The sequence below is a fragment of the Polyangium sp. y55x31 genome (assembly GCF_029946505.1).
Taxonomy (GTDB): domain Bacteria; phylum Myxococcota_A; class Polyangia; order Polyangiales; family Polyangiaceae; genus Polyangium.
The window spans coordinates 1-41317 of the sequence record NZ_JARZHG010000060.1 but is presented as its reverse complement, the minus strand read 5'-3'; the positions used below and the strand labels follow the sequence as shown (position 1 = coordinate 41317).

The following is a 41317-nucleotide window of genomic DNA, read 5'->3' as shown; positions in this document are numbered from 1 at the left end:
TGCCTGGTCCGGGGTGCAGGGGGCGGACAGCCCCCTGCTGGGGTGCGGGGCAACGCCCCGCTCCGCTCACCCTCTCAGGGGGCGAGCGTCGCGAAGAGGACGCGGCCGACGGTTGGCTCGCCTTGGATCCACACGACCACGGCGCGATCGCTGGGGCCGCCGATGGCGACGTGGGGTGAGAGTGCGTGGTCTCCTGCGGGTGAGAGGACCTCGAGGAGCCCGAAGCCTGCCGCGCTGCCGCGCCTTGCTGCCACGCGGAAATGGCTGCCCACCTCCTCGCTCCATGCCACGATCACCCCGCCGTCCCGGCCGGCGGCGAGCATTGGCGTGATCGCCTGGGTCGCGCCTTCGGTCGAGAGCACGAGGGGCGTGTGGCCTGGATGGATCCACGTCCCGTCGGGCGCGCGCTGCGCGAGGTGCACGACGGGTCCTGCGCCTGTGTCTTCGGACCAGGTGACGTACAGGTGGCCGAGCGAGTCGAATGCCGCGCGCGCGTCCCGACACTTGCCCTCGGGCCGCGAGAGCGTATCTGCGAGGTCTGCGGGCCGCGTCCATGTGCCGTTCGCGTCGCGCGACGCGAGGTAGACGGCGACGCCGCCTTGCCCTGTCTCCTGTGTCCACACCACGACGCCGCGGCCATCCTCGGCGAGGGCCGGCTTCGGGTTGCAAATGGGATCGTTGTCGATGGGCGCGCCTGGGGCTGACAGGAAATCATCCACGCTTGGCCGGGAAAACGTGCTGTCTGCGCCGATTCGCTCGCTCATGAACGCCATGAGCTGGGTGCCGGCGGACTGGTACCAGGACACGAGCGCGTCGCCGCGACCGTTCACCGTGACCTGCGGCGCGTTCGAGAAAAATGAGGACGGCGAGAGCACGTCGTTTTCGGCGGAAGGACCTTCCCAGGCCTCGCCTGGGCCCTTCCGGTGTGCGATCGCGACGCCGTAATGGGAACCGTCGTACCACTGGTTCCACACGTGCAGGATCTCGCCTGACGGCCCCGCTGCGAGCCGCGGCTCGTATGCTTTTTCCCCGGCGGACACGCGATCTGCGGCGGACATCGGATCGGTCCACGTCCCGTCTGGCGCGCGTTCGCTCCGGTAGATGTCGCCCTCGGCGCCCGTGAGCGACTGGCGCCACGACACCACCGCGTCGCCCGCCTCGCCGGCGATGATGACGCCCATGCCGGCGAACCCGGGGAGCATGACGCTTGGCTTGCGCAGGGACAAACCTGCGTCCGTCTCCTCGGCGACGACGAGCACGTCCGCGCCGGGCGTGGTCGCCTCGTCCCACACGAAAACTGCGCTGCCGCGACCGTCGATCGACGTGTACACGCGGCGCGCCCCGGGCCCGCCGATCACCTGCGACGCCGCGGGGTACGTCCACGCGCGGACCCGACAAACGCCCCCTTCGGCCACGCTCCACGCGGGGCAGCAGCCGCCCTCGGGCAAGGCGCGCGCGGGGCCGCAGGTGCACGTGGCGGGGTCGTCGCAGGCGACCTCGACCTCGCCGCATCCGAGCGTGCCGAGGCCGAGGAGGAGCAAGAAGGCGCTGAAACGTTTCATGGAACGGAGAGCCGGCGAGCCCGGGTGAGCGAGGTGAGGAAGACGCGGAGATCGGCGCGCTCGGACTCCGAGAGCGCGGCGAACGCGTCGCGCGCGGCCTGCGCCTCGCCGCCGTGGAGCAGGATCGCGTCCTCGAGGGTCGGCGCGCGGGCGTCGTGCAGGTACGGGCGGCTCCGCGCGATCCCCCAGAGCGGCCGCGTGAGGAACGTGCCCGGACGAACCCCCCGATCCGCCTGATTTTCCGCGAGGCCGGGGCCCATGTCGTGCCGCTTGAGATCGCTGTAGAGGTAGACGCGCAGCGTGCCCCCGTCGAACGGCTTCGTGATGCGCGGGGCGGCCGCGTCCTTTTCGAGATCCACCGAGACCGGCGCGCCGCCCTCGCGGCTCGGGAGCGAATACACGGCGCTGCCCAGCGTGAGCGAAGGGACGTGGCAGGTCGCGCAGCCGAGCGCCTGGAAACGCGCCTCGCCCGCGCCGAGGCGCACGATGTGATCCTGATCCTCCGGCGGATCCGCGATCGGCACCTCCTGCATGGCGAGGAAGAGCGCGAGCGCAGTCACCTGGCCCTCGCGGATCTCGTCCGTCACGCCGTCGCCGTCGGGGTCCGTCCCGCCAAACCCGCCGATGCGCGCGGGGTCCGCGTGCGCCACGAGCCACGTCGATTGCATCCCGTGGTGGGTGTTGAGCTCGTCCTCGACGACGTCCCGGAGCGAGGCGAAATGCCCCTTCCAGCCGAAGGGTTTGACCACGAGATCCGTGTCGACGCCGAGGACGCTCGTCCCATCGATGCCGCCGTCGGGCCGCGCTTCGAGCTCGCCGAACGCGACGCCCTTGGCCACGAGGGGCCCACGCGCGGGTTTGCCCTCGGCCTTCGCCTTCACGACGAGCGCCTCGCGCGCGAGAGCGAGCTCGGCGCTCATCTCGCGGGCGACGAGCTCGACCACGCCCGCGCCGACGAGCGAAGGCGGGTTGCGCGCGAGCGCGCTCGATTGTCGATCGCCGTCGCCGGCCAGGTACGTGTTGTCCGCGGCGTCGCCCGCGCCGCCGGGGCCGCCGCGCCAGTGGCACGAATCGCACCGCATGGCGTCGGGCCCGCCGCGGCGCCCCGCGTGAAAACGCGCGAGGTGCGGCCGATCCTTGCCGCCGTAGCCCATCGCGGGCGTGAACGTGGCGTGGAAGATCTGCGCGCCGAGCTGGAAGATTTCTTCGGGCGAATGGACGCCCGCTTCGAGATCGGATTGCTCGACGTGGATCGAGCGCGCGAGGTGGCCGGGATCCGCCGCGTCGAGGAACCGATGCTCGCGCCTGCGCGCGTCGCGCGCGAGGGCGTCGTACGCCTGGCGTTCGAGGTCCGGATCGAGGTCTGTCGTGTACACCCCGAGCGCGCGCGCCGAGCCTTTCTGGGCCGTCGGGATGGGCGTCGGATCGAGCGCGCAGGCCGCGAGCATGGTGGCCACGAGCGAGAGGACGAGCGCGCGTTTCATTGCAACACGTGGACCTTCGGCTCCCGCGTGAGCGAGAGCAAGAAGACGTGGAGATCCTTCTGGTCCTCGGGATCGAGCGCGCGGAAGGCGTCACGCGCGGCCGCGGCCTCGCCGCCGTGGGCGAGGATGGCCTCGGGGATCGTCGCGGCGCGGCCGTCGTGCAGGTACGGCGCGGTCTCGGCGAGGCCCCAGAGCGGGCGCGTGAGAAACACGCTGCGCGGAATGTCGCCTTCGCCGTCGTGCGGGTCGGCGAGCTCTTCGCCCATGTCGTGCCGCTTCAGATCGCTGTAGAGCTTCACCAGGCCCGAGCCGCGCGGCTGATCTCCGTCGCGCATGAGGTTCAGCTCGATCGGGGGACCGCCCGTCGTATCGGGCCACTCGTACCACCGTATGTCCACGAGCGGCAGCTCCGGGCGATGGCAGCTCGCGCAGCCTGCCTCTTCGAACACGGCCATGCCGTTCGACCAGCGCGTGCGCAGCGCAGGATCGTGCGGCGGCAGGATCACCGGCGTCTCGAGCATCGCCATGTACGCCGCGGTCGCCGTCAGGATCCCTTCCTCGATCTCGCGTTGCACGCCGTCGTTATCGGGATCCCACCAGTTCGGCCCCGGGCCGAGCTTCGGCACGTCCGGCTCGACCTGCCAGCCGAGCGCGAGCACGTGCGACTGGACGCCGAAATGAATCCGCGCGGCATCCTCGGTGAAGCGCCGCAGCCGCGCGATCTCGCCCTTCCAGCCGAAGGGTTTGACCACGAGATCACGGTCCACGCCGGCGACCGCCGACGTATCGAGCGAGCCGTCCGGGCGCGCCGTGAGGCTGCCGAACGACACGCCCTTCGATTCGAGCGGCACGGTCACGTCGGTCCCGGTCTCCGCGGCCTTGGCGAGCGCCGTGATCCGGGTTTGTCCGAGCTCGAAGGTCATCTCGGCGCCGAGCGCCTGGACGAACCCGAGGCCGAGCACGTGCGGCGCGTTTCGCTGGTTCGCCGAGGAAGCGCGGTCGCCGTCGCCGAGGAGGAATGCGTTTTGCGTCGGAGCGCCCGCGCCGTCGGGCCCGCCGACGGAGTGGCAACCCGCGCACGAATACGTGTCGAGCCCGCCGCGCACGCCCGAATGCACGCGGAAGAGCCCGGGCAAAGGTCGATCGCCGAAGCCATCCTCGCCGCGGAACTCGTGCGCGAAGAGCGCATCACCGAAGGCGAAGAGCCGCTCCAGATCGTAAGCGCCGAGATCGATGGTCGTCTGCAGCGCGAAGATGTGCTCGCGATCCTCGCCCTTCTCGGAGGCTTCGAGGAATTCTTCGAAGCGCTCGCGCGTGGCGAGCGAGAGGGCCGCGCCGACGCTCTCGTCGAGATCGACGGAGGAAGGGGGATCTCCGTGGGGCCATGGAATGGGCTCCTCGCCCCCGGCGGCGACCAGAAGGCCGGCCGCCAGGGGGAGGAGGAGCGCGAATCCGAAGCGGCGGAAGGCGCTCATGACCCCAAACCTCTCGTCAGAGAGGGTTCTGGCAGACGGGGAAGCAGCACGGGATGTAGCGCTGCACGCCGCCGCAATCGAGGGCGCCGCCCTGCGCGCAGCCGTCGGCCGTGTTGCCCGTGTAGCACGGGTTCGAATCGAGCGTGAACGCGCCCGAAACGGCGCCGGCCGTGTTCGTGATGGTCACGTACTCGCCGTCGTCGATGTGGTTCGTCATGTACGTCCAGTTGTTGCAGCGGCCGCCCGCGCCCACCGGATACGTCGTGCCGCCGATGGTCGTCATCGTGGTGCGGTTGACCCACGCCGTGATCGAGCTGCCGGCCGCGACCTTCGTGGCGATCTTGGCAACGTCGACCGGGTGCGCGGCCGGGTTGTTGAAGATCTCGGCGAGCTGCTCGTAGTCGCAGACGTCCGCCGCGCCGATCGCATTGCACATCTTCGTGCCGGCGGGGTAGCCGAGGCTGCCCATGCCGCTCCACTGAGAGGGCTGGGGAGCCGCGACGAAGTCGCTGAAGATGAGCTTGCCGGCGCAGGGATCCACCGGAGCGTCGGGGCCGCCGTCCGGGCTCTTGCAGTCGTCGGGACACATGTCGCCGACTTCGTTCTGGCCGTCGTCGCAGTCCTCGCCCGCCTGGACGATCTTGTCGCCGCAGTACGGCTTCTTGCACTTGTCCGAGCACTCGTCGTCGGCCACGCAGTTGCCGTCGTCGCACTCCTCGCCCGGATCGACCGTGCCATTGCCGCAAACGACCGCCGTGGAGCCGCCTTCCACGCACGTCACGGGGCCGCCGCCGCCGCTGCCGCCGCCGCCGCCGGGGCCGCTCGACTGGCCGCAATCGCAGGCCTCGTAGCCATTGCCGGCCGCGTTACAAACCTGCACGCCCTCGAGCCCGCCGCCGCAGATGCACGCCGCGGTCGATCCGGGGATACAGCCAGCGGGGCCGCTCGAGCCCGCGTTCGTGTTCTCTCCTCCGCTGCATGCCTGGACGAAAAACGCCGCCAAGCCGAGCGCAGTCAACGGAACGAGAATCGACTTGATAAAGCTATTACGCATGCTCCACTCCCGATGCTTCTCCCCACGACGCCGTCACGCGATGGACCAGCCGCTTATTTAAACAAGCGCGGTTCGGTGGGTCAACACATAAATTGCGCCGAAAACCCCGTTTCAGAAGCGCTCGCCGAAGGGGATTGCGTACATTCATTCGCAGTCAAACGATGTCCCGATCGCGCGGCACAAATATGGATGCACCGCAATGCGTCGTGAGGCAGCCGACGCGTGGGCGGGGACCGTGTTCGCGACGGTTGGTGCAATGGGGAGCAGCGCGTCAATCGCGGCTGCCCGGTCCCGGCTTCACTGGAGCTTGAACATCGCCATCGCGGTCTCGCCGCTCTTGATGGCCACGCTCCTCGATTTCGTAGCGCCGCTCGCAGGCTTGCAGCTCACCGAATAGGTGCCCGGCGAGAGCGAGAGCTTGAGCGTCGACGTGGTGCCCTTCGAGGCGCCGTTCACCGAAAACGCACACGTGCCGCCGACCGCGACCGCGACGAGCGTGCCGTTGCCGCCACCCGCAGGCGCAGCCGTCGGCGTCGCCGTGGCCGTCGCCGTGGGAGGCGCCTTCGCCGTGCTCGTGGCCGTCGCCGTGGACTTCGGGGTCGTGCCGCCGCTCGGCGCCGTGCCCGCAGGCGCAGTGCCGCCGCCTGCATTGCCGCCCGCAGCCGGCTTGCCGGCATTCGGATCGCCGGCCGGAGGCGTGTTCACCGCGACGGGCTCCTCCGTCGGCGGAGGCGTGGTCTCCGTCGTGGCCGGAGGCGGCGCCGTGGCCGCCTGCGCGGCCGTCGTCGTCTGCGGCGGCGCGACGGCCACCGGCCCGCCGCTGTCCGCCGTCGTCCCCTCGCCGCCCTTCTTGTCGCCCCCGACGAGCAGGAGCACGAGGATCACGGGCACGAGCACGGCCGCGGCCGCGAGGCCGCCGAAGAGGATGCGTCGATCTTTTTTGGGCGCAAACGGGTTTGGCTCGACGATCCCGCCCCCCGGGCCCGTGCCCGGCGGCGAGATCACGGCCCCAGGCGGCGTCGCGGGCTCGGCACGTCCCGCGGCCCACGCATTCTGCGGCGGGACCGGCCCCGCGCCGGGAGCGCCCGAAGGACCGAGGACCGAGGGCCCCGGCCCCATCCCGCTCGCCGCGCCCCCGAAAACAGGGCCTCCACCGGCGGAATTCGGGAACGGCACCGTGCCCGGCGAGCCCGCCTTCGTGTCCTTGGGCGGGCCAGGCGGCTGCGGGACGAAATCACCGGCGAGGAACATGGTCCGTTCCATCTCGCCGAGCGCCGCGGCCGAGCTCTGGATGCGCGTGACGGACTCCTCGTCCTCGATGTCGATCTCTTCGATCTGGCCACCCCCGGACCCGCGCGGAGGCGGCGCGGGCGTGGGCAAGGGCGGCGGCGGGACGGAGCCGGTCTTCTTGCGTTGCTTGGCCGCGTGGGTGATCGCGCCGATGCGATCGATGATCACCTGCCCCTCGGCCGTCACGTACGGCCGGAGCGCGTGCGCGAAGCCGTGCACGTTGGCGAAGCGGCCGTCGACGTCCTTGGCCATCGCCCAGCCGAGGATCTGATCGATCTCGGGCGGCAGATCACGGCGGAGCTGCGTCACGGGGCGCGGCTCCTCCTTCGTGATCTGAAGCATCAACATCGCCATCTCGCCCTCGAAGGGCGGGCGCGCCGTGAGCAGGAAGTAGAGGATCGCGCCGAGCGACCAGACGTCGGCCCGGACGTCGATGCTCTTCGCTTTGCGCACGATCTCCGGCGAGGAGTAGGGCGAGAGGCCGAGCATCGTCGTGGCCGTCATCTCGCCCGCCATCGGCGCGGCGACGTCGCGCATGAGCTTCGCGGTGCCGAAGTCGATGACCTTGAGGAAAGGCGTGCCGCCGACGCGCGTGGTCACGAAGAGGTGCTGCGGCTGCATCTCGCGGAAGATGATGCCGTGCCCGTGCGTCTCGGCGACGGTCTCCGCCGCCTGCAGGACGAGCAAGCAGGCCTCCTGCAAGGGCAAGGGGCCGCGGGTCTTGACGTGCGTGGCGAGGTCGGTGCCTTCGAGGAACTGCCGGACGAGGTAAAACGTGCCGTCCTGCTGGGTGCCGACGTCGATGATGCGCGCGACGTGCTCGGATTCGAGCTTGGCGAGCGTGCGGGCCTCGCGCCGGAAGCGCTCGAGCTCCTTGTCGTCGGTCTGGCCCGCGAGCAGGAGGCGGATCGCGACCCGCTGGTCGAACTCGGTGTTGAAGGCCTCGACGAGGACCCCGTGCCCCCGGCCGAGAATGGTCCGGATGCGGTACTTCCCGGCCACGAGGCCGCCCGGGCGAATTTCGTCAGGTCGCATGTTTCGGATCGTGGCGGCGTCGAGGAAAGCCGCGGGGCCATTCTGGCACGTCTCGGGCCTCGGGTGGTACTTCCCGCGATCGCTTCGCGGGCTCCCCTACTTGAGCGGCTCGATCGCCGCCGTGCAGGAGGCCGCCACGGTGGCGGCGTCCTTGAAGCCGAGCCAACCGAGGATGCAAAGATCCCCGGGATCCTGCTCGTTCACGATCTTGCCGCCCTTGTGCCGCTCGAGCCCCCGGGCCTTGTTGACGAGCAGGAGCTTGTCGGCCGTGGAGCCGAGATCGTCGACGACCTGCTGCATGGCCGCAGGATCGAGGTTGCACACGGACGCGTAGTTCGACTCGAGCTCGAGCTGCGTCGTCGCCACGCCGCCGGAGACGTTGTTCTCCACCGGGTGGCGCAGGCCGAGCTGGCCGTAGATGCGCATCGGGCGCGTCGGCTGGCCGTGGCAGTCGAGGGTGCCGCAGCGGCGCTCGAGGTACGGCGAGACGCTCGCCGTGAAGACGGCGGGGTTCGGACACGCGTACGCCTCGAGGCCCGCCTCGCCCACGCAGCTCGAAGCCCCGAAGCCGAGGCCGAAGAGCCCCGTCACGAGCACGCCGAGCGCCGCGAGGGAGCGCCGGCCGAAGGCCGCCCGGATCCGTTCACGCACGTTCCGCCTCACGGCGCACCTCCACCACAGATGGGATCCGTGTCTCCGTCATCGACGAGCACCACGCCGGCCGAATCGTGTCCGGCGCCGTTTCCGGGCCTGTCGTCCGAGGGCAGCTTGTGGCAGGCGCCGCACGAGCCCTCGCGGCCGATGATCGAGTTCATGCTGCGCTGGCCGGCCCTCACCTTGAGCGGGAAGGTGAGGTCGGACCATTTGTCCTTCTCGATGTAGAAGTTGCCGGCCGCGTTCGTGCACGCGAAGCGCGAGGGCCCCGCCGAGTCGAAGATCTCGACCTTCACGTTCGGCGCAGCCGCGAGGGCGCCCATCGCGGTCTCCTTGTACACGGTGCCGGCGATCGCGAACGCGGGCGCGGCCTCCCCGTACGTGGAGTGGCAGGACAAACACGGCTGACCGGGCCGGTGCAGCGCGCTCGGCGACCCGCTCTCCGCGGGCAAACCGTCGATAACCTCCTGCGGGATGGGATCGTTGCCGTTGCAACCAACGGCGCCCAGGGAGGAAAGGGCGACGGCGAACGAGAGCGCGGCGAAAAACCGCCCGCTCGATACGGGGACCATCAATCGACCTCCAGCTCCAGGGTCGCGGCGGTGAACAGGCCGAACCGGTTGAAGACGTAGATGTGGTCGAAGTACTGGTTGTAGAGGCCCTCGACCTGGAGCTGCGCCGAGAGCACCCGGGCGAGCGCGTACCTCACGTTGGCGCCGAGCGTGAAGCCCATGAGCGCGCCGAGCTCGCGATCACTCGTGCGGTACTCGGGGACGCTCCACCCGGTCGCGGTCTGCGTGGCGACGTAGGCGCGTTTCCAGAAGTCGACCGACGACTGGACGTTGAAGCGCAGGTGGCTGCCGAGGCGCAGGTCGTCGTTGACGTCGAAGAAGAAGCGCGCATCCGTGGTGCTCGCCATCTGCCCCCACGTGTCGACGTAGACCCGTTCGTCGCCGCGGATCGTGGCCTTCTCGAAGCGCTTCGCCGCGCGCCCGACGAGCGCGAAGCGGCTGCGCTCGGTGGGGAGCTGCTCGAGCGGCGCGAAGGGCAAACGGTTCTGGCTGACCACCTGGCGCGTCGCGCCGAGCGGGACGCGCGTCGCGACCGCCTGCGAGAACATCGGGATGTGGCGGTACGGCTTCGAGGTGTCGCCGAAGACGAGCTCCGCCGTGCCCCCGACGACGACAATCGTGCTCGGATCGATCACGAGCGAGACGCCCGCATCGATCGTGTGCCGCAGGATGTCCTCCTGGAACACCTCGAACGGCGTGCCCGCGCGGCTCAAGACGTCGAAGCCGACGTTGTAGGCGAGCGTCGGCGTGACCATCTTGCTCTTGAGATCCGTGCTCACCGCGACGCCGACGCCACGCGCGAGGTAGTCCGGCTCGACCGAGACCGCGCCGTTCAAGCCGATCTTCGCGGGGCCGACCTTGAAGTCACCCGAGAGCGAGCCCGCGTAACGGCGCTCGTTCCACCGCCGCGACGCCGTGGCCACGATGTCGGGCGACGCCGTGCTGACGACGTCGACGATGAAGCTGCCGCCGACAGCCCAGCCCGCGGTCGGGTTCTCGCCGGAGATGTACGCGGCGGGCGACACGACCATGGTGTTCAGCGTGTCGGTGTAGAACATCGTCTCGATGCCGGCCTTCAGCGTGAAGCCGCGGCCCTTGCCGCCGGTATCGATGCAGCGCTGCATGTCGGCCGGCGTGCGCGCGGCCTGCATGCACTGGAAGACGGCGCTGTTGTTGCCGCCCGCGTTGCCCTGATCGACGTTCACGGTGATCTGCTCGCCGCGATCGAAGGCCTCGGTCGACTTGTACTGCGCGGGGAATTTTCCGCGTTTGCCCTTGGCCTCGATCGTGGCCTTGCCCGGGTTGTGCGGGATCGGCTGCTTGACCTTGTCGGCCGGGACGACGACGCCGTCGATCTTGATCTCGACCTCGCTCCACGAGCTCGGGATCTGCAGCGTGATCGTGGGCGTATCGATCTGGAGTTTTTCGAGGAGCGCCTTCGCCTCTTCCCCGACCGCCGCGTTGTTCTCTTCCTCGGCGTACTTCGCCGCGATCTGCGCGTCCGCCGCGGCTTCGAGCAAGAGGCCGCCGGCGTCCTGGCACTTCGCGAGCATGAGTTTGCCCGCGGCGAACTCGCTCGACGTCGCCATCTCGGCGATGAGCGTCTGCATGCACCCGCTCCAGTCCTTCTGGGCGAGCGCCGCCTGCGCCGTGTTGACCGACGCCATCTGCTGCTTCGTGGGCGGCGGGCGCGCAGGACCGAGGACCTGCCGCGCTTCGGCGAAGGTCTTTTCGAGCTCCTTCGTGGCCCACTGCTTGTCGAGCTTGACGTTCGCGTCTTCCTTGAGCGCCGACTCGAACGCCTTCTTCGCCGCGTCGAGCTTCTTCTTGCCCGCGCCCTGGATGACGCCGATCGCCATCTGGATCTCGGCGCGCACGCTCGGCTCGCAGGCCTTGCCCTTGCACGCCTTGAGCGCCGCATCGAGCCGGCCGAGGGCCTTGTCGTACTTGCCCTCGACAAACTCGTTCATCGCCTCGGCGACCGCGACGAGGCCGTCAGCGTCCTTGTCCCCCGCGTACGAGGGCCCGGCGTCCGTGAGCCCGACGAGCGCGAAAACGGCCGCCGGCAGCAGGAACGCGCGGATCAGTTGTCGGGCGCGCCGCACTTGATCCACTCCTCGATGGTCGTGTACTCGGATTGGTTGAGCCGCGCGTCGTCGACCGTGTCGTCCGGATCGACCTTCGGCATGAGCCCGCCGCAGTTCGGCGGCTTCGTGACCCCCATCTCGACACGCATGTTGCAGAGCATCTTCGAGTTTTCCGGTGTGTCACACGCGATGTAGGGGCCGCCCGCCACGGTGAGATCGAGAAGCTCGCCGCGGAGCTTCTGCGCGTTGCCCGCGGTCAGCGTGATCGTGCCCGCGCCCATGCCGTGACACTGGGCGTCCGCGCACTTGCCCTTCGTTTCGAGGATCGGGACCACGTCGTTCGAGAAGCTCACGGTGCACATGGGATCCCCCGTGCACGTCGCGCCGCCCGAGGACGACGAAGCCCCCGCGCCTCCCACGACCTCCGCCGGATCGCCATAAGGCGGGATCTCCTCCGTGGCGCATCCGGCGACCGCCAAGGGGAGCGCCGCAAACGCGGCGAGAAGGAGGATGGATGAGCGATCGAGCATGTTACCGGGCAGGCTCGCCATCATACAGGGGCCCGCGAAACAGGGACAAGCTCTCCTGTCAGGGATCGCCCGCGGCTCTCCGGATCGCCGCGAGGACCTCGTCCACGGTGCACAGGCCCGAGAGGCGCGCGACCTCATGGCCCTCCGCGTCGAAGACGATCGTCGCCGGCAGGGTGCGCAGGCCGTAGCGCGCGAACCGGAGCTCGGTGTCCGGCGTATCTGCCGAGAGATCGAGGCGTAACGCCACGATCGGCGTGCGCTGGACGAGGACGCGCGGATCGGACCAGACCTCGCGCGTCATCGCGATCGAGGCCGCGGACCAGTCGGCCGAGAGGAAGACGAGCAGCGGTAAGCCCTCCCGCGCGGCGCGGGCGCGGGCCCGCGGTTCGTCCGTCTCCCACACGAGTGGCCTCGGTCTTGACGAGGACGTCGCTTCGCCCTGCGTCGCGTCGTTGACGGCGATCACGGCAGGCGTGTCGCCGGGGATCGCCACGACGGGCGCGGGCTCGGGCGCGGCCGCCGCGCACGCGGCGAGGCCTGCCCATACGATGAGGACAAACGCCCGTGGATCGAGCGAGGGTTTGGAAGGAAGAACGCGGGGAAATCGGGCGGGGCTCCGCGAGAACGAGCGTCGGGAGCCCCCTCCCGAAAGAGTCACTTGCCCTTGGCAGAGCAACGCATGGCGCACATGAGATCGCCAGGCGCGCAGCCGCAAGAGCTCGGCTTCGGCGAGGTCTTCGCCGTGGACGCGGGCGCCGTGCCGCCGCCGCCCGCGGGCGCCGTGCCGGCCTTCGTCGTCGCGCCGCCGCCCGCCTTCGTCGTCGCGCCGCCGCCCGCCTTCGTCGTGCCGGCCTTGTTGTTGGCCACTGCGGACGCGCTGGCCGCGGGCGCTTCGGTCTCGGCGACCGAAGGCGTCGGCACGGGCGGCGCGGTCTCGAGCGGAGGCGGCGTGTTCGCAGGCGCGGCCGACTGCGCCGTCGTCTGCTCCGCCGGCGGATCACCCTTCATGACCATGAACGCGCCGACGATCGCGCCGACCGCGACGAGCGCGCCGAGGCCGATGAAGAGCGGCGTGCGGTTCTTCTGCGGCTTGGTCTCTTCCGGGATCGGGATCGGAGCCGCCGCGGGCGCCGTGACGGGCGGGGCCGCGAGCTCGAACAGGCCGCCGGAGTCGCCGAGCAAGCTCGCCGCCGCGCTCGCAGCCGGAGGCGACGCCGCGCCTGCGGCGAGCGCCTTCAGATCGATGAGGCCGGAGTCGTCGGAGTTCGTCGACTTCGACGGCGTCGACGCGAGCGCGCCGAGGCTACTGATGCTGCTCGCCGCCGATGCCGACTGACCTGCGCGGTTCGTCAGCGCGCTGAGCGAGAAGAGCGCGGACTGCTCTTCCTTGCCGGCGCCGATGCGCACGGGCGCGTGCGCCGCGCGGGGCGAGGAGCCGCCGACGCCCGAGGCGCTCGTCGACACATCGGAGGCGCCGTCGGAGCCGAAGAGATCCCGCGCTCCGCCGCGCGCCCCGTCCTTCTTGACGGCCGCGCGCGCGGGCTCGGGCGCAGGCTGCGGCGCGCTCGCGCCTTGCGCGGCCGCGTTGAGCGCGTCCACGATCGCCTGCACCTGCCCGAGGGGCTGCCAGTCGCCCATGCCATCGGCCCAGACGTACGTGTCTGCGGTGATGACCGAGCTGTTGTAGGCCTGGACGATCTCTTGCAGCGACATCGTTCGCTGATCGCCCTCGGCCACGTTGATCTGGTACGACCCGGCATCCGTCGCCGCTTCTTCGGCGCCTGCGGCCGAGGCGGCGTCGGCGTTCGTCGTGGTCGCCCCGCTGCTGTTGACGAGGATCGTCGCGCCGCACTTACGGCACTTGATCTTGACGGTCTTGCCTTGGACCTTCTCGTCCGAAACCGTGTACTTCGACTGGCAAGATTGGCAGGTGATCTTCATGTCGCGTCTGGTTCGGAGGGTCGACTGTTTACCTCGGGTCGGTCTTCGGTCGAAGACTCTACCAGGGCGCCCTGTCGTTTCGGACCTTTCCTGACGTATCAGCCACGAGGAAGACTCGAATCTGCCAAAAATTCGTCTCCACGTGCAATTTCTTGAGGTCCGATCCAAAAAAGCGCTTGCAAGCGTGTCGAAAGCGGCCCCCGTCGGGAAGCAGGACCGCAGAGCAGCGGACGAACCCGGCCGGCGAGGCGCCTCGCCGCCGGGTCGGCTCACGCGTGATCATCGAGGAAGGGCTCAGGAGAGACAGCGTCCCGCGTCGAGATCGGGCGGGGCGCTGGGGACGCTCGGCGCTTCTTCCGAGGCGGGCGCGGGCGCTTCCTCGGCGTTGTCCTGCGGGCTCTCGGCCTCCTGCGTCTCGGGGGCCTCGTGGCTGCCCACGTGCTCGCCGTACGCCTGGAGCTTCGAGTAGAGGCCACGGCGGCTGATGCCGAGCACGCGCGCCGCGCGTTGCTTGTTGCCGCGCACGGCCTCGAGCGTCAGCAGGATGAGCTTGCGCTCGGCGTCGGCGAGGCGCGTGCCCACGGGCAAACGCAGGACGAGCGGGTGCTCGCCGCGATCAGCGCCCTCGCGGGCCTCGAGATCGTGCGCAGGCGGCGTCGACGCGCGGAGCGGCGGCTGGGCAAACGAAGCAGCCGCCGACGGCGGCGGCGGCTCGACGAGCGAAGGCGGAGGCTCGCGCCCCTCGACCTCCACGATCGCCGGCGGCGGCGCGGTCGTGATCGGCGCCGGCGGCGCGTGGTGCTCCGGCTCCGGATGCGGCGGGCTCACGTGGACCTGGAGGTCGTGGTGCGAGCGCCGGCCCGTGCGCCGCTCGATGCGGCCCTGGCCGATCTGGACCTCCTCCGGCGCGACGAGCTCGCCCGCAGCGAAGAGCGCCGTCTGCTCGACGACGTTGCGGAGCTCGCGCACGTTGCCCGGCCATTCGTGCCCGAACAGCCTCTGGATCGCGCCCTCGGAGAAGCGACGCGCGGGCGTGCCGTAGCGCTTCGCGAACTTCACGAGGAAGCGCTCGGCGATCGGCAGGATGTCCTCCACGCGCTCGCGCAGCGGGGGCAGCGTGATCGTGAAGACGTTGAGGCGGTAGTAGAGGTCCTCGCGGAAGATGTTCTCGTCCACGAGATCGAGCAGGTCCTTGTTCGTCGCGGCGACGATCCGGACGTCGGCCTCGATCTCCTTGCGGCCGCCGACGCGCGTGAAGCGGTAGGTCTCGAGCACGCGCAAGAGGCTCACTTGCACGGCGCTGTCCATCGTGCCGACCTCGTCGAGGAACACGGTGCCGCCCGTCGCCGCCTCGAACTTGCCCTCGGCCGAGGAGAAGGCGCCGGTGAAGGAGCCCTTCTCGTGGCCGAAGAGCTCGCTGCCGATGAGCTCGCGCGGGATCGCGCCCGTGTGCACGGGGATGAACGGGCCGTTCTTGCGCGGGCTGCGGTTGTGGATCGCGCGCGCCACGAGCTCCTTGCCCGTGCCGCTCTCGCCCACGATGAGCACCGGCGCCATCGTCGAAGCGACCCGGTCGATCCGGGCGAAGACCTCGCGCATGCCGCGCGATCCGCCCACCATGCCCTCGAACACGAGCGGCCCGGCCGCAGCGTCGTCGTCCTCGCCCTCGGCCTCGCGGACGTTGTCCGAGGACAAGAGCTCGCGCACGAGCGAGACGAGCCGCGCGGGATCGAGCGGTTTTTGCAGGTAGTCGGCCGCGCCGAGCTTCAGCGCGTCGACCGCGCTCGACACCGATCCCGACCCCGTCACGACCACGACCGCGGGCGCGGGCGTGGCTGCCTTGGTCGTCTCGTCCTCCGTCGGAGGCGTGAGCCGACGCATGAGATCCATGCCGGTCATCCCGGGGAGGTTCAGATCGGTCACGAGCACGTCCGCGGGCGTGCGGTGTTGGATCTCGAGCGCCTGCTCGCCGCTCGAAGCGACGAGGACGTCCAGCCCCTCGTGCCGGAGCACGGCCTCCAGGATCGCAGCCTGATCAGGCTCGTCCTCGACGAGCAAGACACGCCCCGTATGGTGCCCGGCCGCCCGGTGCGCGCGGAGCATCGATCCCCTCGCATGCACTGAAGCGCTCGCTCCCAAGCTTTTCCTCCCCGGAGGTTCTCCGCGCGATCTACGCGGCGCCTCCACGCTTTCGGTGAAGGAACTCTAGCGAAGAGGTTCGCTCACGCCACCCACCGGGATCAATTCAGGATCCCCCTCGTTTGGGTATCGCGATACCCCGAGGTGCGTGTCAGGTACGGCCTGGACGCTCGTACGGAATGCCTCAGGGCGCCCGCGCGCCGGGCGTCTCTTTGCGACGGTAGATGCACCAGGCGAAGCCCGCGTCGAGCGGCACTTTGCCTGCGATCTCGTAGTTCGGCAGGAAGCGTCGATCACGGTAGATCACCTGCGATCCCGGGACAGACGGGTGCTTGCAGTCGATGTTCGACGAGATGAGCAGGAAGTAGGTCGGGCGCTTGTCGAAGAAGCGATCGAGGAAGCCTGGGCCGAGCTTGCGCGTGTAGCCGCCCTCGAGCTTGCTGATGACCGGATCGACGAGGCCAAGCAGATCGAGGATGGGGTAGTCCGTCGCGTACCCGACGTACCCGATGTCGCCGATCGCGATCTCGCCGGGCTGGCCATTGTCGAGGAACCACTTCGCCGTGCCGCCCGCGGCCATCGTCCAGAATCGCTCTTCCTTCTCGAGGATCTGTCGCTGCGCGCTCTGCATGTTCCCGACCCGCAAGGAGAAAGCGATGGTCAGGAACGCGGCGAGCGCGAGGTTCGCGGCGCGGCTCCTGCGGTCGACGATCGCGCGCGCCGAGACGCAGACGAGCAGGAACGCGAACGGCTCGAAGGGCGCCATGAAGCGGTAGAACGGCATCCAGTCGCCGCCGACGAGCACGACGTACATGAGCACGAAGATCGCGATCGTTGATACAGCAAGCAAATTGCGGCGCTGCCACACGAGGCCCATCGCGACCGCGAAGATCCCGAGGTAGAGCACGGGGCCCGCGTGGTTGACGTAGTTCCGGACGTAGTCGGCGCCGCCGTCGATCTGCGCGGACCAGTTGCCCGTCTTGGCCGAGAACGTGTTCGGCACGAACGAGCCGTAGTACGCGCGACGGAAGGCGAGGTGCGTCCCGACGGGCAGGACGAACGCCGCGCCGCGCAGGAGGTTCTGCTTGCCGAAGAAGCCGCCCGGCGCGGTGACGATGCGAGCCGCGGCGTTGTTCGTGCCGAACGCATCACGCCCGAACAGGAGCACGAGCATGAGCAGCCCGACGAAGGCAGGCGCCTCGGGCCGCGTGATGCCGGCGAGCCCGAAGACGAGGCCCGACCAGGGGAAACGAAAGGTCGCCTTGGACGAACGTTCGTCGGGCTCGATCTCGCGGAGGAAGAGCCACGTGCCCGCGAGCAGGAGGAAGACGAAGAACGCGGTCTCGAGGCCGAAGACCGCGTACCCCGAGAAGACGACCGTGGTCGCGGCGAGCCACGTCGCGAGGCACGGCAGCGCCGCGAAGGGCCGCAGCCGATCGGAGAGGCGGTACATCATCACGAGCGCGCCGACGGCGGAGCCCGCGCCGAGGACCTTCGCCGTGACGTCGGGATCGAGGCCGATCTTGATCGCGCCGGCGAGGATCACGGTCCAGAGGAAGTTCGTGTACCCCTCGATGCGCTCGCCGGCGTTGTAGACGAGGCCGAGGCCACGCGCGAGGTTCCGCGCGTAGCGATAGGAGATGTACGCGTCGTCGATGGTGAACGAGAGGACGCGCCACGCGTTCGCGAGCATCACGATCGCCGGAAGGACGAGGCCGAGGAGGAGGTGCACGGACCGCGGCAACGGCGCGCCCGCGGCCCAGTCGCGAAACGTCGCGGCCGGCGGGCGTTTCCAGGGGGGATCGGCGGCGTCGGGATCGGGATCGTCGTGATCCTCGTCGGATTCCCGCTCTTCCGCTTCCGCGTCGGCTTCCGCTTCCGCGTCGGCTTCCGCTTCCGCTTCCGCTCCCGCCTCCGCCTCCGCGTCGCTTTCTTGTTCCTCGGCCTCGGGCGTCCTCTTCACGCAACGGCCATAACACCGACGGGCCCGGTGTTGGCAAGCGTCGCCGTGCTTTCCGCCGCGACGAAGGCCAGGTATGGGCCGCTCCGCGATGTCGACCCGCGAAAACGGCCCTGTCGCCGCCCTGCCCGAGGCCTCCCCGCCGAGCGCGCTCGCCTCCCTCCACGCCTGGCTCGGCGGCGCGCCGCTCTCTCCCCGCGCGCACCTCGTGCTCGGACTCGTCTTGCCGATGGTCCTCATCGTCGCGAACGCCTACCGCGTCGCGAGCTTCACAATCGACGACGCCTTCATCTCCTTCCGCTACGCGCGGAACTTCGCGGAGGGCCACGGGCTCGTCTACAACCTCGGCGAGCGCGTCGAGGGGTACACGAACTTCCTCTGGACCGTGCTGCTCGGCGTCTTCGCGGCGCTCGGCGCGCGCCCGGAGATCACCGCGAAGGTGCTCGGCGTCGTCTGCGCGTGCGCTTCGCTCGTCCCCCTCTACCGCATCGCGCGGCGGCTCACGCCACTCGGATGGTCACCGTGCCTCGCGACGTGGCTCTTCGCGTCGAGCTTCCTCCAGACGGGTTACGCCGTCTTCGGCCTGGAGTCGCCGTTCTTCGTCCTGCTCGTCCTCCTCGGCACCGATCGTTTCCTCGTCGAGGAGCACGACGACGCAGACGTCTTCCCCTGGTCGGGCCCGCTCTTCGCGCTCGCGGCCCTCACGCGCCCCGAGGCGCCGCTCTTTTTGCTCCTGCTCTACGTCTGGCATCCGGATCGACCCTTCTCGCGCCGGAGCCTCACGCGCGTCGCGACCTTCGCCGTCCCCGTGCTCGCGCTCCTCGTGTTCCGCCGCGCCTACTACGGCGGGTTCTTCCCCAACACGCTCACCGCGAAGACGGGCGACCTGAACCAGCAGTGGAACGGCGGCGTCGACTACCTGCGCCGCTACGTGCTGCACGCAGGCCCCGCGATCTGGCTCGGGGTCGCCGCGATCGCGATGTTCGTCGTGCGCAAGCGACGGGACGGGATCGCCATCGCTTCGATCGCCCTCACCTTCGCCCTCTACGTGCTGCTCGTCGGTGGCGACTGGATGCCTTACTACCGCTTCCTCGCGCCCGCCGAGCCCTTCGCTTTCCTGCTCATCGACGCCGCCGCGCGCACCATCGCCGAGCGCAAAGAACGCGCTGCAGCGCTCGCGGTCACGCTGTTCGCGATCCTCGTCGGCGCCACGCGCGTGGGCTCGCTCCGACAGGCGCAGCGCGACATCCTCGACAAGGACAAAGCTTTCTGGGACGACGCGGCCGGCCGCACCGCGGCGTGGCTCTCGTCGCACGAAAAACCCGGGCCCGTGGCCATCGCCGACATCGGGTACGTCGGCTACGCGACGGGGTTTCCCATCGTGGACATGCTCGGCTTGCTCGCGCCCGAGATCGCGCGCCTCCCGGGCGGCTACACGAACAAGACCGGCGCGGGTTACGTCGACGCGATCTTCGCGCGAAACCCCCGCTACGTGGTGATCATCTCCTCGACCATCGACTGCAAGAGCCCGACGGTCCCCTCGTCCCGCGCGCTCCACGCGAGCAGCGAGCTCCGCACGGAGTTCTTCGTGGCCGAGCCGATCAAGCTCCGCGGCGGCGGGGCCTGGTGCATCTACGAAAGAAAAAGCGGCGCCGAAACCCGTCCGGCGCCGCGATAGTCTGGAAAACTCGTTCGTTCAGGGCTTCTTCGGCTTCTTCTTGTCGGCGACCTTCTTCTTGAGCGCGCCCTTCTTCTTCTTGTCGCCCGCCTTCGCCACGGTCTTCTTCGCGTCGGTGCCGAGCGCGATGACGAGCCGATCGCCCTTCGCCTTCGCGACATAGGCGGGCACGCCGTCCTTGAACTGCAGGCTGATCTCCGCGCCCGCGGGGTTGTTCACCACGTTGACCGAGGCGATCCGCTTGTCCTTGCGGGCGAGCTCCGTCGCCGACGAGAGCGCGCGCCGGCCGGGCAGCGAGACCGTGAAGCCCATCGCGCCAGCCGCGCCGTTCACCGTCTCGATGTCGCCGTCCATCTTCAGCTTCAGCACGATCGGGCTCCGCACGTTGCCCTTGCCGAACTGCTTGCCGTTGCCTTGCGTCTCCGCCGCCTCCGAATCGCCCTCGCCGTCCCCTTCGTCGGCCGCGGCGCCGGCCTGCGCGGCGTCGCCCTCGGGCGCGGCCGGCGGCGTCTGCGCGATCGTCCCATCGGGCTGCGTCGGCATCGCCGGCACCGGCTCCGTCGTCGAGAGCGGCGTCGCCCCGAAGAGCGGCACGTTCACGTTCGGCACCACGTTCGGATCGCCCGCCGGCGCCACGTTCGCCGCCGTCGGCGCGGGCAACGCTGCGGCCGATCCCGCTGCGTTCGCCTCCATCCCTTGCGGATCGGACGGCGCCGCGCGCGACGCTCCGAGCAGCCGGATCCCGCCCACCACGACGAGCACCGCCGCGAGCCCGAGCGCGCTTCCCATCAGCGCCGCCTTCCGGCTCGATCGAGCCTTCGGCGCCGCTTCGGTCGTCTCCGTCTCCTCCTTGTCGCGCACGAGCTTCTTGCCGGCTGCGCGCAATGCGCCCGTCGGCGGCGCTGCGGTCGTCCGCCGCGCCGCTTGCCCTTCCGTCGCCTCGGCGGTTTCCTCGCCGCGCCGCTTCCGGATCGCCGCGAACAGCCCCGACATCGCGCCCTTCGCGCGCTCTCCAATTCCGGAGGCCGCCGGACCGATCGCGCTGAACGCCGCCTTCGTCGCGCCCTTCGCCTTCTCGGTCGCGCCGCGCAGCGCCGCGGAGAAGTCCTTCTTCGAGCCGCCGATCGCCGGCGAATCCAGCGACGGATCGTTCGCCTCGGCCGCCTCGTCGTTCTCCTCCTCGTCACCCGTGCGCAGCGACGCGGCCTCGGTCGACGCGCTCGGCCGCGTGGCCGGCGGCTTCGATCGCATCTCCTGCGTGCGGGCGCGGGAGGGCACGGCCGGCGACGACAGGAGCTCGGCGCGCGCCTCCTTCTCCTTCGACTCCTTCGACTCCTTCGGCTCGTTTCCTGCGCTCACCTCAGTCTTGCCGACCGGGGCCGGCCCCACGCCGGGCGTCGTGCGCTTGATGAGCGCGCCGAGCCCGAGGGACGACGCTTCCTTGCTCGTCTCCTTCTCGGGCGCCTTCGTCGCGGCCGCCTTCTCCGGCTCCTTCGCCGAGGCGACGGCCTTCTTCGACTCCTTCGCCTCGCCGAACCGGAGCGACACCACGAGCTGCGGCACCTTCGTCGCCGGGTCGACCTCCACCTTCACCGCGTCGACCATCGCGGCGCGTTTGTCCCCGTGGTCCATGTCCTCGAGCTCGAGCGACCGACCCACCTTGAGGAACTCCAGGTTCGAACCGACGAGCACCTCGCCGCCCGCTGCTTCCCGCACCCGCGCCTTCATCGGCGAGCCGAGCCCGTCGATGTGCAGCCGTACGCGCGTCCCGGGGATGCCCATCGGGCCGAGCCCGCTCGTGCCCTCGACCGAACCGCCGAGCTCCTGGCACAGGCTGCGCAGCGTCGCCTCGGCGTCGGGGTTGTCGAAGCCCACGAAGCGCAGGCCGAACTCCCCGCCGCGCGGCGCTTCGCGGCGCCAGATCACCTCGCCGTCGGCCACGACCTCGCCCGCGTCGCCTTCGAACCGGCACACGAGCCGGTCGCCGATCTGCGGAAGGTAAGCCGTGCGCAGGCGCATGCCTTCGGGCGAGACGTCGATCGACTCGGCTTCGAAGCCGCTGCCCTTGGCCTCGCCCACGGCCACCAGCGCCTCGAAGTGAACCCGGTGGTGGCCCGCGCGCCGATCCGGCGTCCCGGGCGCTCCGCTCGTGGCCGTCGTGTTTGCCCGGCCGTTCGGGCTTTCGCCGGAGTCCTCTCGCATGCTCATGACGTCCTCCAAGGGGCTTGGGGCGTAGCTCGGCTTGTCCGAGCGCAGCCCCAATCGCCGAATCCGGAGACGGACAGACCCGTCCCCGCCGCGCGCCGCGCGGCTCCCTCGCTTTCGCCCCGACTAAGTCACCGCGAAGAAGAGGGCCAAGTTTGCGGGTCGGGAAGAAACGGCCCCGGCGGGGGTTGTCCCGAAGAGCGGACGAATCCGGTGCCCCCGAGGGGGCGCAGGGGTCTGGTCCAGGCTCCGCCATCGCGGACTTTTTTCCGTGATGACGACGGAAAGCCCTGGACAGTTCCGCTAGGGAACCTTAGATATCCGTTATAGCGGACAGTCGGCCACCGGCGGCACCGAGGTGCTCGCGGGTCGTGGTCGTCGAGGAGGCCCCATGCGCATTGGTTGGATCGGGGGAGTCGAGCGTTACGAGGTGCAGCTGGAGCGGCTCGCGAAGGCGGCCGGGCACGAGCTCGAGTATCACCGCGGCGACGTGCGGGGCCGCGGGGCGCAATCGCTCGAGGGGCTCGTGGAGCGCTGCCAGCTCATCGTGATCGTGACGGAGACGAACAGCCACGGCGCCGTCCAGCTCGCGCGCAAGCTCGCCCGACAGCGCGGCCGCGGCACGCTCCTCCTGCGCAAGAGTGGTATCGCCCGCTTTGCGCGCTTGCTCGAGGCGATCGATCAGGCGACGGCGCAGGGCCTGTTCCACGCGGACGGCTCGATGAGCTCGGGCTACGAAGCGGCGCTGCTCGGGGCGTGAGCCGATCCGCCTGAAACGTGACAAGCTTGCCTCGTGAGTGACGAGCCCGATCCGCCCGAGCGGCCCATGGCCACGAGCGACGCGCCGGAGGCAAAAGCCGAAGACGTGGTGATGATCCACAGCCCGATGTCCGACGGGCAGGGTTATCACGTGCTGCGCCTGCGCGAGGGCAACGTGGAGCTCGGCGCAATCCGCAACATGCGTGAGGGCGCGCCGGTGCACGGCGACGTCGTGAAGTTATCGCCGCGCAAAGAGCACGAGCGTCTGTACGACGTGGAGGTGCTCGTGAAGAGCCCGCGCCCCCCGGAGCCGCCGCGATCCGGCCCGGCGCAGGTGGCGACGGATGCGTACCGGGCAAACTGGGAGACGATTTTCGGGGCGCGGCGAGGGGACGGCGGGAGCGAGACGTTGAATTGACCTCGTGCGATTGCGGTGATCGCGGCCATTGCGATCGCCTGTCTGCGTCGCGACGAGGCTTTGCTTCCGCTTGACCCCTCGCCGCACCCCGGCTTCCCTCGGCGCGCATGGATCCCCTCGCGCCCATCGCCGGCCTCTCGCTTTCGCAATACGCCGAGCTCCGCGCGCTCTGCGCCGAACACCCCGACGACGCCGACGCCTGCGCGCGCGTCGTGCAATCGAAGAACGTCTCCCGCGAGGACTGGCTCGCCGCGCACGCGGGCTGGCTCGCGCGGCTCGAGGATCCCACGCTCGGCGGCGCCGTCGCCGTGCAATTCGTCCCGGCCTACCAGGCCGCGCTCGGCCGCGCCAAGGGCCCAGCCCCCGCGCTCTCGTTCGAGGAGTACGTCGAGCTCTCCGCCCAGATCATGCACGCGGGCCTCTCGTCCACGCTCGCGCGGCAAGATCTGGATCTCTTCCGCTACACGCAGATCGCGTTCCACTGGAACGCCGCCATGTCCCGCGACATGCAGACGTTCGTCGCGTACGTGTGCGCGGTCGAGCAGGAGCTCTTGCGCCTGCATCGCGGCGGCGAGCGTCGGCCCATTGCCACGCTCGCCACGCTGATCGGCACGCAAGCTACGGCCTTCGCACAACCGGCCGAGCCCCCGGCCGCCCCGATGGACGAACCCACGCCCGCTGCCGCTCCCGCTTCCGTTCCCGCACCCGCTCCCGCGCCCGCTGCCGCGCCCGCGCCCGCGCCCGCCTCCGTTCCCGCACCCGCTGCCGCTGCCGCTGCCGCACCCACGCCCGCTCCGACGCAACAGCCAAAGAGCCTGGAGCAGGAGGCTGCGGAAGCGGCCCGGGCCGTCGAAGGCGCGCTCAAGAACGGGTTCGACAAGCTCGGCCATGCGCTCGATTCGTTCGGCCGGAGCCTCTCCAAACCGGGCGTCGGATCGGCCGTGCTCGTCGCGTGGTCGGACGGAAACAAGTACCCGGGGACAGTCGCGCAAATCGCGCAAGGTCAGTACTTCGTCACGATGAGCAACGGCGAGCAGTATTGGGTAGCCGAGCAGTACATCTCGGCGCCGTAGTCCCCGCACGCTTCGTGCTACACCGCGCGGCGAACGATGCCCGCGACCGAAAAGGCAACCAGAGGCGCAGAGCTCCGCGCTTCGCTCGGCGAGATCGCCGGCGTGGAGTCGCTCGACGTCGAGCTCGATCGCCCCGAAACGGTGCCGGTCGAACCCCTCCCCTCGTACGAGCTCCCGCTCGATCGCCCGATCACCACCACGCGTGATCTCGCCGCGCGTGTGCTCGGCCCGAAGGGCTCCACGATCCACGTCGTCTCCGTCGCCGGCGGCGCCACCGCGCTCGTCCTCCGCGCGCTCGCCAAGGCCACGCGCCGGAAGATCATCGCCGTCACCGCGGATCTCGAAGCCGCCCGCGCCTTGCACGCCGACGCTTCGTTCCTGCTCGCCGGCGCGGACGCCGAGGAGCCGGACGCCGGGAAGACCACGCTCGGCGAGGTCCTCTTGTTTCCGCCGAACGAGTCGAGCCCCTACGCCGACGTGAACCCCGATCGCCGCGGCGCCGAGGCCCGCCTCGCCGCGCTCTTCCACCTCGCCGTGGATCTGCCGTGGCGCGCGCTCGTCTGCCCCGTCTCCGCCCTCGCCCGCAAGGTCGTCCCGCAGCCGGAGGTCCTCGAGCACGCCGAGCTCGTCGTCACCGAGCAGGAGATCGAGCGCGACGCCTTGATCCGCAGGCTCGCGCAGGCCGGCTACGTCCGAAGCCCCCTCGTCGAGGACCCGGGCACCTTCGCCGTGCGTGGCGCCCTGCTCGACGTCTGGCCGCCGAACGCGAGTTTTCCCGCGCGCATCGAGTTTTACGGCGACCTCGTCATGGGGATCAAATCGTTCGATCCCGAAGGACAGAAGACGATCGCCGACATCAAGGAGGTCTGGCTCCCGCAGGCGCGCGAGGCCGTGCTCACGCCCGAGAACGAGGCCCGCGCCCGCGAGCGCGTGCGCGCTGCCTGCGACGCGGTCGATCTGCCGTCGGTGAAGGCGCGCGCGCTCGTCGACGACGTCACGAGCGGCCGCACGTTCTTCGGCGCCGAAGGGTTTCTCCCGGCGTACCTCGACCTCGCGCCGCTCGCCTCGTACCTGCCCGACGACGCCATCGTCGTGCTCGAAGATCCCGCGGCGATCACGCGCTCCTTGCGCGACGAGCTCGGCCGCGCCTTGGCCGATCTCGCCCACAAGTCGCGCGACGCCCACTTCCCGCTCGACGCGTTCTACGAGACCGAAGGCGGCATCGCCTCGTGGCTCGAAGGCCGCACGCACGTCGCGCTCCATCGGACCGGGATCGCGGGTGACGCGCCGGATCCCGCTTCCCTCGAGCGCTTCGAGGTCGCGCCCGAGGACGCGCCTTCCCTCGCCACCTTCGATCAGGGCGACCTCGAACGCGCCATCAAGGCCGCGCGTGCTTCCCGCGGAAAAACCGGCGCGCTCGATCCGCTCGTGCGTCGCATCCTCGCCTGGCAGGAGCACGGCATGCGCGTCATCGTCGCGGCGCGCGCGGAGACGCAGGTCGAGCGCCTCGTCACGCTCCTCCGCCACCAGGGCGTCCGCGTCCGCGCTCGCCTCGGCGCCTTCGATCCCTCGCTCCTCGACGAGCAAGATCCCGAAGCCGCGCGCACCGCGCTCGTCGTTCGAGGCGGGCTCGCGCGAGGCGTCGTCGCGCCGGCCGAGCTCGCCGCGCTCGTCACCGAGGAAGAGATCTTCGGCGCCCGCGCGCATCGCCGCGCCGCGCGGGGCGGCAAGGACACGAAGGCCTCGGCGCGACCCTTCCTCGAAGACCTGCGCAACCTCTCCGTCGGCGACTACGTCGTGCACGCCGATCACGGCATCGGCCGCTATCACGGGCTCGTGCACAAGCAGGTCGGCGGCATGGTCGTCGACCTCATCACGGTCGAGTACGCGGGCGGCGACAAACTCTACCTGCCCGTCTATCGCCTCAACCAGATCCAGAAGTTTCAGGGCGGCGAGGGCACGCCCAAGCTCGATCGGCTCGGCGGACAAACGTTCGCCAAGACGAAGGCGAGGGTCGAGAAGAGCCTTCGAAAGATGGCGGACGAGCTGCTCCGCCTCTACGCCGAGCGCAGGAGCGCGATCGGCGAGCCCACACCCACGCCCGACGACGACTACGCCGCGTTCGAGGCCACGTTCCCCTTCGACGAGACTCCCGATCAAGCCCGCGCGATCGGCGAGGTCTCGGGCGATCTCGAAGCCGCGCGCCCGATGGATCGGCTCGTCTGCGGCGACGTCGGCTTCGGCAAGACCGAGGTCGCGATCCGCGCCGCGTTCCGTGTCGCCGCCTCGGGCCGCCAGGTCGCCGTCCTCTGCCCGACGACCGTGCTCGCGCAGCAGCATTACCTGAACTTCAAGGCCCGCATGAGCCCGTACGCGCTCGAGGTCCGGGCCATGTCGCGCTTCCAGTCGAACAAGGAGCAGGACGAGGTCGCGCGAGGCCTCCGCGACGGCAAGGTCGACGTCGTCATCGGCACACATCGTTTGCTCTCCAAGGATGTCCACTTCAAGAAGCTGGGCCTGCTCGTGGTGGACGAGGAGCAGCGGTTCGGCGTCACGCACAAGGAGCGCATCAAGGCGCTGAAGACGAACGTCGACGTCCTCACGCTCACGGCGACGCCGATCCCGCGCACGCTCCAGATGGCCGTCACGGGCCTGCGCGACATGTCGATCATCACCACGCCGCCCGCCGAGCGCCGCGCGATCCGGACCATCGTCACGCGCCACGACGAGAACGTCCTGCGCGAGGCGGTCGAGCGCGAGCTCGGCCGCGGCGGGCAGGTGTTTTACGTGTACAACCGCGTGGAAGGCCTCTACGAGCGGGCCGCGCGGCTCCAGGAGCTCGTGCCCTCGGCGCGCATCACCATCGCGCACGGGCAGATGAGCGAGACCACGCTGGAGCAGGCGATGCTCGACTTCGTCGAGGGTCGCTACGACATCCTCTGCTCGACGGCGATCATCGAGAGCGGCCTCGACATCCCGCGGGCGAACACGATGATCGTCGATCGGGCCGACATGTTCGGCCTCTCGCAGCTCTACCAGCTCCGCGGCCGCGTGGGCCGGTCGAAGGAGCGCGCGTACTGCTACCTCGTCGTGCCGCCCGCGAACGCGATGACCGACGAGTCACGCTCGCGCATCGAGGCGCTCGAACGTCACACCGAGCTCGGATCGGGCTTCCAGATCGCCTCGCTGGACCTCGAGCTGCGAGGCTCGGGCGACATCCTCGGCGCCGAGCAGAGCGGCAACGTGGCGCAGGTCGGCTTCGAGCTCTTCTGCCAGATGCTCGACGAGGCCGTGCACGAGCTGCGCGGCGATCCCGTGGTGCACGAGGTCGACCCCGAGCTCGCCTTCGACGCCGACGCGCTCTTGCCCGAGGATTACGTGTCCGACGTCGGCGTGCGCCTGTCCTTCTACAAGCGGCTCGCGAGCGCATCGAGCCCGGACGAGGTGCAGGATCTCGCGAACGAGATGGAGGATCGTTTCGGCTCGCCGCCGATCGAGGCGCGAAGGCTCGTGCACCTGATGAGCCTGAAGACCGAGCTTCGAAAGCTGCGCGCGCTCGCGTGCGAGGCCACGGCGAAGGGCGTGACCTTGCACCTGCGCGACGACACGCCGCTCGATCCGGCGAAGGTGATGAAGCTCGTGCAGCCAAAAGGTTCGCCGTACAAGCTGTCGCCGGACATGCGTTTGTCGCGAAGAACGCGGGACACGGAGCAGTTCGCGAGTGGGCTCGAAGCGACGGACAAACTGCTCGCGGAGCTCGCTTCGTGCATGAAGGCAGGAGCCTGACAGGCGTCAGGACGAAGCGTCTTCGTCGCCTTCGTCCTCGTCCTCGTCTTCGTCCTCGTCTTCCCAGTCGTCCTCGTCCTCGTCCTCGTCTTCGTCCTCGCCCCCGTCGACCCAGTATTTCGCGGCCTCGTTCGGCGCGCGGAGGAGATGGAGCATCAAGTCGCGCGTGTCCTCCTCTTGCACCCGCGGCAGGACCTCTTCGAATAACTCCGCCATCCCGTCCGGCTTCCGAAGCCACAAGGGATCGTGGAGCTCCCGGGTGACCCGGGGATCGGGCGAGAGCAGGCACGCTGCGACGTGATGCCGGTAGGCCGCGAGCGGCACCTTGGCGTCGATGAGCGCACCACAGAGCGCGGCGCGCTCGCGGTCCGGGGCGCGCTCCAGGATCCCCGCGAGCCGCGGGTCGTCCCCCGCGAGTACCTCCTGCAAAACCAGCACCTCGGCCGCCTCGGCCGCCGCGGCGCCGCCTCGCGCGGTCGAAGCGAGCGCGCGCGTGAGCGCTTCGAGCATCGGCGCGGGCGACGATGCGCGGATGAGCCTCGCGGCGACGGGGAACAGCGGCGCCTCGGGCTGCGCGAGCGCCGACAGGATCCACGCATCCTCGAGGCATTTGGCCTGCGCGAGCACATACGCGGCGCGACAAACCGAGCCTTGGGCCTCGGGATCACCGTCGTAGGTGGACAGGGCGGCCCTCGCAACGTCCAGCACCTCCGGCGCCTTTCGCTCCGATCCGAGGGACATCAGCCGATCGAAGAGCTCGAAGCGCTTCTGCCCGAGCGCCTCCCTCGCCGCCGCCGCGATCCGCGCGTCGAGCCCCGGGGCCTCGGTCGCCTCGCGTAGCGCGATCGACGCCCATCGCGACGCATCCGCGTTCGACCGCACCCCCTTGTTCCGCGCATCCGCGGCGTCGTCCGGCGCGATCAGGATCGACCAGAGCTGCTCCACGCAGTCCGCCGGCACCCCCACGACCGAGAGCGTGATGAGCGGGGACGGCGCGTTGTCCCACGCAGGCGACGCGAGCGCCGCGCGCGCGATGCCCCGCAGCCGCTCGCGCTGCTCTGCGCCGAGCAGCCCTTCCCGCGTCGCGCTCGTCAGCGCGTCGAGCCAGCCGCGGGCGACCCCCGCGAGGGCCGCCGCCTCCGCGAAGCTCGCGAGCCCCTCGAACGCGAGCGCGCCGAAGCGCCGGAGCAGTAGCTTCGCCCATTCGGCTTCCCCTAGTTTGCCCAGCGTCGGGTGCTTGTAGAGATGCCCCGACGTGCGCAACGTGAAGAGAAGCAAGGCGAGCGCTTCACGCTGGGACGAAGAGAGCTGCTCGGGCGGAGCGCTCCCCTCGGGCGCCTCGGCGAGCAGCACGTCCACCATCGTGAAGCGCGCCTCCTGCGAGGCGCCGCGGAGCACGGTCAGGCACGCGAAAAACCGCTCGCTCGGCAGCCCTTCGAGCAGGAACACGGGCACGCCGGCGAGAGGCGGGGCCGGCAGCGCGCCCCCGAACCGCTCGAACCAGATCGTCTTCGCGCGCTCGACGAGGTCGTGCTCGGAGCACCCCGCCACCTCGATGAGCCGCGGGCGCGCGAGCTCCTCCGGCAAGAGCGCGAGCGCGCCGATGGCGGCGTACTGACGAAGGCCGCCCGGATCGGCAAGCACACGATCGATCCGATGGACCGCCCGCTCCGGATACCCTGCGGCGAGCGCCTTGAGCGCCCAGTCGGCGTCGAGTCCGGGGCGCCTCCGGGAGATGTGCGCACCGCCGCCCTCCAGGATGATCTCGAGGGGCTTCCACCCTTCCGGCGGGGCCGCCACCCGAAGCGCATCGATGAGCGCCTCCTCGTAATCGTCGATGCGCTCGTATCCGCTCGTCCCGTGGCCGCCGTCGATCGGATGGCGCACGGCGTCTTCGAGCAGCCAGCGGAGATCTTCCTCGCGCTCCGCCCATCCCTTCATCTGCGCGAGGATGAAGAGCGCGTAATACCGAAGGCGCGCGTGACGCGTCCGGAGGGCGCGCCGCAGCGCGGGGATCGCATTGGGGAACTCGTCGAGCGAGAGCCAGCGGATCGCGAGCGCGCGCACGTCCCAGGATCGCGCCGTGTCGGCGATCTCTGCGAGCCGCGCTCCGAGCTCGGGGTAACGTCCTTCGAGCTCCGTCTCGGCCACGGTGCGATCGAGGACGAACGCGAGGTTCTTGTCGCCGGTGCGCGCGGCCTCGACGATCAGCTCGATCACCTCGGGGTGGCGATCCGGCAGGGGCAGCCACGCGAGCTGGAACATCTCGGTCTGGCGGATCGGCGCGGCCTCGATGTGACGGGTCACGAGCCGAAGCAAGCGCACGGCCTCCAGGGGATACCGGGACATGCCGAGGATCTCGAAGCCGATGCGCCGCGCGAACCGCTTCAGGCGCTGCGTGGCGGCGGCCTGCGCCGACGGGGACGCGAGCGCCCACGCCTTGCGCACGTCCTTCGCGAGCTCCTCGCAGGCGCGCGCCGCGTGCTCGGCGAAGCCCGGTGATGCCGTCGGATCGAGGTCCGGCGCCGGAGGGGCTTCGGTCGGCTCGGGCGACGGCTCGGGCGGCGGCGCCACGCGCCAGGCGAAGCGCGAGGCCAGCGCGGAATCGAGCACGTCACGCTTCGGCTTGGGGGCGTCGGACATTGCTCAAGGATACAACGATTCGGGCCCCACACACGGCGTGCCGAGCGAGAGCGAAAACGAGAGCGTATGCGCCGGGAACCCCGCGAGCTTCACGAGCCCCGCGGGCTCCTCGGTTTGTCCGGGCGCGCAAAGGACGCCGTCGCCGTCGCGGTCGAGCCATCCATACACGACGAGCCCGTCCCCCTCGTCGAGCGGATAAAGCACCGTCTCGCGCACCGGCCCCACGCCGGCCACGGTGCGCGTCTCGAAGACGCCGAGCGGATGTGCGAGGTCGCCTTCGCCGAACGTCTGCGCCACGTGAAATTCGAGGTGCACCGCGCCCGTGCTCGGCGCGCCGTTTGGCACGGCGACCTGCCCGTCGAGCTCGATCTCGTAGAGGCGCGTGTCCTCGTTGATGCACCCGGCGAGCGCGAAAACGAGGGCTCCGGCGAAAACGAGATGGCCCCGGCTCATCGATCCCCTCCGAAATGCAGGCCGAGGTGCACGCCCGGCAGCGCGATCGTGTCCGGCGCGCCGACCCAGCCGTAGTTGATGCCGAGATCGAGCCCGATCCGGCGCGAAATAGCAAACCCGAGCCCGAGCGTCGCCCAGGGCGTCCATTCGTGCCGCAAAGACCAGCTCGTCTCCGTGCCCGAGGCGCGCTCGATCGTCAGACGATCCGGCAGGAAGGCGTGGCGCGTGCCGAGCACGAGGTACGGGACGAACCTCCCCACCGGAATGGCCAGGCGGAACCTGAGCTCGCCGTTCGGGCCGCGCCGGTACTCCTCGCTGCGCTGGAAAAGCCAGCCGGCGAGGAATTCGCCGGTCAGGCGTAGATGGGTTCCATCGGCGATTCGCACGCCGATGCCGAGCATCGGGCGATACCGGCGCCCGACGACCGATTCGAGCTCGCTTTGCAGCGTGATCCGGTTCGACAAACCGACCTGCGCGCGCAGGAACGAAAAGGGCCAGCCGCCCTGCGCCGAGAGGACGTACGCCCCTTTCGCGGGGCTGCCGCCCACGGCGTCGAGCGCGGCGTGCTCGGGGAACGGCGTCCTCGGCTCCGCGGCGGCGGCCTCGGCGGCGCCGAGGATCACGGCGCCGGCCGCAATGGCAATACCCAGCTTCATTCCGCCGCCTCCGCCGGGATCGTCACGCCAAACACGCGCGCAAAGTTCCCCGCGAGGACGTCGGCCGCTTCTTGCTCCGTGTATCCGACCTCCTTCATCGCGGCGACCGTTCGTTCGAGGTACCCTTTCACGAACCCGGGGCTCTGCGGGCCATCGCTGCCGTAAATGATACGGTCCGTGATCCCGGCCTCCCGCATGCGGCGCATCGCTTCCTTCAGGTTTTCGCCCGTCGGATCCGACGACGCGGAGCCGAGCGCCGAGGGTTCGAGAAATACGTTGGAATACGTCTTCGCGAGCCGAATGCACGTAGAAAGGCCCGCGTGGCGCTTCTCGATGAAATCGTAGCCGAGGTGCCCGAGGATGAATTTCGCCCCCGGGAATTGCTGGATCGCCGTCTCGAGGTACGTCGGATCCGTGTAGGCCGGCTCCTGCGACGTCCCCGGAAACGGGCTCGTCCCCGTGTGCAGATAAAGCGGTTTGCCCATCGAGGCCGCGATCTCGTAGATCGGAAAAAACGCAGGATCATCCATGCGGAAATGCTGGTGCGCGTGGGCGAGCTTGATGCCGACGAACCCCGGCCGCGAGAGCGTGCTCTTCAATCGATCGAGCTCGGCGTCGCGATCCGTCGTCCACCGGTCGACGCGGAGCGACGCGAGGCCGAAGAACCGATCCGGCGCGAACGTGAGATCCTCGGCGACGAGCTCGTTCGAGGCGATTCCCACGGTGCGCGGGGCATAGATGGCGAAGAGGCCCGCGCCCCAGATGCCCGCGTCGTCGATCTCGCCGAGGATGCTCTCCGGCAGGAGCGAGCCCTTCGCCGCGGCCTCGGCGTCGAGCCCGATCGGGAACGGGAAGCGCGAGGCCAGGAATTTTCGCGTGTCCTCGGGGACGTGATCCCAGTCGCCCGGGTGCAGGTGCATGTCGATGGCCGGCAGGCGCTTGCCATTCCAGTCGACGCCCCGCGGCGGCGCGCCGCAGCCGATGTCGAGCGACGCGAGCGCGGCCAGCGAGACGGCCGAGACGAGCGCGAGCGGGGTCCACCGACCCCGGATGCGGCGCGATATCACGCGCGCAAGGGATCCCAGAACCCTCGCCGCGTCAAGGAGGCCCGCGATCCTGCGGTTTTTCCGAATCCTCGCTTCACATCCGCACGATCGAGGCCGCCCACGTGACGCCGGCCCCGAGCGCGCAAAGCAGCACGTTTTGCCCGGGCGTCACGCGGCCATCCCGCACGGCCTCGTCGAGCGCGATCGGAATCGAGGCCGCGCCCGTGTTGCCCACGTCGGCGAGGTTCTCGATGAACTTGCCCCGCGAATACCCGAGCCGCTCGGCGATGCGATCCACGATCCTCCGGTTCGCCTGCTGCGGGATCACCCAGTCGAGTTTGTCCGAGAGCAGGCCCGCCGCCTTCAGCGCCTCCATGCTCGTGACCTGGAGCTTCTTCACGCTGACCTGGAAGAGATCGTGCCCCTCCATCTGCACCTTGTTCCGCTTCGCCGCGAGCCTCTCCGGCGTCATCGGCTCGCCCGTGCCGCCGCCCGGGATCGAGAGCAGCGAGGCCATCGTGCCGTCCGCGCCGAGCCGCATCGAGAGGATGCCGCGGCCGTCGTCGCCCGCCGCGCCGACGATCACCGCGCCCGCGCCGTCGCCGAAGAGCGCCGCCGTCGTGCGATCCTCGGGATCCACGCGGCGCGAGAGCATGTCCGCGCCGACGACGAGCGCCGTCCGCGTCGCGCCCGACGCGATCGACTGCTCGGCCACGGCGAGCGCGTAGAGGAAGCCCGCGTGCGAGGCCGCGAGGTCGAAGGAAGGGACGAGCTCGGTGCCGAGCTTCTGCTGCACCGTGGCCGCGGTGGCCGGCATGGGGCTGTCGCCGCTCACGGTGGCCACGATGATGAGGTCGAGATCCGCGGGCGAGAGCCCCGCCGCCTCGAGCGCTGCGCGCGCGGCGGCCGTGGCCATGTCGCTCGTGGTCTCGCCCTCGGCCGCGATGTGACGACGCTCGACGCCGACGTGCTCTTTGAGCCACGCGTCCGAGGTGCCTGCGTGTGCGGCGACCTCGTCGTTCGTGACGACGCGGGCAGGCAGGTAGCGGCCAGTGCCGAGAATCCGGGCGCGCGGGGGGCTCGCTCTCATGGCGCGGAGGGTAACAGAAGGTTTGAGAAGCGGGGCGGAGGAAGGTAGAGTCCGCGCGCCATGGCCGAGAAAGAACCGGACGAGGACAAGGACGAGGTCGAGGACGAGGGCGAAGGCGAGCCCGAGGCCGAAGCGAAGGCGGAGGCCCCGAAGGCCGAGGCGAAGGCCGAAGCGAAGGCGCCTGCCGCGGCAAAAGCCGCGCCTGCGAAGGCGGCCGCGAAGAAGCAGCCGAAGGCCGGCAAGGCCGCGCCGAGGCGCGCGCCGCCGCCGAGCTCGGCGTCGCTCGGCAAGAGCATGGTGCTCTTCGTGGTCGTCGTGGGCACGCTGGCGGCGGGCTTCGCGCTGCTCGGTCAGGAGCGCGGCGGCGGCGGTCCGCGCGGGCCCTCGTGGAAGCCGGGCCAGACCGTGGACGTCGAGATCACGCTGGTGGCGAGCGACAAACGCGAGCTCAACTGCGCGGCGACGGACGAGGTCGCGGGCAGGCACTGCAGCTTCGAGTCGCCGACGAAGGTCTGGGGCAAGGGCGATCCGGGCGACGACAAGAAGACGCTCCGGCCCTACACCTCGACGGACAACGTGCAGTTCGTCGCGGCCGGCCTCTGGAGCGAGCCCGCGCTCGCGGGCAACCTGCCGACCACGCGCTTCAGCGTGAAGTGCAAGTACACGGTGGAAGGCAAGCTCAAGAGCCCGACCTTCCACTGGGAGAGCGGCTGGGAAGGCCAGCCCCGCGGCGAGATGCTCGCGGGCGTCCTCACCGGCTGCACGCTCACTCCCTGACGCTCACCCTTCCCGCATCGGCGTGAGCGCCCCGAACCCGTGGGCGCGAACCCAGTTCACGTGCACGCCACGGCACGAGGCGTTCTCGCGGCAGTCCTTGCAGCGGAGCGCCTTCGTGTAGAAGCCGTCGGCCACGTACCGCTTCGTGAACTCGGTCATGTCGATGCGCGCGTCGGCGCCGAGCATCGCGAGATCCAAGGTCCGCGGCGCGGTACGCACGGGCCTGCCAGCGACACAGGCGGGCACGTTCTCCACCGCGATCGGATGCGGGTACGTCGCGAAAAACGATTTCGTGTCGACGTCGTTCGCGTGGGCGTCGGAGACGAGGTCGTAGTTTTTCTGGACGAGCACGAGGTTCGACGGCGGGGGATCGAGCCTGCGGATCACGGGCTCCGTCGTCTTCGTGAGGAAGGCGCGGACCTCGAACGAACGAGCGATCCCGAGCAGCGGCTCGATCGCTGCGGGATCATCCGTGTAACAAGCCGCGAGCTTCTTGCCGAAGAGCAGGCCTTCCGGTGAGATCGCCTCGGACAAACCTTCGTACGACGCGAGCTCGAGCTCGATCGTCCCCGGCGTCGCCTTCGCCGCGAGCGCCGCGGCCTCTTCCAGGTTCGCCGCCACGATCCGCGCCGCGTGTCCTTCCGGCAGCTTGCCCGCGCGCGGCGGCTCGCCCGCGTAACGCAGCACGTCGACCTCGTCGGCCTTGCGCACGTCGATCACCTCGTCGAGCGTGTCGCAGAGGCTCTGCAGGTAGCAGTACTTGCACCGCTCGGGCTCGCGGCACATGAGCTTCTTGCCGAGCGAGAGGTACCGATCGAACTCCTCGCGCCGCCCGCGCACCTCGTCATTGAGCTTGTACGGATCCTGGATCAGGTCCTCGAACCCCTCGGCGTAGGGCGGCGGGAAGCGGTTCAGCCAGATGTGGATGTCGGGCCTGCGCGCGTACGCGAACGCCTGCTGGAGGTATTCGAGGTTCCCGTCGAGATCGTAGAAGAGGTGGTGGCGCGCGTCGCTCCAGGCGTTTCCGAAGGGGATCACGTGGAGCAGGTCGAACTCCTTCACGCCCCAGCCGATGAACGTCGAAAGCATCTCCGGCAGGTGCCGGACGTTTTGCTTGTTGATGACGATGTCGACGTTGACGATGAACCTCCCCGACGCGAGCGCGGCCTTGAGGCCCGCGACCTCTTCGACGAACGCGCCGGGCGTGCCGACGAGCGCGTCGTGCAGCTTCGCCGTGTGTCCGTGCAGCGAGAAGGTGATCTCGTGCAGGCCGTTGTCCGCGGCTTTCTCGAGGAACTCGGGGTAGCGGAACATGCGGCCGTTCGTCACGGTCTGGATCTTCCGGTAGCCGGCGAGGCGCCCGAGCTTGACGAAGTCGAGGAAGTTCGGGTGCATCGTGGGCTCGCCGCCCGAGAGGATCAGCCGATCGGCGCCGCGCCGCCGGCCCTCGACGATCTGCACCTTGATGTCCTGCGTCGCCCGCATCGTGCCGTCGTGCGCATTCGAATCGAGGCAAAACGTGCAGTGGTTGTTGCAATCGTACGAGAGGCGCACCCAGTTGCGTTTTTCGTGCGCGGCCGCCTCGTGCGCGAGCGTCTTGCCAGAGCCCTCCGCGTCGCCGAGCAAGGCCTCGTTCTGGAAGTCGGCGAAGGCCGTCTCGACGGCGTCGGCCGAGAGGACGGGGAGCTTGCGGGGGGGGTTCGGGGGCGCAGCTCGCTCGTCGAGCGGAGCCCCCGAGCGAGGAGGGGACGAGGCAGAGGCAGTCACGACGGCATTTCTCCCGTGCGCTCGTAGCGCAACATCCACTGATTGCTGGTCTCGCGGCCGACGTCGCGGCGCTCGACGAGGCGTAACGGTTTGCCTTCGAGGCGCCGCGCGGTCCGGGCCGCGTCGTCGTTGCGGTAGTGCTCGAAGCGGTTTTCAGGCGCGCTCTCCGCGCGCGCAGCGTGCGCGCGGCTGCGGACGAGGCCGAAGGCGACGTTGTCCACGAGCGTGAGCGTGCCGCCGGGCCGGAGCCGCGCGATCGCCGCGCCGAACGCGCGCGCCGGATCTTCGAGGTGGTTCACGCTTCGCAGCGCGAGCACGTGATCGAACGTGCCGAGCTCGTCGCCGAGATCCTCCGCGCGGCCCTCCACGAACTGCGCGAACGGGTGGCGCGACGCGAGGACGGCGAGCCGCTGCGGATCCGGATCGACGCCGACGTACGTGATGTGCCCTTCCGCCGCGCGACGCGCGAGCGCTTCGAGGTACGGACCTTCGCCGCAGCCGAGATCGAGCACGCGGCCGGAGAGTTTTCCGAGCAGATCCAGCACGGCGCGATCGTCTCGCGTAAAAACGTCGGCGGGCACGGGCTCCCACGCGCCGGTGCAGCGAGGCCTTTCGGGGCAAGCGCTGCATTCCGCAGCCGGACGCAATTTCCGCAAGTCCTGGGCAAAATCGTCGGGGGCGAGCTTGGTCGATACGTCGAGGTAGATCTGGCCCGCGCTCTCCTTGGTGGCGAGGAGCTCCTCGTCGGAGAAGTCGCGCGTCTCCGTGCGGAAGAGGCGCATGCGGTCCTTGAGGCGCAAAAACAAGGTGCGGCCGCGATCGTACGGACTCGTACCGTCTCCGCGGACCGGGCAAGGCGCGCCGGGCGGACGCGCGAGGTCGCGCTCGGGGACGAAGTTGTACGAGTTCGCCCGCGGGCGATCCGTGACGGGCCGGAGCGCGCTCGCGCCGTGGATCTCGTGGTAGCCGCGGTAGAGCCCGGGACACGCGCCGCGCAGCGCGCAGTCGCCGCAGGTCTCCTCGGGCTGGATCTTGGCCACGTCGTCGACGGGGACGAAGTCGTCCTCGTCGGCCTCGATCATCGTGGCGTACCGGTGCGTCTTCAGATCGTCGTAGAGATGTTCGAGGCCGGGCAGCAGGCAAAACGGGAGGCCGTCGTGCGCGAACCGCGGGCCGCGCGGGGTCCGCCGCGAGAGCCCGTACTCGATCGCTTCTTTCACGCGCGCCGCGCAGGCGGAGACGTCGGGCACGATGACGTCGAAGGCCCGGTTCGCCGCGCCCTTCGGCTGCGTCATCGAGAACTTGATGCAGAGGTCCTCGAACGGGAGCAGCCGATCGACGAGGCCCTTCAAGTGCTTCACGTTCGCCGTCGTGACGACGCAGTTGATCGTGAGATCGGGGATGCGACCGTGCAGGTTCTCGATGGCCTGCATGGCCTTGTGGAAGGTGTCGGCGCGGACGACGGAGCCGTGGACCTTGGGCTCGCCGCCGTGCAGGGACATGTAGACGTAGCGGAGGCGGCACTCGCCCACGAGCTCGTCGACGACGTTCCGGTACGAGAGCATCAGCCCGTTCGTGACGAGGCCAAAATCGAGGCTGTGCCCGGCGATGCGGCGCGCCCAGCGCGAGAGCTCGGGCCGCATCGTGGGTTCGCCGCCGGAGAGGACGACCATGGACGCGCCGAGGCGCTTGGCACGGTCGATCTTCCAGTCGACGCGCTCGGTGGTGTCGTCGAGGTGCCGGATGTCGGCCGTGTGGCAGAACGTGCAGTTCTCGTTGCACGCGTAGCCGACTTTGATCAGCGCCTTCACGACGGCGCGATCTTAGTACGAAGGAGGCCCTAGACCGCGGCCGAAAAAAGCCTGCCGGGGTGCTTGCGCTCGAAATGAGCGGTGATCGCGTGGCCGAGGGACTCGATCACGACCGCCGCGATACCGGCCCGGACCACGAACCCCACCGGGCCGGGGACGAACGCGACGGCGCGCGTGGCCACGAACTTGAGGCCCGCGCCCATGACCTCGAGGCCGCCGCCCGCGGCGAGGCTCTTCAGGTTGCTCACGGACTCGCCGTAGACGCCGCCGATGAAGTTGAACATGTGGACCTCGAGGGCGGCGAGGCCCGCGGACGTGGAGATCGGCAGCGGGAGGGCCGCGAAGGCCGCTCCGCCGATCGCATACCGATGCACCCAGCGCATCGCTTCTTCCCTGCACGTGATCGCCATACGTCGAAGCTGCACCAGCCCGCGCCAGTTTGCACGCTCAGGACGGCCGCATGTGCGCAGGAAAATGCGCCGAGCGTGGCTCATTCCGTGGCGGCCGTCGCCAAAAGGAGCAGCTCTCCATCCTCCGTGACCCCCAGCCGACCCGAGAGTCTCGCGATCCCATCCCACGGTGCCGCGCTCTGCGTGCTCTCTCCTTCGACGCCTCAGCCGACGTCGTCGTACGAGCGCGCGCCCAGGGTCACGGCGTCGCCGACGCGGATCTCGCCTTCCCCTTCGGCGACCATGTTCCAGCCGAAATACACGCGGTTCGACCGCGCTCGGAACGTCGCCAGCGTCGCCAGCGGATCCTTGCCGCGCACGCCAGTCGCCTGGTCCACGGTGATCACGCTGCAGCGGCTGCACGCCTTGCGCAGGTAGAAGACGACCGAGCCGATGGACAAGCTCGTCCACGCATCCTCGGCCCAGGGCGGCGCCCCGCGGACCACGAGGTTCGGCCGGAACCGATCCATCGGCACGGCCTCGCGCAAGCGCGCGTTCAGGTCCGCGAGCGAGCCCTCCGAGGTGAGCAGATACGGAAACCCATCGGCGAAGGCGACGCGCTCCTTGCGATGCACGTAACGGCCGTCCACGCGCCGCGCAGCGTCCTCGGGCATGTACACGAGCTCCGCGCGCCGGCCGAGGTAGTCGCTCAGGTACGCGGCGGCCTCGTCGCCGACGTAGACCGCGCGGCATTTGTCGCTCCAGACCCGGACGCGGCGATCCGTGGGCCCTTCGGGGCGGAGCGGCACACGGAGCGGGCCGTGGCCCTTCGCGTGGAGGACGAGCGCGTCGTCCTCGATGGCCGTCTCGAGGAGCGACATCTGCGGGAGCTCACGCTGCGTGAGGAACTCGCCGTCCGGGTCGACGATCATGAACCGCCGGTCGTGCTCGATGCCGAGGCTCTGTGCCCGAGCCCGGTCGAGGGCGATGCCGCGCGCGCCCTTGACGGGGTACACGAAGAGTCCGCTCAGGGTGATGGTGCTCATGGGGGCCCTGAGAGGCATAAAGCGGCCCCGCCCGCGCGTCGAGGGGATGAAAGGCGCTCGCCTCGGCGCCCCGCCGGACCTAGAACGGGGGGCATGTCGCAAGGTCGATTTCGCCGTATCGCGTGGGCGACGCTCGCCGTCACGCTCGCCGTCATCCTCTGGGGCGCCTACGTCCGCGCCACCAGCTCGGGCGCGGGCTGCGGGAGCCACTGGCCCACCTGCAACGGCGAGGTCATCCCCCGCGCGCCCACCGCGAAGACCCTGATCGAGTTCACGCACCGGGTGACCTCGGGCATCGCCTTCCTGCTCACGTTGCTCCAGCTCGTGTGGGCCTTCCGCGCCTTCCCGCGCCGGCACGCAGTGCGGCTCGGCGCGGTCGCGTCGATGTTCTTCATGGTGACCGAAGCAGCCGTCGGCGCGGGCCTCGTCCTCTTCGAGCGCGTCGCCGGCGACACGTCGATCGCGCGTGGCTACTGGATGAGCGCGCACCTCATCAACACGTTCCTCCTCGTCGCGTCGATGACGCTCACGGTGCTCTGGTCCTCGGGTGGACCCTTGCCGCGTCGCTCCTCGGGCGCGCCGACCTACGTGCTCGGCGGCGGTCTCCTCGGCGTGCTGGCCGTCGGCGTGACCGGCGCGATCGCAGCCCTCGGCGACACGCTCTTCCCCGCGAAAACCCTGAGCGAAGGCCTCGCCGCAGACGTGTCGCAAGCCGCGCACGTCTTCGTGCAGCTCCGCGTCTACCACCCGATCGTGGCCGGCGTGGTCGCCGCGTATCTCCTCTTCACGACAGGGTTCGTCACATCGCAACGCCCGAACCTGCTCAAGCCCGCGCGAGTCGTGTCGGCGCTCGTGATCGTGCAGATCGGCGCGGGCTTCCTGAACCTCTTTCTCCTCGCGCCCGTGGCGATGCAGCTCGTGCACCTGTTGCTCGCCGATCTCGTGTGGATGGCGCTCGTCGTGCTCACGGCATGGTCACTCGGGGAAGCACCCGCATCCGTGTCGTCCGAGGCTCCAGAATCGGCCGCAGCCCTGCCGTGGTCAGGCCTGCCGGACGAGTTCGCACGCCCGAAGGAGACGCCTCCGCGGTAGGATGTTTCCATTCCAGCGCGCGAACGGCGCGTGGCTCAGGCTTGGAAGGGAGACAGACGATGAGGCTTGGTTTGTATGCGCTCGGGCTCGCGGCGCTCGGCTCTTTGTTCATGACCGCAGGGTGCAGCGACGACACGGGCGGCTCGGGTGGCTCGGGCGGCTCGGGCAACGGTTCGTCCTCGAGCTCGTCCGGCAGCGGCAGCTCGTCGAGCTCATCCGGCTCGGGCGGCGCAGGCGGCGCAGGCGGCGGCTCGTCGAGCTCGTCCGCAGGCGGCGGCTCGTCGAGCTCCTCCGGCTCGGGCGGCAGCGGCAACTACTCGGTCTGCAGCGACTGCACGAGCAACACGACGGGCGCATACACGAAGGAGTGCAAAGCGCTCGCAGACGCATGTATCGCCGACGCAGACTGCAAGGCCCTCGCCGACTGCTCCTACGACAACTGCCCGCTCAGCGGCGACGGCGGCTGCTGCACGATCAAGTGCGGCCAGGACCTCAACACGCCCGCAGCAGCACTCCAGAAGTTCAAGGCCCTCGACTCCTGCGTCTTCTGCCAAACCTGCAAGACGATCTGCATGAGCGACGGCGCACCCGAGTACTGCGCCGTCGTCGAAGCCGCAAACCCGAACTGCCCCTGAACGGATACAGCGGGGCGTTGCCCCGCACCCCAGCAGGGGGCTGTCCGCCCCCTGCACCCCGGACCAGGCACGGCCTGGACCGAGGGCCGAGAAACCGCGCGATGCGCGGTTTCTCGGACGGGCCCGTGGCAAGACCACGAACGGCGTTGCCAACGGAGACATCAGCGTTGCCCGATGTGCTGGGAACGTGTTCCTGTCGACAGCGCGCAT

At 69.9% G+C, this 41317-nt stretch carries 31 protein-coding genes; 8 read left to right on the top strand and 23 right to left on the bottom strand.

The features are described 5' to 3' along the window. Positions 1–74 precede the first annotated feature (74 nt). The 13 genes from QHF84_RS47930 to QHF84_RS47870 form a co-directional block, all read right to left on the bottom strand. Positions 75–1562, bottom strand: a complete 1488-nt coding sequence (locus tag QHF84_RS47930) for a hypothetical protein (RefSeq protein ID WP_281320364.1) — start codon at positions 1560–1562, stop codon at positions 75–77. Then, entirely contained in the window at positions 1559–3046 is a 1488-nt protein-coding gene (locus tag QHF84_RS47925; RefSeq protein ID WP_281320363.1) for a di-heme oxidoredictase family protein, read from the bottom strand. The genes QHF84_RS47930 and QHF84_RS47925 overlap by 4 nt, the downstream gene beginning before the upstream one ends. Beyond that, positions 3043–4521, bottom strand: coding sequence for a di-heme oxidoredictase family protein (locus QHF84_RS47920; protein ID WP_281320362.1), 1479 nt, complete (start codon positions 4519–4521; stop codon positions 3043–3045). Before QHF84_RS47920 ends, QHF84_RS47925 begins: the two co-directional genes overlap by 4 nt. Positions 4522–4537: 16 nt before the next feature. After that, positions 4538–5575: a hypothetical protein gene (locus tag QHF84_RS47915; RefSeq protein ID WP_281320361.1), complete on the bottom strand. Its 1038-nt coding sequence runs from the start codon at positions 5573–5575 to the stop codon at positions 4538–4540. 297 nt (positions 5576–5872) lie between these two features. Next, complete coding sequence (locus QHF84_RS47910; RefSeq protein WP_281320360.1) at positions 5873–7900, bottom strand: serine/threonine-protein kinase; 2028 nt, start codon at positions 7898–7900, stop codon at positions 5873–5875. Positions 7901–7996: 96 nt separating this feature from the next. After that, on the bottom strand, positions 7997–8563 hold the full coding sequence (locus QHF84_RS47905; protein ID WP_281320359.1) for a hypothetical protein: 567 nt from the start codon (positions 8561–8563) through the stop codon (positions 7997–7999). Continuing rightward, entirely contained in the window at positions 8560–9126 is a 567-nt protein-coding gene (locus QHF84_RS47900; RefSeq protein ID WP_281320358.1) for a hypothetical protein, read from the bottom strand. The genes QHF84_RS47905 and QHF84_RS47900 overlap by 4 nt, the downstream gene beginning before the upstream one ends. Continuing rightward, positions 9126–11231, bottom strand: coding sequence for a DUF3570 domain-containing protein (locus tag QHF84_RS47895; protein ID WP_281320357.1), 2106 nt, complete (start codon positions 11229–11231; stop codon positions 9126–9128). The genes QHF84_RS47900 and QHF84_RS47895 overlap by 1 nt, the downstream gene beginning before the upstream one ends. Then, entirely contained in the window at positions 11210–11743 is a 534-nt protein-coding gene (locus QHF84_RS47890) for a hypothetical protein (protein ID WP_281320356.1), read from the bottom strand. Before QHF84_RS47890 ends, QHF84_RS47895 begins: the two co-directional genes overlap by 22 nt. 58 nt (positions 11744–11801) lie before the next feature. Next, positions 11802–12401 (bottom strand): thioredoxin family protein, encoded by a 600-nt coding sequence (locus QHF84_RS47885; protein WP_281320355.1) that lies wholly within the window; start codon positions 12399–12401, stop codon positions 11802–11804. Then, on the bottom strand, positions 12398–13684 hold the full coding sequence (locus QHF84_RS47880) for a zinc-ribbon domain-containing protein (protein WP_281320354.1): 1287 nt from the start codon (positions 13682–13684) through the stop codon (positions 12398–12400). The genes QHF84_RS47885 and QHF84_RS47880 overlap by 4 nt, the downstream gene beginning before the upstream one ends. Positions 13685–13978: 294 nt before the next feature. Then, positions 13979–15787 (bottom strand): sigma-54 dependent transcriptional regulator, encoded by a 1809-nt coding sequence (locus QHF84_RS47875; protein ID WP_281320353.1) that lies wholly within the window; start codon positions 15785–15787, stop codon positions 13979–13981. A 220-nt stretch (positions 15788–16007) separates the two neighbouring features. Then, the gene (locus QHF84_RS47870) at positions 16008–17786 is read right to left on the bottom strand and encodes a hypothetical protein (RefSeq protein ID WP_281320352.1); all 1779 of its coding nucleotides are present in this window, start codon (positions 17784–17786) and stop codon (positions 16008–16010) included. Between the two features lie 88 nt (positions 17787–17874). Between QHF84_RS47870 and QHF84_RS47865 the strand changes: the two genes are divergently transcribed. Next, positions 17875–19461 (top strand): hypothetical protein, encoded by a 1587-nt coding sequence (locus QHF84_RS47865; RefSeq protein WP_281320351.1) that lies wholly within the window; start codon positions 17875–17877, stop codon positions 19459–19461. 18 nt (positions 19462–19479) lie between these two features. On the opposite strand, the gene QHF84_RS47860 is transcribed toward QHF84_RS47865, so the two are convergent. After that, positions 19480–21669 carry a PilZ domain-containing protein gene (locus tag QHF84_RS47860; RefSeq protein ID WP_281320350.1) on the bottom strand — a complete coding sequence of 730 codons (2190 nt, stop codon included), beginning with the start codon at positions 21667–21669 and terminating at the stop codon, positions 19480–19482. A gap of 388 nt (positions 21670–22057) precedes the next feature. On the opposite strand from QHF84_RS47860, the gene QHF84_RS47855 reads away from it, so the two are divergent. The 4 genes from QHF84_RS47855 (at position 22058) to mfd (ending at position 27702) form a co-directional block, all read left to right on the top strand. Beyond that, on the top strand, positions 22058–22426 hold the full coding sequence (locus QHF84_RS47855; RefSeq protein WP_272425750.1) for a DUF2325 domain-containing protein: 369 nt from the start codon (positions 22058–22060) through the stop codon (positions 22424–22426). Between the two features lie 33 nt (positions 22427–22459). Further along, the gene (locus QHF84_RS47850) at positions 22460–22843 is read left to right on the top strand and encodes a hypothetical protein (RefSeq protein WP_281320349.1); all 384 of its coding nucleotides are present in this window, start codon (positions 22460–22462) and stop codon (positions 22841–22843) included. 107 nt (positions 22844–22950) lie between these two features. Further along, a complete protein-coding gene (locus QHF84_RS47845) occupies positions 22951–23916 on the top strand; it encodes a hypothetical protein (RefSeq protein ID WP_281320348.1) in 966 nt (321 codons plus the stop codon). 36 nt (positions 23917–23952) lie between these two features. Next, on the top strand, positions 23953–27702 hold the full coding sequence (mfd, locus tag QHF84_RS47840) for a transcription-repair coupling factor (RefSeq protein ID WP_281320347.1): 3750 nt from the start codon (positions 23953–23955) through the stop codon (positions 27700–27702). Positions 27703–27708: 6 nt separating this feature from the next. Here mfd and QHF84_RS47835 read toward each other — a convergent pair whose 3' ends face one another. The 5 genes from QHF84_RS47835 to QHF84_RS47815 all read right to left on the bottom strand — a co-directional run bounded on the left by QHF84_RS47835 (position 27709) and on the right by QHF84_RS47815 (position 33590). Next, a complete protein-coding gene (locus tag QHF84_RS47835) occupies positions 27709–30345 on the bottom strand; it encodes a hypothetical protein (RefSeq protein WP_281320346.1) in 2637 nt (878 codons plus the stop codon). Positions 30346–30348: 3 nt separating this feature from the next. Then, positions 30349–30798, bottom strand: coding sequence for a hypothetical protein (locus QHF84_RS47830; protein WP_281320345.1), 450 nt, complete (start codon positions 30796–30798; stop codon positions 30349–30351). Then, entirely contained in the window at positions 30795–31454 is a 660-nt protein-coding gene (locus QHF84_RS47825) for a hypothetical protein (protein WP_281320344.1), read from the bottom strand. Before QHF84_RS47825 ends, QHF84_RS47830 begins: the two co-directional genes overlap by 4 nt. Next, positions 31451–32521, bottom strand: a complete 1071-nt coding sequence (locus tag QHF84_RS47820; RefSeq protein WP_281320343.1) for an amidohydrolase family protein — start codon at positions 32519–32521, stop codon at positions 31451–31453. The genes QHF84_RS47825 and QHF84_RS47820 overlap by 4 nt, the downstream gene beginning before the upstream one ends. A gap of 73 nt (positions 32522–32594) precedes the next feature. Next, a complete protein-coding gene (locus tag QHF84_RS47815) occupies positions 32595–33590 on the bottom strand; it encodes a beta-ketoacyl-ACP synthase III (protein ID WP_281320342.1) in 996 nt (331 codons plus the stop codon). A gap of 60 nt (positions 33591–33650) precedes the next feature. Between QHF84_RS47815 and QHF84_RS47810 the strand changes: the two genes are divergently transcribed. After that, on the top strand, positions 33651–34367 hold the full coding sequence (locus QHF84_RS47810) for a hypothetical protein (RefSeq protein ID WP_281320341.1): 717 nt from the start codon (positions 33651–33653) through the stop codon (positions 34365–34367). Positions 34368–34370: 3 nt separating this feature from the next. Here QHF84_RS47810 and QHF84_RS47805 read toward each other — a convergent pair whose 3' ends face one another. The 4 genes from QHF84_RS47805 to QHF84_RS47790 all read right to left on the bottom strand — a co-directional run bounded on the left by QHF84_RS47805 (position 34371) and on the right by QHF84_RS47790 (position 39380). Further along, complete coding sequence (locus QHF84_RS47805; RefSeq protein ID WP_281320340.1) at positions 34371–36134, bottom strand: radical SAM protein; 1764 nt, start codon at positions 36132–36134, stop codon at positions 34371–34373. Continuing rightward, a complete protein-coding gene (locus QHF84_RS47800; protein WP_281320339.1) occupies positions 36131–37945 on the bottom strand; it encodes a radical SAM protein in 1815 nt (604 codons plus the stop codon). Before QHF84_RS47800 ends, QHF84_RS47805 begins: the two co-directional genes overlap by 4 nt. A gap of 29 nt (positions 37946–37974) precedes the next feature. Next, positions 37975–38328: a hypothetical protein gene (locus QHF84_RS47795; RefSeq protein ID WP_281320338.1), complete on the bottom strand. Its 354-nt coding sequence runs from the start codon at positions 38326–38328 to the stop codon at positions 37975–37977. 230 nt (positions 38329–38558) lie between these two features. Then, positions 38559–39380, bottom strand: coding sequence for an MOSC domain-containing protein (locus QHF84_RS47790; RefSeq protein ID WP_281320337.1), 822 nt, complete (start codon positions 39378–39380; stop codon positions 38559–38561). 93 nt (positions 39381–39473) lie between these two features. On the opposite strand from QHF84_RS47790, the gene QHF84_RS47785 reads away from it, so the two are divergent. Next, positions 39474–40472 carry a COX15/CtaA family protein gene (locus QHF84_RS47785; protein WP_281320336.1) on the top strand — a complete coding sequence of 333 codons (999 nt, stop codon included), beginning with the start codon at positions 39474–39476 and terminating at the stop codon, positions 40470–40472. Between the two features lie 59 nt (positions 40473–40531). Then, positions 40532–41107 carry a hypothetical protein gene (locus QHF84_RS47780; protein ID WP_281320335.1) on the top strand — a complete coding sequence of 192 codons (576 nt, stop codon included), beginning with the start codon at positions 40532–40534 and terminating at the stop codon, positions 41105–41107. The last annotated feature ends 210 nt before the right edge of the window (positions 41108–41317 follow it).

What these genes read in the sequence shown, in the direction of transcription:
- QHF84_RS47930 (WP_281320364.1), bottom strand. Translation starts at nt 1,562, where the DNA reads ATGAAACGTTTCAGCGCCTTCTTGCTCCTCCTCGGCCTCGGCACGCTC.
- QHF84_RS47925 (WP_281320363.1), bottom strand. Translation starts at nt 3,046, where the DNA reads ATGAAACGCGCGCTCGTCCTCTCGCTCGTGGCCACCATGCTCGCGGCC.
- QHF84_RS47920 (WP_281320362.1), bottom strand. Translation starts at nt 4,521, where the DNA reads ATGAGCGCCTTCCGCCGCTTCGGATTCGCGCTCCTCCTCCCCCTGGCG.
- QHF84_RS47915 (WP_281320361.1), bottom strand. Translation starts at nt 5,575, where the DNA reads ATGCGTAATAGCTTTATCAAGTCGATTCTCGTTCCGTTGACTGCGCTC.
- QHF84_RS47910 (WP_281320360.1), bottom strand. Translation starts at nt 7,900, where the DNA reads ATGCGACCTGACGAAATTCGCCCGGGCGGCCTCGTGGCCGGGAAGTAC.
- QHF84_RS47900 (WP_281320358.1), bottom strand. Translation starts at nt 9,126, where the DNA reads ATGGTCCCCGTATCGAGCGGGCGGTTTTTCGCCGCGCTCTCGTTCGCC.
- QHF84_RS47890 (WP_281320356.1), bottom strand. Translation starts at nt 11,743, where the DNA reads ATGCTCGATCGCTCATCCATCCTCCTTCTCGCCGCGTTTGCGGCGCTC.
- QHF84_RS47880 (WP_281320354.1), bottom strand. Translation starts at nt 13,684, where the DNA reads ATGAAGATCACCTGCCAATCTTGCCAGTCGAAGTACACGGTTTCGGAC.
- QHF84_RS47875 (WP_281320353.1), bottom strand. Translation starts at nt 15,787, where the DNA reads ATGCTCCGCGCGCACCGGGCGGCCGGGCACCATACGGGGCGTGTCTTG.
- QHF84_RS47865 (WP_281320351.1), top strand. Translation starts at nt 17,875, where the DNA reads ATGTCGACCCGCGAAAACGGCCCTGTCGCCGCCCTGCCCGAGGCCTCC.
- QHF84_RS47860 (WP_281320350.1), bottom strand. Translation starts at nt 21,669, where the DNA reads ATGAGCATGCGAGAGGACTCCGGCGAAAGCCCGAACGGCCGGGCAAAC.
- QHF84_RS47855 (WP_272425750.1), top strand. Translation starts at nt 22,058, where the DNA reads ATGCGCATTGGTTGGATCGGGGGAGTCGAGCGTTACGAGGTGCAGCTG.
- QHF84_RS47845 (WP_281320348.1), top strand. Translation starts at nt 22,951, where the DNA reads ATGGATCCCCTCGCGCCCATCGCCGGCCTCTCGCTTTCGCAATACGCC.
- mfd (WP_281320347.1), top strand. Translation starts at nt 23,953, where the DNA reads ATGCCCGCGACCGAAAAGGCAACCAGAGGCGCAGAGCTCCGCGCTTCG.
- QHF84_RS47835 (WP_281320346.1), bottom strand. Translation starts at nt 30,345, where the DNA reads ATGTCCGACGCCCCCAAGCCGAAGCGTGACGTGCTCGATTCCGCGCTG.
- QHF84_RS47830 (WP_281320345.1), bottom strand. Translation starts at nt 30,798, where the DNA reads ATGAGCCGGGGCCATCTCGTTTTCGCCGGAGCCCTCGTTTTCGCGCTC.
- QHF84_RS47825 (WP_281320344.1), bottom strand. Translation starts at nt 31,454, where the DNA reads ATGAAGCTGGGTATTGCCATTGCGGCCGGCGCCGTGATCCTCGGCGCC.
- QHF84_RS47815 (WP_281320342.1), bottom strand. Translation starts at nt 33,590, where the DNA reads ATGAGAGCGAGCCCCCCGCGCGCCCGGATTCTCGGCACTGGCCGCTAC.
- QHF84_RS47810 (WP_281320341.1), top strand. Translation starts at nt 33,651, where the DNA reads ATGGCCGAGAAAGAACCGGACGAGGACAAGGACGAGGTCGAGGACGAG.
- QHF84_RS47795 (WP_281320338.1), bottom strand. Translation starts at nt 38,328, where the DNA reads ATGCGCTGGGTGCATCGGTATGCGATCGGCGGAGCGGCCTTCGCGGCC.
- QHF84_RS47790 (WP_281320337.1), bottom strand. Translation starts at nt 39,380, where the DNA reads ATGAGCACCATCACCCTGAGCGGACTCTTCGTGTACCCCGTCAAGGGC.
- QHF84_RS47785 (WP_281320336.1), top strand. Translation starts at nt 39,474, where the DNA reads ATGTCGCAAGGTCGATTTCGCCGTATCGCGTGGGCGACGCTCGCCGTC.
- QHF84_RS47780 (WP_281320335.1), top strand. Translation starts at nt 40,532, where the DNA reads ATGAGGCTTGGTTTGTATGCGCTCGGGCTCGCGGCGCTCGGCTCTTTG.